The sequence below is a fragment of the Paenibacillus sp. 1-8 genome (genome assembly GCF_056316205.1).
Genome location: NZ_CM149995.1, coordinates 115,001 through 172,671, shown reverse-complemented (window position 1 = coordinate 172,671; position 57,671 = coordinate 115,001). Strand labels below are relative to the sequence as shown.

The window sequence follows — 57,671 nt, the reverse complement described above, 5'->3', positions numbered from 1 at the left end:
CTGCTCCAGCCAAATGCCCACTACGCCCCCACATGATCCGTACACCCGGACAAGCCTCCTGCCATACTCCTGACGGCGCTTCATCCTCCAGATAGCGGTAAGCTATGGATTCGATATCCCGTTCGTCGTATGGCAATTTGCCGCCTCTCGATTCTACATAAGTATGCCAGGAGCGAAAATAGGAACCCAACTGCTCGGCAGTGGCCTTTGTCGTCCAGACCTCTCCCCGGTATCCATACTTATACAGTAAGGGGAGCGCCATTGAATGATCCTCATGTGCATGAGACAGCAATACAGCGGTCAGCCTCTCCGCCTCCTGCGGCGGAAAAACCGGATACTGCCCGGTTCCTTCCTTTTTCACGCCGCAATCCAGCATGATGCGATGCTGTTTTCCTTCCAAAACATAGCAGGAGCGGCCGTGTTCGCCCGCACCGCCCCAAATTCGAAGCTTGGTCATCATCATTTCCACTTTCTTTGCGAGTTTAAGCTTTCCATTAAGATCAGCAGCAGTGTGGTCAATCCGACCGATATGACCGCCATTGCCATACCAAGCGACACCTGCCCCTGTTCGAACTGGGCAAATATGTAGGTTGCAGACGTCTGGACGGATGGCGGCAAAATCAGCAATGATCCGACCAGTTCGCGCGAAGCAATGGTAAAGGTCATCATCCAGCCTGCCAGCATCCCTGGTAAAATCAGCGGCAGCACAATCCGCCAGAATACATAAGACGGGCGACCGCCAAACACCTGTCCTGCCTGAAAAAGAGCAGTGTCTACCTGCGTAAAGGCGCTTTTGACATATTGGACTGTATAAGGAACAAACAAGACAACATACGTCAGAATGACCATACCGTACGTGTTATACAACGGAATCGGCATCCACGGCGAGTTCCACCATAAAATAAGGCCGACTACCATAACAATCCCCGGAACCGTGTTCGGAAGCAAGCTGAATGCATCCACTGTCCGCTGGAGCTTCGTACGTGAGCCGCCAATAACGAGCGCAAACCATGTGCCCAGCACAACGGCAATCGTGGATGCACCCAAAGAGAGAAATACGCTGTTCAGTAACGCCTTCATGCTCTCTGAGCCCCAAGACAGCAGTTCCTTGTAATAATCGAGCGTAAAGTTATCCCAAGCCAAACCGATCCCCCGCAGCTTCATGGTGGAAGCGGCGATAATTGAAAAATAAGGGATGCCAATGGACGCAATTAGCAACACTAGGATAAATGTGACACTTAATCCCGTAGTCCAGCCAGATACACGAAGACGGGAAGGACGAGAACCTTTACCACCTACCAGCCTGTATGTGTACTTACGGTTGATTACCGATTGCACATACCACACGAGCAGACAGGCGGTTAAAAGCACCGTGGCCATTGATGTCGCCTTGCCGAAATCAATCGGCCAACTGGAAATGTATTTGTGAATTTCCGATGTCATGACCTCATACCCGATACGTCGTCCAAAGGTGGCGGGGGTTCCAAACTCGGCAATCGTTTTGACGAAAATAAGCAGTGCGCCCATTCCATAAGCCGACAGCAGCAGCGGTAAAATGATCCGGCGGAACCTGTACAGAAAGCCGCCCCCCATAACGGCTCCGGCCTCTTCCAGACTGCCGCCAATCCTGACCAGCGCACCGCGCAGCAGCAGGTACAGGAACGGAAACAGATGCAGACTCATGATCATCACCATGCCGCCAAAGCTGAAAAAGAACGGGGTCAAGAAATGCAGGCTCGGAAACAACTGCTCCAGATACCCGTTTTTTTGCATAAACAAAATCCAACCCATGGACCCGATATAGGGCGGGGTCATAAACGGAATCAATAGCACCACGTCCAGCCAGCGCCAGCTAGCGAGACGCGTGTTGGACATGATCCACGCGAGCGGAAGTGCAAGCACCGTCGTTCCGGCAATAACACAGATGCCCAGCCAGATCGAGCCGAACAGCACACCCGCAAATCGGGATGCAGCCAACGTCTGGAAAGGCGCAGACCATTGTAATTGTCCGTCTACATACACACTTTGGATGAAAATTTGTAGTAACGGCAGCACGATCAGTAAAGCAAGCGCAATCAGAGCGAGTATTAGACTCCACGCTCTGATCTGTTTGACGGATAAGACCCCCATCCGCTTACTTGAACATTTGCGTGAACTTCTCTGTCACGTCAGGACCATGCTCGCCCATCCATTCCCAATTGGTTTTCAGCAACGGAATCTCATCCAGATTGGCGCGCTTATCTGCTTTAACATCCGTGCGGCCCGGAAGCAAGGAAGCGTCCGCTACCAGCTTCTGCGCCTCGTCCGACAGCAGATAGTCAATGAATGCCTTGGCGTTCTGCTCATGCTGTGTCGATTTGAGAATCGCCGCAGGGCGCGGGCTGATGACTGTTCCTTCCTTCGGATAAACAATGTCGATCGGCTCGCCCTTGGCCTTGGCCTTATAAGTCATGTAATCAACCGCAGCAGCGACCATGCTTTTGGCTCCGGTAATGACCGGGTCCAGCGCTTCCTGATTGGCTCCTGCCATCGCTACGCCGTTAGCCTTGTACTGCTCGAACAACGTCCAGCCCCCATCGCCTTTGGCACTCAGGTAGCCTGTCATAAAATCCAGCGCCGAACCGGACAGCGATGGATCAGGAATGTTAATTTGGTCCTTGTACTCCGGCTTCGCGAGATCGGCCCATGAAGTCGGCGGTGTCTTCACCAGCTTGGTGTTGTACGCGATACCTAATGCGGAAGCACTGGTGCTAAAGTAGTTGCCTTCCTTGTCAGACCAATCGGGATTCAGCTTGTCCGCGTTTTTGGCATCCGGGTAAGGGAGCGTGAGACCGTCTTTTTTCAAGCCTTGCACGGACGGAAGAGATGCCAGTACCACCACGTCTGCTACCGGATTCGCCTTCTCAGCTTCCATCCGGGCCAAAATTTTACCCGTCGTTCCCTGGAACAGCTCGACCTTCACTCCACTTTGCGCCTCATACCCCGCTACCAGCTTTTTCGCCAGCCCGTCAGGACCTGCGCTGTAGACAACCAGCTTCTGATCGGTGGATGCCCCCCCGACTTGCCCTGCTGATCCGGTGGCTTGCGCTCCATCCTTGGATGGTGTAGCCGTTCCACAGCCTGCGACAGCCAGTCCAAAGGTCAATGTTAATGCGAGCATCGCGCCCTTTTTCCAACCTGTACGAAAAACGTGCTTGTTCATCATCTTGTGTTATACCCCTTTTCCCTATGAATCGAGTTGGTGGATGTGTTGCGGTGATACCCAAATTTGCTTTTGTTCCCCGATAGGCAAGCGGGTGGAATGATATGCAGTCCATAGCTCGCCGTTCTCCGCCAGTATGCGGATTTCATAACGGTCCCCAACATAGCTGACATGCCGAATCTCCACTGTAAAAGAGCGCTGATCTACCTGGTCCTGTTCCCAGCGGACATGCTCGGGACGGAATAGTGTTCGTTCCGGCTCCAGCCAGTTCGATTTGCCAATGAACCTCGCCACCTCTGGATGAGATGGACGACCGTAGATCAACTCCGGTGTTCCGGTCTGCACAATATGTCCGCTTCTCATGACGACCACTTCATCGGACATTGACATGGCCTCGATCTGATCATGGGTGACGTACAGGGCAGTCAGCCCCAGATCACGCACCAGCGACAGCATTTCGATGCGCATCTCTTCGCGAAGCACCGCGTCCAGCGCACTGAGCGGCTCATCGAACAAAACAAGCCGCGGACGGACGGCGACCGCGCGGGCAAAAGCGACCCGCTGCTGCTGGCCACCAGACAGCTGATGAGGATACCGATCCTCCATCCCCGACAGTCTGACCTTGTCCAGCGCCTCCAGCACCGCTATTCGCAGCTCCTTGCCACGCACGCTGCCAGAGCCGGGGCCTTTTCCATGCTTGTTCGCACGCAGGCCGAAGGCCACGTTTTCAAACACCGTCATATGCGGCCACAGCGCGAAATCCTGAAACACCATGCCAAAATGACGAAGATGCGCGGGAATATCCTTTTTGCGTTCAGCCGAAAAAAGAACTTCCTCCCCCATCGTGATCGTGCCGGTATCCGGCGTCTCCAGCCCTGCGATCATGCGCAGAAGCGTTGTTTTCCCGCAGCCGGACGGACCGAGCAGTGTCGTGAATTGTCCCCGCCGTACGACCAGATTCGTCTCGTGCAATGCGGTCATATGGCCGAAGGTTTTACTCAACCCGTGAATATACAAATCCTGATTCATCGCATTACCTGCCTGTTCTTATGACTGACCCCAGTGTAAAGCTTGAATTCGCAGCCTGTGTTATTGGAAAGTTAAAACAAAATTAATTATTTCAATGAATTGTGTTAACACTCATAGATTTAATCTATATAGAGGGGACTGATACCGCCGCGCATGGAGCGGGCATGAGTTTCCGATCAACCTGAAAGTGGGGCATTCCAAGTGAATTTAAGTCTTCTGAAGCTGCATATTGTAGAGTTGCTGGACAAGCATCATAAAATTACCACAGTAGCCGAGCTTCTCGGGCTGAAACAACCGACCATTACCTTTCATATGAGAAATCTGGAACGGGATTTGGGGGTGAAGCTGTTCGACACACGTATGGGCAAAATCATCCTGACGGATGCCGGGCACGCGCTGCTCCACTATGCCGCCAAGATCAATGCGCTCGCCGCCGAGGCGGAGCGGGTCGTATGCGAGTTCGACACACTCCAGCGGGGGAGCATTCGAATCGGCGCAAGCTATGTACCGGCTACCTATGTGCTTCCTGCGGTGCTGCACCGTTTTGCCCGTGAACATCCGGGGATTCATATTTCCCTGTCCGTGAAAACAGCTCCGGTGATCAAGGACATGCTCGCCCGTCACGAAATTGACCTTGGCGTTATTTCAACAGAGCCGTTTCAAGTGCCAACGCTGGTGTCAGAATCCTTGGGCGAGGATGAACTGGTGCTGATCTGCGCACCTGATCACCCGCTCGCAAGCGAAACCGATTTAACACCCGAGCGCATCGCTTCTTCCTCTTTCGTGCTGCACGGTAAGGATTCCAGCACACGCCAAATGACTGACAAATGGCTGGAGCGTGGCGGACGCCGCCTCCCCTCTTATTTGGAGCTGGATTCGCTGGAGGCGATCAAGCAGGCGGTCATGCTGGGAGAACATGTCTCTTTCGTCTCCCGCATAGCTGTGCAGTCCGAGGTCGAACGCGGGATGCTGGTCATACGGCCCATTCCGGGCCAGCGTGTGGAGCGGTACATTTATATGGTCAGTAATAAGGACCGTCACCGCTCGGCGCTAATTCGCCAATTTGCTGAATATTTGTCAGGGAACCAAGAATAAATCTTACCTGTCATATAGAAATTATGTTATTTTTTAACCGGAGTACCCGCTTGCCTTGACATACGACTGACATTACACCCGTAAAGTGTAGCGTGTACCCCCATTCGGACGAACAGGAGATGATTGGATGAAAACTGGTCTTCGTATCACCAAAGCTTTATCGATACTAACCCTGAGTGCAGTGCTGCTTGTAACGGGATTAAAGGGTGCCGAGCCTGCACAGGCTGCCGCCAATGCCACACCAAGCTATGAGGTAAAGCTGCTGCTGGATACAGCTCAGGTCCTCAATGCGGACGGCTCTTTGAAAAGCAGCGTAGCCAACGAGTTTCAAATTATCGAAGATGCGCAACGATTGAGCGTCGAATATTTTGACACGGATCAACTGCAATTGAACAACGAGGGCTGGAACGTGAGATTTCGCAAAAAAGAGGATAAAAAGAATTATGAATTAACCTACAAGAAGCGGTACGCGGTCACGAACGGAGATATCAACGCGGCGCTCACCCAAGCGAATAAAGAAGGCTTCAGCGCATCCGATGATAATTATGAGGCTGAGGTGGATTGGGGATACAACAAGCAGACTCTAAGCTTTTCCAATGATAAGAAAACGAACGCTTCCAAAGGATTAACTCTTCCTTCCCCGGATCAGGCGTTAAAGCAACTATTGGACAATCTTCCGGGCAAGCTGCAAAACTGGAAAACCGGCAACTGGGGCAAACAAACTCTGGCAGACTCCAGAGTACGCGGTCCTGTACAGGTCAGCAAATATGGAGGCAGCTTTCAAGGATTGGATACCGACGTTGAAGTCTGGCCTATCCGTAGTGCAAACGGATCAGGTACAGATACCATCATCGAAATCTCCTTCAAAACCTCGGACTACAGCGTTGCCGCCAGCAATCGTACCAAGCTGATCAATCTGCTGCAATCCAAAGGATGGCTGGTTCCCGCCGATTCCCTGAAAACGAATTTGGTGCTGGAACGCTACTAAGCTGCTCGAACCAAAAAAGGAACCGAACGTGCCACCCTGCCGGGGATGGTACGGACGGTTCCTTTTATCGTTAAAGTGGCTTGCTTACATGCGTTCCGGTGCAGACACGCCTACCAGCTTCAGCACGTTGGCAATGGTGGTGCGCACCGCGCCAAACAGCGCCAAACGAGCCTGCGTTTGAGCGGCATCCTCAGTGATAACGCGCTCTGCTTTATAGTAGCTGTGGAACAGCGAGGCCAACTCATAGACGTAGCGAATCATACGGTGTGGCGCAAAGCTCGCAGCCGCTACCGATATTTCCTCCGGCAGCTCGCCGATTTTGCGCAACAGGTCGTATTCATGCTCAGCCGTCAGCTTGGACAGATCAACCTCTGCCAACGGCAGTACGGCAATGCCCTGCTCCTCAGCTTGACGATATACGCTGCACGCCCGCGCGTGGGCATACTGCACGTAGAATACCGGATTTTCATTGGAAGTGGAAATCGCCAAATCCATGTCAAAATCCAGATGCGAATCCATGCTGCGCATCGTGAAGAAGTAACGGATTGCATCCACGCCCACTTCTTCCATCAGATCTTCCATCGTCACGGCCTTGCCGGTACGTTTGGACATTTTCACCTTTTCTCCGTTTTGGAACAGGCTGACCATTTGGGCAATCAGCACTTTGAGCTTATCCGGGTCGTTGCCCAGTGCTTCCATAGCTGCTTTCATCCGTGGAATGTAGCCGTGGTGATCCGCTCCCCAAATGTTGATAATCGTGTCATACCCACGGGCGTATTTGTCGCGATGATACGCGATATCCGGGGTCAGGTACGTGTATGTACCGTCATTTTTGATCAAGACGCGGTCCTTATCGTCGCCGTACTTGGTCGTATTCAGCCATGTAGCTCCGTCCTTCTCGTAAATCTCCTCACGGTCACGCAGCTCATTCAGCGCTTTAAGCACTTCGCCGTTTTCATACAGCGATGTTTCGCTGAACCAGGAGTCGAATGGCACACGGAACAGCTCCAGATCGCGCTTGATCTTGTTCAGTTCCTTTTCGAGACCGTAGTCACGGAAATAAACAGCGCGATCTCCCGGTTCCATGGACAACAGAGAATCGCCCTTTTCGGCCACCAGTTCCTTGGCAAACCCGATGATATCCTCACCATGGTAACCATCTTCCGGCATCTCCGCAGGCTGTCCCAGCTCCTGCAAATAACGCACCTCAATCGAGCGGCTCATGTTGTAAATCTGGTTACCCGCATCATTAATGTAGTATTCACGAGTTACTTTGTATCCGGCAAAATCAAGCACGTTGCAGAGGGCATCCCCTACTGCCGCACCGCGCGCATGGCCCAAGTGCAGGCTACCTGTCGGGTTCGCACTGACGAACTCGATTTGTACCTTTTTCCCCGCACCTTCCTGCACACGTCCGTAATCTGCTCCCTGTTCCTGCACTTGCTGAATAACTGCATAGAGGTAGCTCTTGTTCAGGCGGAAGTTAATAAAGCCCGGTCCGGCAATTTCTGCGCTTTCAATCGAAGCGGCGGCCAAGTCCATATTTGCGATCAAATCTTCTGCAATTTGACGCGGGTTTTTCTTCGCAATACGGGTAAGCTGCATCGCAGCATTCGTAGCCAAATCACCGTGCGACTTGTCCTTCGGCACCTCCAGTGTGATTGTCGGCAGCTCTTCGCGGCTCACGATTCCGGCAGCCAGTACCGCTGCCTCGATGGCTGAGGTCACCTTTTGATTAATGAGTTCCAGTGGATTGCTTGTCATGATTATTGCTCCTCCTGTATATGCAAACTGATGGCAAAATGCCCCGAGAAATCCTCAAATACGTACAGATCATAAGTCCAGCTCACCTGTCCGGTAAATCCGTCCATTCGAATATCGAGCTTCTGCGTATGCGCAGACATGTTCAGGCTTAAATAAGGCGATCGGTAAAATCCTGGCAATCTTCGTCCCAGCGCAAATGACTGCTCCGACTGCACCTCACCGTGGCGAATCAGCTTAAGCTCATCCGGTCCGATTTTGACCGTGTTCCGTGTCGTTCCGCCCTCAGGTCCCTCTTGGGGTTCATCGTACCTTATATATAGATGCTTCCCACGCATGATCGCTTCTCCGGGAAGTTCCTGTACCACATCTTCTCCGTCGTGATGACTATGAAGACGGATTTGGACCTTTGCATTGTGTGGCATGTGTTCAAACTCCATTCTATCGCTATCCTACTGTACTACTATATCCAGTTCCCGTTTGCAATTCAAATGAGATTTTACAAAAAGATGCTTTCATCCACAAAAAAACAGCTACCGCGGAGTGACTTCATCGGATGCCTGGCTAAAGCTTTCGATAAATCGGGAAGCCAGAGAAGACATGTATCTATCCTTGAGCCAGACAGCCGCCACACGAGTATGCAATTCTTCACACATAATTTCCTTCACGATTAACTGGTTATTGCTTCCGAGTGACAACGCGGACCGTGAAATCATACCGATCCCCAATCCTTCATTGGCCCAATGAAGCGTAGTGCGGGCATCATCGTTTTTGCAAAAGACATCCGGCTCAAAGCCATGCTTCATGCAGGTATTGTGTATCAGTTGCTCAAAGCGGCGGTATACGATAAGGGGTCTATCTTTCAAATCAGACAGCGGAATCGTCTTCTGGTCAGGGTTCCAGTCATGCTCTTCTGTCATCACCGCGACCATCGGCTCGGAGGCTGCATATCTGCACCCCAGACCGGTGGTGTTAAACGGCGTTCTGACGATACCAACCTCTACAATGCCCTTGTTCAGCAGATCGAGGATCATGAACGTATTCCCCTCATGAATTTCAAATTTTACGCCCGCATAGGTTTTGTGAAATTCGGAAAGCCTGTCTTTCATCAGGGCTGCGCCGGAAGAAGAGACGGTTCCAATCGTGAGCGTTCCCTTCATCCCCATGGCAAAATCGTTTATTTCCCTCGTCGTGGCATCGGTCAGCTCCAAAATCTGCTTGGCCCTGTTCTGCAAAATGATCCCCGCCTCCGTCAGATGAATGCTTCGCGAGCCTCGATGCACGAGCTTTATACCCAACTCTTCCTCTAACTGCATGAGCTGCTGACTGAGGGGAGGCTGTGCGATTTGCAGCTTTTTGGCTGCCGCTGTGATTTGTCCGGCCTCTGCAATAGCCAGAAAATACTTGAGATGTCTCAATTCCATCATGAACCTCCGGTACTGATATATGTAAAACCTATACCTCTAATATATATTAAATATTATTCATATGGTTTGGGATATGCCATAATCATATTCAGTTATCAGGTTGGGGCAACGGGCTTTATACATTATTCAGGTTAGGTGATGGTTTATTTGCTGAAATTTGCTGTTTTTTTGAAACCCTATAAAAAGGAAAGTATTCTTGGCCCTCTGTTTAAACTGGTTGAGGCGATTTTGGAATTACTGCTGCCCACCATGGTAGCTCTGATGATTAATCATGGCGTTGGCAAAGGAGACACCCATTATGTTTGGCAAATGGGTCTTTTGATGCTGCTTATGACCGTGCTGGGCTTTGGCAGCTCAATGGTGTGCCAGTTCTACGCAGCCCGGGCCTCTCAAGGATTCGGAACCACGCTGCGCAATACGATGTTTAAGCACATTTCATCGTTTTCTTATGCTGATCTCGATAAGTTCGGTACGCCCTCGCTGATCAACCGAATTACGAATGATGTCAATCAGCTCCAAACGGCTGTGGCGATGCTGATTCGTCTAGTCATTCGTGCTCCTTTTATTTGTATCGGGGCTATTATCATGTCAATGATCTTGGACTTCCGCCTCGCTTTGGTACTTTTGGCAGCTACTCCGATTCTGGCTTTGATCCTGTATCTGGTCATTACGAAGGCTTCACCGATGTACCACCTGTATCAGAAAAAGCTGGACAATATCGCTCTTGTGCTAAGCGAAAATCTTACAGGGGTAAGGGTCATACGGGCCTTTGCCAAAAGAGGAGCCGAACGAGTCAAGTTCAACACTGCCTCGGATGACCTGACCCAAACCGCCATTCGTGTCGGGCGTATTTCCGCTTTGCTCAGCCCGGCCACCTTGTTAGTGGTTAACGGAGCCATTATTGCGATCCTGTGGGTCGGCGGCATTCATATTCAATATGGATCTCTTACGCAAGGGGAGATTATTGCTTTTATTAATTATATCACGCAGATTTTGCTGGCTCTGATCGTGGTAACCAATTTAATCATTCTGTTCACCAAGGCCGCAACCTCAGCCGCACGGATTCAGGAGGTTCTGGATACACAAGCTTCGATTTCCGATGTGACTACGGCTACAGGCCAGGCTGGTTCAGACGAGCAGGACACCGTACCGGCTATCGCTTTTGACCACGTCTCCTTCGGATACAATAAAACAGGGCAATTGGCGCTTAACGATGTTACCGTAAACATCTATCCCGGTGAAACAGTCGGTATCATTGGAGGAACGGGTTCGGGGAAATCAACATTTGTGAATCTCATTCCCCGGTTCTATGATGCGGTGGAGGGGCATGTGCAGGTCGATGGCATCGACGTTCGCCAATATAAGCTTGAGCCATTGCGGCAGAAAATCGGGATTGTTCCACAGAAGGCGCTGCTGTTCACTGGCACCATAGCGGATAATATTCGCTGGGGTCATGAACACGCCACCGATGAGGAAGTTGCCCGGGCCGCAGCGATTGCGCAAGCGGATGAGTTCATTTCCAATCTGCCCGAAAAATACGATGCTCCGATTGCCCGAGGGGGCCTTAATCTGTCGGGAGGTCAAAAGCAACGTCTCACCATTGCCAGAGCTATTGTAGGGAATCCGGAAATCCTCATTTTGGATGATTCCTCAAGCGCACTTGATTTTGCAACCGACGCCGCCTTGCGTACATCGTTACGGGAAAACAGCAGCAGCATGACCGTCCTGCTTGTCTCGCAACGGGTCAGCAGCGTACAGCATGCTGATAAAATTATTGTGTTTGATGAAGGACGGATTGTCGGTGTCGGCACACACGAACAGTTGATGGGCAGCTCAGATGTATATCAGGAAATTAATCGTTCCCAGCTCTCAACGCAGGAGGTAGACCAATGAGCGCCAAGGAAACCTGGAGAAGATTGTTAACCTATGTAGGTCAATATAAAAAAACAACGTTTTGGGTCATCATCAGCGCGATTCTCAGCGTGCTCGCCAGTCTGATCGCCCCCTACATGATCGGTCAGGCCATCGACCACATGGTGGATAAGGGTGCGGTGGATTTTAGAGGGATTGCGCACATTCTTGCTGGATTAGGCATGGTGTATACCGTAGGCAGCTTGTTTAGCTGGCTGCTCACCTATTTGACGAACCGTATTGCTTATCAGACGGTCAATGATATGCGGCAGGAGTTATTTGATCATTTTAATATCCTCCCGTTAAGCTTCCACGACAATCATCCGCAAGGTGACAGCATCAGCCGTTTTGTGAACGATATGGATGCTGTGTCAGATGGATTGCTGCAAGGCTTTTCTACCTTGATTACCGGGATTATTACGATTATAGGATCGATTGCGCTCATGCTGTATATCAGTCCAATGATGACGCTGGTCGTGCTGGTGTCAGCCCCGGTTACGTATGGCGTGGCACGGTTCATTACCACACGATCCCAGCGCATGTTCCGCGAACAGGCCCAAATTTTAGGAAGTCTGAATGGTTATGTAGAGGAAATGATCGGCGGACAGCGGGTGGTCACAGCCTTTCACTATGAAAACCGCTCGTTCGAGGAATTTGCCGCCAAGAACGAACAATTGTATCAAGCTGGGGTAAAATCACAGTTTTACGGATCATTGTCCAATCCCTCTACCCGGTTGGTGAACAACATGACCTTCTCGGTCACGGCGATGATCGGCTGTATCTCCATCATTCTGGGTGTGATTTCGGTAGGGGGATTATCAAGTTTTCTGATCTATACGAATTTGTTTACCAAGCCTTTTAATGAAATTACGGGTGTGTTGACCCAATTCCAGTCGGCTACGGCTTCCGCTCAGCGTATATTTGCTATTTTGGACTCACCGCCTGAGCAGTCGGAAAAATCGAACGCCGTACAGCTGGAACGCAGCAAAGGCACGATTCTTTTTGATCATGTCAAATTCTCCTATACCCCGGAACGTACGCTCATTACGAACTTTAGTTTGGAGGTTAAGCCGGGCACCCGTGTTGCGATTGTCGGGCAGACCGGAGCTGGTAAAACAACGCTCGTCAACCTGCTCATGCGGTTCTATGATGTAGATAGCGGCTCGATATCCATCGACGGGGTCAATATCAATGACATGAGCCGGGACAGTCTGCGGACGAACTTTGGCATGGTGCTTCAGGATACATGGCTGTTCAGCGGTACGATTCGGGACAATATCGCTTACGGAAAGCCGGAAGCGACGGAAGAAGAAATTATTGCGGCTGCAACGGCTGCCAATGCGCATAGCTTCATCAAGCGCCTGCCTCATGGCTATGATACAATCATCAGCGGATCAGGCAACAGCCTGTCACAAGGCCAAAAGCAGCTGCTCACCATCGCGAGGGTGATTCTCGTCGATCCACCTATGCTGATACTGGATGAAGCGACCAGCAGCATAGACACCCTGACAGAAGCGCGTATCCAAAAAGCATTTATGAAAATGATTGCCGGACGCACCAGCTTTGTGATCGCCCACAGACTATCGACCATCCGCGAAGCGGATCTGATTTTATACATGAAAAACGGCGATGTCGTCGAAAGCGGAACCCATGAGGGGCTGCTTGTAAGCGGGGGGCATTACGCCTCGCTCTATAACAGCCAGTTCACTACGGCCTAGCATAGCGGGTTGAGGGGATAATTACCGATTACCTTAACATCAAAATATTACTTTAAAACTATATGATAATAAATGTATTGAAATAATTGATCAGTTTGACTTTGATTGAAGTAATGGATATAATTTCAATATATTGGTGAGGAAATTTTATCTAATATAATGAAATTATATCCATTTTTTATTGAATCTATTGCAACTAGAGTAGAGTTTCCTGTGATTTGCTATAATCTGCTTTTGTCTGATTACATACTCACAAGTTAGTCACCCTTGTTAGTCACTTTTTTGTATGTATTTATGCAAAAAAAGTTTCTATAAAATAATATTATTGGGGGTTATTTATTAATGAAAAAGCAAATTGCTGCTCTTCTAATGTCAACTTCGTTGGTGTTACCTACCGCTGCCGTAGCCTCGGCTGACAGTTCTTCAATTGATAATGCATCAACTGCTGTATCTAGTGCAAATTCTGAAGTTCAAGTCATTAATTTAGGTGTAACAGGAAATGATGCTTATCTTGCATCCAATCCACCTGTGTTAACTGAAAAGTCCAATGATCATATAATTACTCCATTAGCCACGGATGGGCAAAATATAAGTTATAGTTTCAGAAGGGTAACTGATATGTTATGGTCTTCAAGCCCTTTACCAATTCACAGATCCGGGAAAATTTCTCTTACAATTGTACAGGACTCAGGAATTAGTAGTATGCCTGCCGTAGTTAATTACCAATTTTTAACAAAAGATTACAAGAAAAAATCAGGAGTTATTCAGGTGAATGGTAATGTTAATAACCAAACTATAACGTTTTATGATGTTCCTCAAGGTACAGCAAATAATCCGGTTTATTTGCTAATTGGCAATCATTCTGGAAATGATAGAGGTGGTTATCCAATTGAAATATCTGGAAATGGATATACAAATTAATAAATGAAGGGTGCGAGGAGATGTGAAGGCTAAACTAAGAGTTTGGGGATTGGCTGCTCTTACTGTTACGTTTGCTGTAGTAATTACTAATAGTGTTTTTGCTAGCAGCGATACTTCTGGAGAATTGGAAAGCGTTACAAAAGCAATAATTCCTGCAAACGTATCAGAAGAACTTTATCATCCCGATAAGATTTATACCAAAGATGGATTGTTTGTAAAAAAATCTCAATCACTCCAGGCTGAGGATGACTTCAGTCAAGATGAAGTAGTCTATGATGGTTTAAAGACTACGGATAAATCAAAAGTGATCGTTCAATATGATGCCACTTATATCAAGGAAGAAGATAGCAAATAAATTTGTGTGCTCATGGGTTGAAAAAGTTAATTTTTATAATTGGAAATACCTAGGGCGGCTACGGTCGTCCTTTTTCTTATGCTCAAATTAGCCAAGCTATTGCCAACTCTATGTCATAAAGTATGCTTTTGGACCACGCCTGTTGAATATCCATAATAAGTGATTTAATTAATAGGATTAGAGACACGGTTGAGAAGAACATGCTGGATCTGAATCAGCCATTCCACCGGTAGTTTTTGCAGAAGAAATAGACGAGAAAATCGGGCAAAGGAAAGAATAGCATGTTTGGGCCACGTCGTTTGAGCAGCATCAAATAGCCATTATTTCTTCTCTTTTCCCTGCTTATCAATAACTCCGTAGGATAAATCATCAATCGGTGCAATAAATTTATAATAATCCACTGCGCCATCAATCGTTGGTCTACTTCCTGATTCCTTAGTTATTTTAAAGGGTAAAAATGATAGTCCTGTATTCTTAGCAGATTTATTCTCATCGAAGTTAGCTGACCACTTTTCCTGACGCTTACCATTCTTCACTTCATAGTAAGTAATACGGCCAATAGTTTGTTCAAAGTATCGATCCGATATTCCACGGGGAAATAAACAATTCTAGTTGCTATCCCACCTGTTGATAACTCATCACCCAATGCAGTAACCTTTTTTTCTTTTTTTTACTATCTTTTACATCTATACTATCTTATAGAGGGAGGTGAATGGAATTTGAAAAAAGCAATAGTATTTTTTGTTATGGTAATCGCTGGTCTAGTTGTAACGGAGCAGGCGATTGATATTATTACGACCCGTGGCCGTGGTGAATCCATTTATAAGATGGGTATGTTAATTCCTGCTCAAGATTATTATCTATATTTGTATGGGTCCATTTTTTTGTTGATAGGTGTTTTGCTTATCTTGTCCCCTTTACTATTCAGGAAGTTTTTTATTTCCTCTCATTAAAGAATGGCAGAATCGCCCCTTACAAGGCGTCTATGCGGTCGTCTATCTCGATGCGATTCACTTCAAAGTCAAGCAAGACGGGGCCATTATCAACAAGGCAGCCTACATGGTGATTGGCATCGATCTGGACGGAAACAAGGATGTGCTGGGCATATGGATTGGTGAGAATGAGTCCTCCAAGTTCTGGCTTAGTGTGCTGAATGGGGCAAATGCTGCTCCAGCTTTCGGTCTTTTTCCCAGATCGACTCGGTCAGCACTTGCGTTAGCATCGCGGCTCCCCCTCGGGGGAATCTGTGCTTAAAAGAGTTTACACAAAATTATTGACAGACCCTAAGCCGATTGCTCTTATGCAATCGGCTTTTTTTTGATGTACGCTAAAACAGAGGGGTCTTCGTTAAATAAGATTAATACTTTTTCATGAAAGTTGTTACAGACTTTAGGACTGACTGCATATCATGCAAGTCAGCTTTTTGCCCTTTTGAAATGAGTGTAATTTTAACGATTACATTTTTGTAAGTGAGCATGGCTTCATCAAAAGATTGCAGTACGGCTTCTTTTTTATATGCTTCCGTTTCATGTGTCGGCCAAAACACCAAGTCATTACTTAAGGTATCTTTCAGGTAGATCAGATCAATAAGCAGCAACGTGTCATCTTTTTTCTTATAGATGATTCTCTCCTGCGTTTCCTCGTCTGTTGGCTTACCATCACGGGTTAACATCGACCTGGCACCAAATGACCAATCCTTTTCAATGGCAACAATATTGTTCCCTTGGGTACTTTCCAGAAAATTAAAGGGTGCCAATTGAAGCTTTTCGGACATATCCGTGAATAAATCACGATATTGTGCATAGCTAAGAGATGCATCTTTCTTGCTATCGTCCACTCGTACACTTGGAGCAGGAACATGGGGTTTGCCGCTATCTGGCTGCTGTGTGGCATCATTGCAGCCGGTGATGATAAGAATACACAAGAGGGCGAGCATCATTTTTTCTTTTTTCATCCGAATAGCCTCCTGAGCTTTAGATTAGAATCTTAAATAATAGCGTTTTTACAAAACTGAACCCGGTCACTCTCAACGGTTTGGACTTTCTCTGTAGCCTCACAAAATGTTCACCAGTACCCCCCCATCTTCCCAAGCCATTGTTTAAAACTCGTTGATAGGTGATACTTATGTATGCGATCATACTTATTGATATTAGAAAAAGGCCGGCACATTGGCCGACCTGATCAACATTCGTAAGCGGTTTTGATATTATTATTCCAATTCGCCTCTTGTAGTACCTGTACGAACTGAAACTTGACCCGACATATCAGCACTACCACTTGTGAGGTTAACATAAAAATCTCCGGTAGACCAAGCACTTGAGTTAATAGGAGAAGACCAATCTTCACCGGGATATATAGTTCCACTAAGCTTAACCGTGCCTGCACCTGAGCCTTGAGTTACTGTTAACTTAATTTTTTGACTGCCGTTATTACGTACCCATACTTTAACGTATCCATACCCTGCACGAATGGTGAAAGGCTTTGACATTTCTGTACCCCTAAGTCGTACATCAAGCACAGGATCAGTAGCCTGAGGAGTAATGACATGATCCCCCACTTTTGGTGTATTCACATCGGTCGATGTGTTTGCAGATTGGGAAACTGCTGTTGAGTCAGTTGTAGCTGGTGCAACATCCGTAGTAGCTGCGGCAGAAGCAGTTAATGGAATTGCAAGAGCTAAAGACAAAACAGATACTACAGAAGCTTTTTTAATGTTTTTCATACTCATAAGCCCACTTTCTTTGATTTTTTTAACCTGTGTACTTTATCAATCAACCAGTATGTATAGAAACTATTAGAGCATTCATGATCAATAAAGTTTTTTACAGGTAGTTATACGCACTTACATTATAAGTATTTTATTGTAATTATTCAACAATAAAATGGATTTCCATTCCATATAAAAGGCAAGCTACGGAATTGAACCGTGCAAAGGTTCTGACTAGGCTCAACAAAAAAGCCGTGTGTTATATCACTAGGGCATGAATGCCTCGATGTTTTCCCTTATTTGATTTTCCATGAAAAAAATTCACAACATAAATAGTCCAACGACGACCAGTAAAAATGGTGAATTTCCGTTCAGTGCTTACTATTTTTCTTACGAATCATACCAAACAAAAAAATTAATAACAAAACAGAGAACAAGAATGTATAACCTATTAGCAAGGGTTTTAAATTAGTTTCTCCTGTATTGGTATATATTCTTCCTACTAGGATAAGAAGCATAATTAATGATAGCCCAAAATTTTCACGGTTATATTTCCTTATCGTATATTTAATTATTCTATAAAACATAAAAACTAGTAGCAAGAAAGATACTATTGAGATGATAACGTAAACCATATCTGCATGTCCCCCTTTAAAATAAAAATAGCAAAAGTTAAACATCGCCTTTCACTCGAAAATTACATACGTTGAATATAATTATATGCTTGTTGAAGACTAGATCTTGCTTATGAACGATCATTAACCACACCAGCCGCTGATACCGCTCCAGTAAGTCCAGAACCAACTAATCCTACAACCGTTTCCCATGTAACAGCCGTTACACCGAATTTATTACATTTTATGACATGATAATGTATTTTTCTTTCAAATAAGTCATTTTATAGATACCGTGATATAATCGTATTCGTTATGTGATGGGAGGGATTAGTTTTGCATAGAGCAGGATGGGTGAGGAAGCTGGATTATTTGGGAAGAGTCGTGTTACCGATGGACGTAAGGAGAGATTTGGGCATTGAGAAACAAGATGGTTTGGAGTTTTCTTTACAAGAACAAGGCATCATCCTAATTCAAATAGACAAAGAACAATGTAGGTTATGTAGCTCTAATCATAGTTTGATGCCTTATAGAGATTCCTTCATTTGTATTCCATGTATACGCGAACTGAAAGGGATATGATCTGGTTACATCAGTTGGACATTTTCGTAAGTTTTTTTGGTCTGAAACATACGGTTGTACTGATTAATAAGTTCATCCAATAACATAGACTGCTCAAGAACACACGCATGTCCGAAACCGTACTGTTCAAACAGATCATGAAGCTGCTGCCGGGCATTTTCCATTTGTTGTTGTAACGTTTCATCTGTATTCATTGACATTCCCTCCTAATGTATTTCATTTTAGGATGGAATGAGCAAATTCGAATCATTATTTTTTTCAACCAAAAATTTGAAAAATAAAACAAAAAAAGACCAGCATTTTAAGCTGGTCAATGGTAATGAATTGTGACTTGGATCAAAATCCACCAATGTAGCCCTGAGTCTGTGCTCTGCCAGAGCTAGGATGCTTAGCTTGAACTGGTAGTGCAAATACCAGTAAAAAGCTAGTTACCGCCAAGAGCAAAGCCATCTTTTTGATCATTACTTTCCCATGACATTTTTTCGTACTGAGCCAGCATTTCAGGAGCGACATGCGCTCTGAAACGGTCAAACAAACCTGAACAATTGGAAATAAGTAGTGCATGATTTATTGTAACAGCTTTTTCAAAAGCATTTATTAAACATTTGAAACCATATGGATATCTACCTTTATTTAGGCTGTACTTAGCCAGCTTGTACCAAAACCGTACGTATTCTTCTGGTAAGACCTGCTGTGTATACAGGTCAGCAGATGATGGCTCCTGATAGGCTGCAATTTGAGACTCAAAGCGCTGGAGAATATGATCCACATCCATATCGTACCGATTAGCGGCTTCGATAACGTTCAAGAGTTCGGCAAAAATTTGTTGCTCGCCTGCCATACACTCTACGTAATCCGGCAGCACGCTAACATCTCCAGACATAAGCCTGTTTACGTACGTATTAATTTTTCCCCACCGCTGAAATAAGCCTATCCAGTGGAGTGTGTCTGAATCCTGCTCCTTTACCCAGCTTAAATCAGTATGTGCACGGAGATGCTCTAATGCCTGATCATAATGCCCTTTGGCATCACATGCATTTGCACACAGCAGATCAGCGTAGGCTATGTATGCAAACAGTGGTCTACTTAGTTTCTTTCGTAGCCCTTGTTCCTTACGTCCAGAGTTGTGAACCATGCCATATTGTATTTTCCCTAGCCGTCTCATTTCCTTAGCAAATGTATATGTCTTGTCCCAATAGCCCATGGATCTGTATACATTCGCTAAGTCTTTTAATGCATCAAGCTGATCGATTTCATCCAAACGATTGATAAACGATTCAAATTTAGCGGCGGCTTCAAGGTTAACCGCTTGGTCTTTCCCAATCGTGAGCTTAAACAAGCGATACTGGCACACGGCAAGTCGTTCTGAATGCTGATGCTTCTCACTCTCAGCCACCTTTGTATACAGAAAAGCAGCGGCTTCATTATACCCGTCTTTGAAAATATTTTCGGCTAGTCCATAGAGCAAAGGTGGATAGGTAGCATGGTCTAGCAATAGATAGACGACTCTTTTTAAACAATCCAGCCGATGAAGCTCCACACATCGGTACAAGTACGGTCTAATTTTTCGCCAGTTCAACGGTTCATAAATAATATACTCTTCAATATAACGCTCATAGAAATGATCCGGTGGTAACTCCATTCCTAGCGTGATCAGATCCAATTGATTCACGGAAATGGACTTATTACCCGTCACAATACCACTGACGGTGCCCGGATTCAATCCCGAGATATGTCCAAACGCGGTCTTGCTCAAACCTTTTCGTTTTAGGTATTTTTCCAATTCTGCTCTTATCGTCGGTGTGATTTCCATGAATAAACCACCCTTTCAGCGTGAACTGTAATATGATGCTCATTTTAACAAATCCTATAGTTTTGAAAACATATAATATAATCAATTATTTGCCCATCCATAATTATACCATCTTCTGGAACAATAAAGAATAGTTCTATTTTATTGCTTTTTATCTTTTTAATAGGAGATTTTTGACATGAAATACATTGCCATGACGAGAATATTAGACCATTTGGGACGCTTCACCCTCCCCAAAGAAATACTATATACGTGCGATTTTGAACCTCTGGATTCCGTTGAATTTTTTATAGACATAGAGAAGGGCACGATCATTCTCAAAAGATACATCGGCCAGTCCTGTAAATTCTGTCAATCAACCGAAGGATTAAGCGCTTTTAAAGACTCTCTCATATGCAATAAATGTATATATAGGATCAAAAATGCTTTCAAATCCAAAGCTAAAAAACCACTCCCACCGAAACCTGTGAAAGATACGGAGACAGATAGACGGGCTCTACAGCCAAAAGAGGTCATGACCCAGTTGCTTTTGAATTTGTTAGAAAAGCATCCTAACGCCACACAACAAGAATGCGCCGATATGTTACGTATATCACAAGCCCGGGTCAGTCAGCTCAAACAGATCATACAGGAATCAGGAGAGGATATTATATGAAAAATACAGGTATGCTGCGCCGATTGGACTCATTAAACCGTATCGTTATTCCCAAAGAAATGCGTACCACCATGAACTTGGATATTGGTGATTCAATAGAATTTTTTGCCGATCATGAAACAGGCTTCTTGGGTATGCAAAAATATGTTGGCGCTTCCTGTAAGCTGTGTAACTCAACTGAAAATCTGACGTATTTCAGGGGTTCACTTTTATGCAAGAACTGTACAGTCGAATTGAAGGCAAATATAGGTGTTAGTCCAATACCGATTCCAGTTGTTAAGGAACATACGTATACAGAAAAGAGAACCTATCAGTCATCACAAAATCTGATCGAAAGCCTAAAAGAACTTGTACGTAGATATCCTAATGCAACACAGAATGAATATGCAAAATGGCTTGGCGTGTCACAAGCCCGTGTATCTCAACTCAAAAGGTTATTGTAGGGATCTCACCAACATGTTAACGAAAATATAAGCCAAGCCTTGGACATGACAGGCTTGGCGTATTTTCTTACTCTAAGTTAGAAAGTAGTGAAACTATTATGTAGTGCTCAATAACAGTTGACCCGTCCCACGAATGCCTTAGCTTCAAACCCCTGCGCCCGTAGCGGTTGGATGGTCCACTTGCTCACTTTCCTGAAAATCCCGGCGATAGAACCAGCCGATCAGGACAGCAATGGTCGTCATGGCCGCAGCCAGCAGGTACACCTGCACCATACCAAAGCGGTCTGCATACCAGCCCAGGAACAGTAAAGACAGGCCGAAAGCGAGATTCGTAAGCACATCGATACCCGCCATCACTTTGGGAAGCTGAGCGGCCGGGGCACTCGTTTGCAGCAAGGTGCGGCGAATAATGCCAGCCATTTGAACCGGTAAGCCGGATACAGCAAAAAGAACAAGCGCAGCGACCGGGATCGTATTGAGTGCAAACACTATCGTAATCAGCACATACACAAGCAATGCTCCGAGCATGTACAGAAAGCTGTTCTTTTGCAGCCGCTTAACCAAGCCGACGACAAGCAGCCCGCCCAGAATTGTACCGGAGAAAAAGGAAGCATTCATAAAGCCCCACCAGCTTGCATCCTGATGCAGCACCTGAGTAACATACGCCAGAATAAATACACCCAGCCACGAGGTTCCTCCAATGGTATCCACACTATCCACGATCATCAGAGACCGGATGCGGCGGTTATGCCAAATGATTTTCCATCCTTCACCAAGCTCCTTCCAGTGAGAGCCTTTTTCTTTTGAATTTGCTGTTTCTGTTGAATTGTTCGAGGATTCTGAGGATTCGGGGCTTAATTCCTTTTGATCCAGCGGATCACGAATGAAGGACGTAACCGTTACAGCCACCAAATAACAACAGGATGCGATCACAAGCGTATTCAGGGAACCGAGCCAGGCCACAATAATCCCACTCAACGCCCAGCCTGCACATTTAACCACTTGATCACTGACCGCCACCATGCCGTTCGCACGCATCAGCCCCTCGCCAGTTGCCAATCGGGGTACAAGCGCATTACGTGACGGGTTGGTCCAGCCATCCAAAAATGACATGCCGAACACCATCACAAAAATGAACAGAAACGACCTCTGCTCAGGTGTGATCCACAGGTAAAGCAGGAGTAATGTAAAAATGATAAACTGCCCAAATTGGGAAAACAGCAACACCCTCGTTAGCCGGAAGCGACTGAGAACCACGGGAGCCACCAGTCCACTAAGCACCTGCGCAGACAAGCGGAACAACGGAATTAAAATGGTCGTCATTAAAGAATTACTTGAGCTGAACACCAGTACCACTACACTCAACATGTAGATGATATCTGCGACGTTGGAGATCGTCTGCGAACCCCACAGATAATAAAAAGAACGTCTGATCAAAAAAGTTCCCCCCTCTTTCGTACATAGCCGATTTGTGTGTTTACATAACCAAACCTCCCCTAGATGATATTTCAATTCTGTCTAATGTTTGGCTTTTTGTATATTTCTACACACACCCTTAAATTCCCTTCTTTTATCTTAAAAGGAAATTCGGTGTCCGGTATGGTCTATTCTCATTTGCGCCTTTTATTAAACATCAAAAAAAAGCACCTTAGCGCTCTTTTTCACCCGAAAACAGGCTACAAAGAATGCCAAGACGCTTGCTAACAAGGGCTACTTCGTCAAATCCTCCACAAATTTAGGCAGCACGAACGCTGCTTTGTGCAGACGTGGACTGTAATATCGTGTGTCCATTTCGGGAATATGTGCCTCGTCGACTTCGAGCGGATCATACCTTTTGCTGCCCAATGTGAATGTCCACAGACCGCTCGGATAGGTCGGAATATTCGCCCCGTACACACGTACAATCGGGAAAATTTCCTTCACATCCTTGTTGACCTTCTGAATCAGGTCGGCTTTGAACCAAGGGTTATCCGTTTGCGCCACAAAAATGCCATCTTCCTTCAACGCTTCAAAGATACCTTGGTAAAAACCGCGTTCGAACAGCGGTGCCGCCGGGCCAACGGGTTCCGTGGAATCGACCATAATGACGTCGTATTCATTTTTGTGCTCCAGAATATGCATATAGCCATCATTGATCAGCACTTCCACATTAGGCTCGTCCAGCTTTCCGGCAATTTCGGGCAAATATTGTTTGGAATATTCGATCACCTTACCGTCGATTTCAACCAGCACCGCCTTTTCGACCTCAGGGTGCTTGATGACCTCACGAATAACGCCGCCATCGCCACCGCCCACCACCAAAACCTTCTTCGGATTCGGGTGTGTGTTCAGAGCGGGATGCGCTACCATTTCATGATAAACGAACTCATCCTTCACGGTTGTCATTACCATACCGTCCAGTACGAGCATATTGCCGAATTCCTCGGTCTCCATCATTGCCAGATCCTGAAAATCCGTTTTCTCGGAGACGTAGGTTTGTTTGATTTTTGCCGTAATGCCGTAAGAGGGAGTTTGCTTCTCCGTAAACCACAAGTCCATCATTTCAACCTTCTTTCTCATCAAAGTATGTGTCCGACAATAAACACGATATCTGTAACACATAAACGCCGAGTTTGCTATATTTATTGTAACCAAACACACTGCACTTTCACACTTTTTTGCATTATAAGCAATAACCCGATAGCCTGCAAAAGCCTTTTTCAGATTGGATCTGGTATAAAATGTACACGTACACGCAGCTGATGAATAGACGCTTTCGGATTGACAATACTGAGAACATCAACCAAGGAAGGAGGTGGCATGATGGCCGGTACAACTAAGCAATCACCCAAGCGCAAACCGCTCTGGGTTCGATGGTTTCAGGGACTGATGTCACTCACCATTCTGACGGTCATCGCCGCCTGCATTCTGCTCGCCTATTTATATACGACCAGTCTTCCGCTCGCGGATACGGATCGAAATTCACGGCTGCTCGACAGCCAGGGGAAAGTCATTGCCACCTTCTCTGCCGGAGGCAAGGAGTCTATCCCTGTCCAACTGGATCATATTTCACCCGATCTGATTGCGGCTACGCTGGCTGTAGAAGACCGGAAGTTTTATGATCATTTCGGGTTTGATTTCAAAGGTCTGGGCCGGGCGGTGCTCGTCAATGTGACCCGTTGGGACATGTCGCAAGGGGCCAGCACGCTGACACAGCAGCTTGCACGTAATCTGTATCTGTCCCATGAAAAAACCTGGACACGCAAGGCCAAGGAAGCCATCTACACGGCACAGTTAGAAATGAAGTACAGCAAGGACGAGCTGCTACAAATGTATTTGAACGAAATTTACTATGGTCACGGTGCCTACGGCATTGAGGCGGCTTCCCAGATGTATTTTGGCAAATCCGCCAAGGATCTCGATCTGGCTGAAAGCGCACTGCTGGCGGGTATCCCGAAAGGACCGACCTACTATTCGCCGTATAATCATATGAAAAACGCGAAGGATCGGCAAAAGGTTGTACTTGATTCCATGGCGCTCACAGGCAAGATCACTCAGGCCGAAGCCACCAAGGCCTATGGGGAAATGCTTGCCCTGCGGCCCGAGAGCCAGCGCCGGACAGTTGAAGCCGCGCCCTGGTTCCGCGACTACGTTCGCCAGCTCGTGATTCATCAGCTTGGGATTAGTGAGGGCGTGCTGGAGCATGGCGGTCTGAGTATTTATACCACGCTGGACATGCACATGCAGCAGTCAGCCGAGGCCGCAGTAAGCGAAGGCATGAAGAGCGGCAACGGTCTGGAGACGGCGCTGATCTCCATCGACCCGCGTAGCGGACACGTCAAGGCGATGGTCGGCGGAGCCAACTATGTCGCCAACCAGTACAACCATGCGCTCGCCACGACCCGGCAGCCCGGATCGTCCTTCAAGCCGATTATGTATCTGAGCGCACTTGATTCCGGCGAATTGACGAGTACGTCCAAGTTCGACAGCCAACCGACGTTGTTTCACTACGACAACAACCGCAAAACCTATAAGCCCAAAAATTTTGGAGACAAATATTTGGGCGAAATTGATCTGCGACGCGCGATTGCGGCGTCCGATAATATTTATGCCGTAAGCACCATTTTGAAGCTGGGAACGGATAAGGTCATGGACCTCGCCCGCAAAATGGGCATCACGAGCGAGCTGAAGCCCGTGCCGTCACTGGCGCTGGGCGTATCACCCGTCAGCCCGTTCGAGATGGCCTCGGCCTTCTCGGTCATCGGCAGCGGCGGGCAAAAGGTCGCTCCGGTGGCGGTGCTGCGCATCACCGATGCGGCCGGGCGGTCGCTCTATGAAGCGCCGCAGGCCGCGCCCGAGCAGGTGGTGAAGCCCGCCTCCGCCTACGTCCTCACACGCCTTATGGAAGGCGTGTTCGAGGAAGGCGGCACCGGTAACCGGGTCGCGAAGCTGATCAAGCGTCCGGTTGCCGGCAAGAGCGGCACGACCAACACCGATGCGTGGATGGTCGGCTTCACACCCGAGCTGTCCACCGCCGTCTGGGTCGGCTACGACAAGGGTAAGGCCATCAGCACGCAGGATGCCCGGCGGGCGGCACCGATTTTCGCGCAGTATACGGAGAAAGCGCTGGAGAATGTGCCGCCCAAAATCTTTCCCATTCCTGACGGTGTCGTCAGCGCCTACATTGATCCGGCCAGCGGCAAGCTGGCTGCACCGGACAGTCCCGACAAGCGGCTGGAAGTGTTCGTAAGCGGAACAGAGCCGAAGGAAACACTGTCGGGGCAGAACAACCCGCCGGAAGCAACGCAGAATGACCAGGCGGAGCAGCAGGCAGAGAAGAAGTCATGGTGGGGCAATTTCAAACGATGGTGGATGGATTAACCACAAAAAAAGACTGAAGGCACGCTATCAGCGCTCCCTCAGTCTTTTTGCTTTCTTTTTACATCAACCGCTAAATTATGCTTACCAATAGCAGCTAAACGACTCAATGCGGTTGGTGTCTATCCCAAAATATGTCCAAAAACGGCCGTTCCACCGGAATCCCGCCACTGATGTTCTGCCTACAAAGACCGGATATAGCCAGAAGCGCTCTCCACTCGTCAGCCATATAAACGTGTTGCGGAACAAACAGCCGGAAATGGCTCCGGGATCAATAGCATAGGCGGAGACCAGCGGCTTCGGTGGTGTAAATTGCGGTGGTGGGGCAGTGGGCGCCTGAACGCCTTGTGGTCCTCCTTGCGGACCGAAAGTCCCCGGCGGCGGCGAAAACGACCCTTGCCCTGTTGACGGGCCAAAAGGCCCCTGTGGTGTACCAGGAAATTGTGGACTCGAAGGGCCTGGGCCTGGCGGCATGGATGTACCCGGAAACCCCGTTTGCGGTCCAAAAGGACCCTGTGGCATTAAAGACATGCGGTTCACTCCTTGTGTTTTAGGCTGATGTATCCTATGCGAGACATCAGCCCGTGGACTAGGCGAATACCCATACCGCCACTGCATTTTTCTATTTCGTCCCTTTACATCCATAATTCTTACATCCTGACCCGATTAACTCCCTGTCCGAACATGCTCCAGCTCAATTTCATGCCACATTTTAATCTCAAATCGTTTTCTCAACTCGTTATACTGATCCAGTAGTGGATGTTCATGTCCGAAGTGAATGGAGCACTTCCTTTATCGCTGAATATTTCCTTTAAAAAAGAGAGAAGATGTTAACATCAAATATCCAGTCCAAGGAGTTGACCTCATGCAAGATTCCAGTCCAAAGATTACAACATTTTTCATGTTCTCCGGTCAAGCAGAAGAAGCCATGCAATTTTATACCTCCGTTTTTGAGCCGTCCAACATCGTTAGCGTATTCTATCAAGAGGATGGAAGCGTGTTACATGCCGTATTCTCCCTAAAGGGTCAAACCTTCATGGCTATTGACCAAAACCATCAGGACAAGCACCCTTTTACTCCGGCCCTATCGCTATTCGTCACCTGTGATTCGGAAGAAGAAATTCACCACGTGTTTGATCAGCTATCGCAGGAAGGACAAGTTCTAATGCCACTGGAAGCCTCGCCCGTAAGCCAACTATTTGGCTGGGTTCAAGATAAGTACGGAGTTTCATGGCAGTTGAATTTGGCAAAATAACCCGACCAAGATAACTCTTATCTCAGCCGGGTTATTTATTATTGAAGTGTATTCATTATCACATGCTGACCTTTACCTTGATGATCATGTTTGGTATGTTCATTCCGGCATTGCTTACCTACATGAAAAAGAAATAGACCGCTCCACACAAAAGTAACGGTCTATTGTTTGACCCTACTGCCGACTGCTCTTTAAGTAGTTGTTTGTACACTGGAGTCGTGTTCCCGCACGGCTCCTTTACTATTCTCACCTCAGTATAGCTCGTTTTTATGACGTAAACACAGCTTTTTCATTCAAAAATTTTACTTATTACCCTGTGTGCTTTCATGATAAAAACAGACTTGATCCTTACATCCATAACGAATAGTAGATCCAGTATCCTCATAATAGCCCACATCTTCGAAATCCGCGGGCTTTGTCGCTTCAATAAGATTCAGCAAATCCTGAGCGACTTCTTCTACAGACTCTTTCTCGGTGTCCCCTCCTATAGCTGGGCCTCCCGGTCCCTCGTATGCAGTCAATATCCAACTTTGTCCATCCGGATTTGTTGCCTTAATTATGTACGCATATGCATCTTCAAAATTTTTTGATGTCCTTTGAGGTTTTCCGAATAAAGTAATTAGCGCTCCTCTAAACTGAGCAACAGTCTCCTCTTCCATCGATGTAGCATGAAGAATATTAGATGTCATCAATGAATCCTTTGGATCATTAACTTTTTTATAAATAAATTTCGTTACATACTTCTCACCTGAATACTTTTTACTTTTTGGGGCTGCTTCCTGTTGATCCAATGTTATTGGGTTTTGTTTAGAAGTATTCAGTACCAAGCCACAAACAATCGCAAGAACGATAACCGCAACTGCTATATATTTGTTAATCACACTCTCTCCTTACTCCCAAAGCCTATTTAGCTACGGAAACATCTTAAATATAAATCAGGCTACAGAAGGTGCACCAAAATCCGCTCATTCTTTTTCGTTTAGAAATTCCCCTAGTCTCCGACTTAAGGCTGCATACTGCTCTGCATTGGTGTCCGAAAATTCCATTCTGCATTTATGGTGAATTGACTTCACTAATTTTAACACGTAGTCCACACTCTGCGAATCTTGGCTTCTGCTTCTTTTAGTTCTAGCAAATACACGTCGGGATTGGAAAGTTTTTTCCAGTCCTCAAACCCAAACTGCGGATCGTAATGTCGAATGAGAAGGGACAGCAAAGCCCCATGAGTTACAATGATTATTGTTTTTTCCGTCCGTTCTATAAGCTCCTGAACAAGCTGTATTCCTCGATCTGCTGCTTCACGGGATGATTCGCCCCCCTCCAGCTTCAAGTCTTCGTCCAGATAGGTCTGTTTCAGAACGTCCATCCAATGATCCAAATGTTCACGGCTGAGCACCCGCTCCTGAAGACGTAGGTCCGTATATACCTGCAACTTTTTCTGTTCAGCCAAGGGCTGAATGGTTCTCAAAGCTCGTTCCCACGGGCTAGATACGATATATTCTACACCTGCATTTCCCATAAAAGACGACAACTGCTCAGCCTGTCTGACACCTTCTTCGGTCAGTCGGGCATCAGGCTCTTGTCCGGTTGCTTTGGCATGCCTGACGAAGTATATCTTTTTCATATAGTATCTACCTCCTTTCGCCCTATGGACAATATAATCCGCCAGCCATAAGAGGTCAATTTTAAGCACCCACGCTTAAGCTAGATTGCTATAACATTAATCTTCTCATATAAAAGAAAAGACCAACCAAAAACCCCGGTTAGCCCTATCCCAAACATTCTACTGTTAGTCCCTTGAATTCATCCGATAATCCTGCATAACAGGTACTTAAATGTTGACTAGCCTTTCAAATGGACTCTTAACACAGGTGCATCTGGAGAAACAGACGAATCTTGCAATATTTCCACATGGCCGATCATCTCTTGCCCGTCTGGAACGATGACCGGAGTAATTAGAGACAATTCGGCCTGTTGGATAGCATCCATATCAAATTCCATCAATAATTGCCCTGCTTTAACGTTGTCTCCTGTTTGGACATAGGGGTTAAAGCCCTGTCCTTTGAGAGAGACCGTATTAATCCCGACATGTATCAAAACTTGTACACCGCATTCATGCTCAAGTATCAGGGCGTGCTTACTTTTCTCCATCACATGAACCACTTTGCCCGTAAAAGGAGCCGTAACCTTTCCTTCAGACGGATGAATAGCGATACCGTCCCCCATTGCCTTCGTAGAAAACGCAGGATCTGGAACCTCTGCAAGGGAAACAATTTGTCCTTTAATTGGCGCTACGATGTCGAATTCTTCAACACGTGGAGTTGCTTTCTTTTTCAACCATTTAAACATTCTACTAACGCCACCTTATTTACAGATTACATTCATAAACAGTGAATAAGACTTAACTTCCCTCTTCATAGGAACCGGTTCCACAAAAGAGAAAATCAAAACCTAATAGGACAGATTTCTACCTGAATTATAGTGAATGCCTTTCTATGATGTCAAGGCGCTATCAATCAAATAACCTCACATATGCTTCAGCTTTCTTCTACTATCAGCGCATATCTGAAATATGTGAATAGAAGAAGCTGTTAGGCACAAAAAGACGACTACTGATCCATTCAGCAGCCGTCTTTTAACCGTTTAACCAAAGTTATTACCCTTCCAGCGCCTGCTTCAATTCCTCAGGCGAAGCGTCCCACCATTCCTCGTTATGCGAGATCAGCAGGCTTTTGAGCGCTGCTTTATCCTCGCTGCCGAGATCATCCAGCATAAAACGGCGCTTGAGCGCGTAATCCATACGGTTGACGTGATCGGCGAGGATTTTCCAGCCGCGTTTGGCTTCGTCGTCAATCAGCATCTCGCAGGCTGTTGCTCCACCGTACACACGTCCTTCGGGCGTACGATCGACGGCTACCCATACCAGCCATACCTGGCGTCCGTTCGGTACATCCTCTTTATTGGTAGAAAACTTAATCCCGCGTTCTACTTTACTTTTGGCATGCATGGCACCGATATCAATTTTTGCCTCGCCGCGGTCAATAATGACCGGGGACATGCTGTTCAGGTCGATTGAGCCTGCGCCGAAGCCCTTATGTTTACTCTTGCCACTGACAATGTTCAGTGCAATCTGTTTTTTGCCGTCCTGCTGATTTTCACTCATGCGTCACTAAGCCTCCATTTTCCGTCTTCACACTCATTCTACACTATAAATATTTTAACTAATAATCTCCCGAAAGCAAACATATACATGCTGTAGATGCTTGTCAACGGGAGGTATCCATTGTATGACCCCAGCACGCACCAAAATCGTTTTATTGTCTACACTAGCCCTCGGTCTCCTCGCAGGGACGTTATGGTTTGCCTGGCAGCCTCAATCCGAGTCGAATTCGCAATCCTTGGGCAAACCGATGTACGATTCCCAGTCGAAGTCTGCGCTTGCGCCTAATATGGGCAAGCCCCTGGGGGCAAACATCCTGCCTGACGTTCCCAAAAGTCCTTCACAGCCCGCTTCGGAGATTCTTAGCAAGCGTGTGGTGGAATACCACATTGACGTGTCTCTGGAAGAAGGACAGGTTTTGCGGGGCACCGAGACGCTTACATGGAAGCATCCGGGCACCAAAACCGTGAACGAGCTGTACCTGCATCTGTACCCCAATGCCTTCTCTTCCATGGAAACCACCTTCATGAAGGAATCCGGGGGCAAGCTGCGCGGCGACACCATGCCCAAGAACGGCTTTGGCTCCATGACACTAACTGAACTTAAAACGGAAGACGGTTTATCCCTCATGCACCGGACTCAATACGTGCAGCCGGATGACGGTAACGTGAACGACCGCTCGCTCATGAAGGTACGTCTCCCCAAGCCGGTCCGAGGCGGTGAAAGCATTACATTATATATGAAGTTTGAGGTAAAGCTACCCGCCATCTTCGCACGTATGGGCGCAACAGATGATTTTGTCATGGCAGGTCAGTGGTTTCCCAAACTCAGCGTCTACGAAACAGCAGGACAGCGCGGACGCGCCGAGGAAGGCTGGAATCTGCATCAGTATCATGGAAACTCCGAGTTTTACGCAGATTTCGGAATTTACAGTGTGCGGATTCGAGTGCCTGAAACACACATCGTGGCTGCAACCGGATTTCCCACCCGTGGAGCAGTCCGGCAAAATGGACAAAAAATATATCAATTCTATGCCGATGACGTGCACGACTTTGCATGGGCCGCTTCACCGAATTTTGTAGCCGCAGAAGAGCCCTTTTCTTCTGCCGAGGTGCCGGGTGTCAAAATCAAGCTGTATCTCGACCCATCGCACAAGGAGCTCAAGGGACGCTATATGAGCGCAGCCAAGGCCGCCCTTTCCTATTACAGCAAGTGGTACGGGCCTTATCCATATTCGACCCTGTCCATCGTTGTACCACCCAAAGCAGGCAGCGGCGCGAGCGGCATGGAGTATCCCACACTCATTACGGCCGCAGCGGCGGATCATCTGAATCCCGGCTATGGTCTGGAGCGGACAGTGGTTCATGAGATTGGGCATCAATATTTCTATGGAATGGTGGCAAACAACGAGTTCGAGGAACCATGGCTGGATGAAGGCTTTACCTCTTATGCAGAGGAACGACTCATGGAGCAGGAATATGGGCTCATCCCCAACTTGCCGTTACAGTCTGGGCAGGTATCATCCCCGCAGCCGTTAAACCGTGAGTCCTGGAAGTACGGCTCGGCTGCTAAATATGCACAAAATGCCTATTCTCGGGGCAAGCTGGTGCTGCGTGGCATTGAACGCCAGGTCGGCGCGAAGAAAATGGACCGAATTATGCGTACCTACGTCCAGACCTACCGATTCAAGCATCCATCCTCACAGGACTTTCAGCGTATCGTCGAAAGAGTCACCGGACGTTCGTGGAGCCACTATTTTGAACAATATGTATACGACGGCCAGATGGCGGATTTTTCAGTGGATCGCATTACGAACCGCAAGCTGGCCAACGGATACGAAGCAACCATTACACTCAGCAAAAAAGGGGCGGATTATCCCAAGGTCCCTGTTCAATTTACCTTCAAGGACGGCACAACGATGTTCAAGGCATGGGACGGCACGGGCAAAAGCACAACCTATCGACTAAAAAGTGCATCTCCGGTCTCCCATGTGATTGTTGATCCGCTGTACACGATTGCGCTGGAGAATAAGCATATCAACAACAGCCTGAAGGCCGAACTGAACGAAAAAACCCAGACCCGTTGGAGTATAAGTGTAACCAAGCTGCTGGAGACACTGCTTGGAAGTCTGTCATGGTGAGGTGTCTATAGATGCGTACTGTTATAAAAGAAGGCTGGGCGCTTGTGCGCATACAATTTTATATTGTCATCATTCTGTTTCTGTATCGACTGCTATGGGGCGTTTTTCTCTATCGACTGGTACAATCCGCCGTTACTCCCCTGCTGCTGCGCTACCCCGATCAGGGTCAAAATGAACTGGGACAGACGTTGTTTTGGATGGAGAGCCAGATTGCCCTGACGGACAACCGAGAGGTTCATATGTATCTGTGGATACTACTGGGGGCAACGGTGCTGCGTACACTGATTACCCCCTTCATCCGGGCGGGAATATACCAAAGTCTGCATACCCATGCGACCGAGCCGCAAAGTCTGTCTTTTTTCCGTGGAATGAAACGTCATGGCTTGTCATCGCTGATCTATTACGTCATCGAGCTTGGACTCCTGCTGCTCCCTGCTTTCTGGGTGGTGCCAAAGCTCTACCCTATCGTAGCAGGGACGCTGCAATCTCCCACCTATCTCCTGCATGTTCTGCCCTATGCCATCGGTTGGATTGCTTATGGCTGGTTCATCCGCCAGTGCATCCTGTACATGCAGCTAGGCACCGTAGGTGGTCACGCCATACTATCGTCGCTGCTTGCCTTCTTTCGCCAAATCCTCCCGGCTATCGGTATTTCGCTTCTGCTCGGTGCAGGTGTACTGCTCGTCCTTGGTCTATTCGGCACGATGGCGATGATTTGGACTGGCATGCTGGCACTCATTCTCCAGCAAACGTATCATTTTGTTACCAGTCTGGTCAGGCTATGGCACATCAGTTCACAGTACCGACTATGGCATACCGATATCTCCGGCAGAGGTTGAACCTTCACTCCGTTCCTCCCGAGCAATTTCTGGCTGTCCAAAGACAACTATCCATCTCCATTCATATCCAGGCAAACGGCACATAACTGAATACTCTTAACAAAATCCGTTCCCGCGATAAAGGGAGCGGATTTTTTTTGTAACTTTTTGCGATGAAACATTTGCCAAAGCCAGCCGACTTTGTTACAATAATCGCAGTGAACTGATAGTAACAACTTTGTAATCTTTATTGTAACCTTTACCTTCAAAACATCGTTATCGTGAATACTGCTCTCCAAGGTGCACATCTTAAGTTAAGCCTAATTCCTGGCACCTGGGAAGCGGGGGAACCAGTTTGGGTGAATTGATCTCGCAACAGAGTGGTCATAGGGGAACCTTCTACCGAATCCTTAAGCTAACCTCGCAGGCATTGGAAGGGGTATATTTTTTTTGAAGAAGAAGCTAACGATCGCAGCCATGAGTCTCGCCATTGCCTTTACATCTTTTACATTCGGTGGAGGAAGTGCATTTGCAGACTCTAAGATGGACCAGGTCATCCAAGATGCCAAAGGAACGAACTACAGAAACGGAGGCACTACACTCGACGGGTTCGATTGCTCCGGCTTCACAATGTATGTATATCAAAAACTGGGAATTAATCTGCCCCATCAATCCGGATCACAATTCAAAATGGGATCTTCCGTATCCCGCGATGAAATGAGACCTGGTGACCTGGTATTCTTCAACACCACAGGAAGAGGCATTTCCCATGTAGGTATCTTCGTAGGTGAAGGGAAATTTGCCCACTCCTCAACTTCACGTGGTGTAATTGTTAGCTCACTGAACGAAAACTATTACGCTAACCGCTATGTTGGTGCAAAAAGAATTATGAGCACAGACGCTTACCACGCCGTAGCTTCTGAAGTTCCTGATGACGACAACGTAGAATAACTAACGACAGCAAGCTAACCCTGAGCCGCAATTTGATTCTGGACGGAATCGAATTGCGGTTTTTTATGTCCACAACATCAGAAACGTTATCGTTACTGACGAACTGGCACCTCAAAAGGTTTCAGTTTCTGTGAACATCGTCGGTCTTACCGTCACGGCTGGGGGAGCATATGAACAGTAAAGCCTTCTTATTGAATGTATACCCGACTTGGGTATGAAATAAACACGCTTGCCAATCCCCAACAACTTGTCTACAATCTGTTGTTAATGGTTTAAGTACTTGTAAAAGGAGGATGGGAAGACATGCCGGCCTCAATATCTAACTACCGGATCGTACCGATGGACGAGCAGCAGGCGGCTGCGATATGTGAGTGGCGCTATGATCCACCCTACAACATATACGGCTGGCTACCTTGGGAACAAATGAAGGCGCTTGAAGTCGAATTTGGAAGCCCCACGCTTCGCCAAGAGCAATATGTTGCCGTACTGGATGACGAGAACACACTAACCGGATTTGCTCAATATTTCCCAATGATTAGCGTGACCCGGCTGGGTCTGGGAATGCACCCCGAATTGTGTGGACATGGCAGAGGCGCCGATTTTGTCCGTGCCATTGCCGAGGAAGCCAGACGACGCAACCCGGAGAATGAAATTGATCTGGAGGTGCTGACCTGGAATGGGCGCGCCATTCGGGCTTACAAGGCAGCCGGATTTGAGCTTACGGATACCTATGAACGTCAGACTCCCGATGGCAAGAAGCCATTTCATTGTATGGTATATCATCCCGACCACCAGCCTCGTGTTCTATGATAAAAGCGCCTTCGGCATACAACGGCATTGTTGTATATCGAAGGCGCTTTTATCATACGGCAGACCATGATCAGTTCAATGACTGCTACGCATTTTCTCAAAAGCTTCATTATATTGTTGGGCTTCCTTAATATCCACGGCCATAATGCCACCGTCATCCCAGGAGGTTAAACGCAGGGTCACGGTCTTATAATCAATCGTAATAAATGGATGATGATTAAATGCTTCCGATATAGCAGCAACTTCATCCACGAATGCAATCCCTTTCATAAAACTGGAAAAATTATATTTCCGGACAATCCATCGTCCTTCCTCCAGTTCCCAGCCCTCCAGCTTCTCCAGATGTGCTTCAATCTCTTCTTGTGTAAAAGGCATGATACGACTCCTCCCCGTTTATACGGAAGCCTTTCAGCCGCTTGAATGCGACCAAAACTACGATATATTGGTGTCCATATTACCACGGCCCCGTTGATAAATCCATAAGACGGCCTGCTCAAATCAAAGGTACCGACGTCAGCTCCTCATCTCCAATGAGCACATAGATACGGTGCTGCTCCGGTTCATAGATGACAACGCCGCTGCCCACAGCGATAACGGGCTCTGTACCCAGCGCATAAAACAGGTCTTCCGCCAGCGCTTCATTGACTTCCTGACGCCCTGCCGGGTCCAACCTGCCCCAATCTTCTGCTTCCATTTCGAAAAATTCATAGCTATCCGGAATGTGTCCCACAGCCTCTGTCAAATCGTTCAAAATTTGTTCATACTCCCGTCCGTGCTTCACTCCCATGCCATTTCCTCCAATTCTTCCACCATTCATTAAATAATCACCTTATTATACCGGAAATTCGTACTTAACAAAAAAGAGAGTTTTGTCGATAAATACTATAATCCGTCTTGTAATGACGTGCCTGGGGCAAGGACGACCCCGGCGGCATGAAAGGATTCAAAATCTATTCTCATGGATGAGGTGTATCATGCAAATTTCAACCATTATCGGACTTGTACTCGGGATTATGTCATTGGTCGTCGGGATGATTCTCAAAGGCGCGCCAGTGATCAACTTGGTCAACAATCCCGCTGCTTACATGATTATTTTTGTCGGAACAGCAGCAAGTATTTTTATGGCCTTCCCAATGGCAGAAATCAAACGGATTCCAAAACTGTTCAAGGTTATTTTCACGGAACAAAAGCTTTTGGAACGTAAAGAGCTCATCGGCACGTTTACCGAATGGGCATCCATTACCCGTCGCGAAGGTCTGCTTGCACTGGAATCCAAGGTAGAGGAGATCGACGATCCCTTTATGCGTGGTGGTATGCGTATGATTATTGATGGTAATGATCAGGAATTCGTACGAGATGTTCTAATGGAGGACATTAATGCTACTGAGGATCGACACCGCTCAGGCGCGCTGATCTTCTCTCAAGCTGGTATGTACGCTCCGACGCTCGGGGTACTCGGTGCCGTCGTAGGTCTGATTGCCGCTCTAGCCGACCTTAGTGACATGGAAAAGCTGTCTCATGCCATCGCGGCTGCCTTTATTGCGACGTTGCTCGGTATTTTTACAGGTTACGTCCTGTGGCATCCAATGTCCAACAAGCTGAAACGGTTATCCAAAAAAGAAGTAGAGCTTAAATTGATGATGGTCGAAGGCCTGCTGTCGATTCAATCAGGTATATCCACCATTGCGATCAGCCAGAAGCTGACGATATTCCTGACTCCGACCGAACGGGCTACCCTGACCGAGAAGGATGGGGATTCCGGTGAGTAAAAAAAGACATGAACCGCACGAGGAGCATGCCGACGAAAGCTGGCTGTTGCCATATTCCGACTTGATGACCCTTCTGCTAGCTCTTTTCATCGTCTTATTCGGGATGAGTGCACTCGACGCCAAAAAATTTGAAACTATGGCTCAATCCATGAGTGCGGCTTTTAGTGGCGGCACTGGCATACTGGATCACTCTGCCGCCAATCCATCGTCACAATCCGCAGATATGGGCAAAAATAAAGAACAGGTAACACAACCTATAAAGTCTAAAGCCACTTCTACGGCGGAGCTGCAAAAGCAACTCGCCCAGCGGGAAGAAGAAGATTTGAAAAAGCTCAAAAAGCAGATGGATCAGTATATTGAAAATAATGGTCTGACTCCGCTGCTCAATACGAAGCTGAACCAATCCCAGCTCATGATCACCATTAGCGATAACGCCTTGTTTTCATCGGGTCAGGCTGAGGTAAAACCGGAAGCACGAAAGCTGGCCAAGTCCATCTCCAGCATGCTCCAGCAATTTCCCGGATATGATGTCATCGTATCAGGCCATACAGATAATGTGCCGATTTCCAGTAGTCAGTTTCCGTCCAACTTTGATTTGAGTGCCAAACGATCTCTGAATTTCTTGCGCATTTTGCTGCTCAATCCGCAGCTTGATCCAACCAAATTTGTATCCATCGGTTATGGTGAGTATCGTCCACTAGCAAGCAATCAGGATGGTCCAGGACGCTCCAAAAACCGCCGTGTCGAAATTTCCGTACTACGTAAATATCAGAACGGCACACAAGTTATCAGTCCTACCTCAAGCGCGAATAAAGGTTGATTATGCATATGTTATATAGACAAAGGCACCGCCGCATTTTTTATGCAGCTGGTGCCTTTTCATTGTGCTATTCCACTCTGCCTCTTGTCCTATCCATTGCCCTGCCATCTATCAGCCATGAGAAGCCCTCAGGCTTAGCTGAGTGTATAATTCAGCATCTCACCTAGTTCCTGCTTCTCCGTCTCTGTGAGGTCACGCCAGGCACCTCTCTGAAGCGACCCCAATCGAATATTCATAATCCGCAGACGTTGCAGCTTCTTCACTTCATAGCCAAAGGCAGCACACATGCGCCGGATCTGACGGTTTTTCCCTTCTGTCAATATGATGCGGAATACGTACTCAGATACACGCGTCACTTCGCAGGGGAGCGTCCGCTGACCGAGTATTTTTACACCTGTGGACATTCCCTGCACAAAAGATGGTGTGACGGGTCGATCCACCGTTACGATATATTCCTTCTCATGCTTGCCTTCCGCCCGTAAAATCTTATTCACAATGTCTCCGTCATTGGTAAGTAAAATGAGACCTTCCGAATCTTTATCCAGACGTCCGATGGGGAAAATCCGCTGCGGGTGCCCCACAAAGTCGACAACATTCCCTTGAATGTGGCTCTCTGTCGTGCTTGTAATACCCACTGGCTTGTTCAAAGCAATATATACGTGACCGGACTTCTCGCGGAGTGGCTTGCCGTTCACACGGACATCGTCGCCCTCCTCCGCCTGACTGCCCAGCACCGCCACCTCGCCGTTAATCGTCACGCGGCCGCTCTCTACCAGCTTGTCCGCCTCCCGGCGCGAGCAAAAACCGGTTTCGCTGATAAACTTGTTAATGCGCAACCTGTGTACCCTCCATTTCTACTGTCACGCTTCCTTCTGCTGCCCATCCAATGGCTCAGGCTCGGCAGTTGGAAGCTGCACAAGGGCTGTCGTTCCCTCTCCCTCTATGCTATCAATATCCAGTGTGCCTTTATGACTCTGTATAATACGCTGGCTGACCATAAGTCCGAGTCCTGTACCTGTTTCCTTGTTTGTGAAAAAAGGTTCCCCCAGCTTGGACAGCATCTCTGCAGGAATGCCCGTCCCTTGGTCCCGTATGAAGATTTTAACGCTTTCTCCCTCCAAGAACAAATGAATCGTTATCGTACCACCCTTGCTCATGGCCTCCATACCATTTTTAAGCAAATTAATGAATACCTGCTTTAACTGATTTTCTTCGGCATATACGAGGGCAGGCTCCTCCGTTACTTCAAGATTGAACACAATGCCTAGCAGATGCGCCTGACTATCAAGCAAGGAAATGACGTCACTTACAATATAACGCACATCTTTTTTCTGAAAATGTACCGCCTGCGGCTTTGCCAATATTAAAAATTCGCTGACGATCAGATTAATACGATCCAGCTCGGACAGCATAATATCATTATGCTTCAGATTCAGCACTTTATTTTGCTGCTGTAACTGGAGGAACCCACGCAGCGTGGTCAGCGGATTACGAATTTCGTGCGCAACTCCTGCCGCCAGTTGTCCTACCGTCGTCAGTTTCTCCGATCTGCGCAGCAATTCCTCCATCCGGTTGCGGCCTGTAATGTCGCGCGAGACGCTGATGAATCCCAGGATCTCGCCTTCTTCATCCAGAATGGGCGACATGCTCATACTAATCTCTACCGTACTTCCATCCTTGCGCATTCGAATGGACTCAATAGATACCATACTCTCTCCCTGAAGCAATCTTTCCTTCTGAAATTTGCACGCTTCCTCTTGCTGTGGCGGTACGAACTGGAGTTTACGCCCGACCAATTCTTTTTTGGTCCAGCCGTACAGGGCTTCAAAAGCATGATTGACCCGGATGATACGCTCATCCTGATCGGTCACATGAATCGCATCAGCCGTCTGATTAATAACAGACTCCAAATGCTCTTTGACAGAACGGTTCTCCTCATACATCTGTTCGAGTCTCCGTGTATACACCCCTAGATTGTAGGCCATCGCATTGATGCGTTCACCAAGCTGAGCAAGCTCATGACCGCCCTTAATCTGTAGTCGTGTGTCAAAATGGCCGTCAGCCATCTCGTTCACTTTTCCCAATATCGACTGAATGGGGCGGACAAACAAACTTGCCAGCACATAGCTGCCAATGATCACAACCTCCAGTAAGACAATAGAGATGGCAATCAGACTGATTAATTGCTTATAAATAACGGAAGAGATCGTATCATAATTCATAACAATACGAATGACATAGGCGTTACGGTTAGCCGGATAAAACGGTATGTAACTAACGAGGACCCGTTCGCCTTTAATATAGCAGTCTTGTACAATACTCTCCCCGGAGAACATGGCCTTGGAAACAGCCAAACGATCCTCCTGTACCCTCGCTAGTTGATAAGTGCCGAATCGGATCGGTTTGTTGTACATGTAATAATATTTTCGGTCGTTTCCATGGTTATCCATCGTAGGGCCACCGAAGGTTGTGGGGTTAATTCCAGTTATCTCCATGATGCGGTAATCCACTTGTTGGGTTTGCTTTACGATTTCATCGGGGCTGAGGATCGGTATAAAATTTTGCACTTCACTGTCCTGAAAGGAGATTCGGATCATATAGTTACGCTTCTGGTCATAATAAAATCCCCATTTGTTAATATGGGTGGCATCTGAGCCTGTATAGTCAAATGCTCCGGTCCAAAAATGATCCAGATTTTGACCATGCACCCTTCCAGCCTGTCCATGCTCATATAATTGATCAACTGCATTTTTCCAATAGCCTGTCAATGGATCGCCTGATAATATCTCTTTCGGATTGGACGATTTGGCAACTTTGTACCCCTTCCCATCACGCACCATCAGGGAAATATCAATATCCCCACTGCGCTTGGTCAGCTGTTCGAGTTGTTCCTGCGTAACATGATCGATATCAGGATCAAGCTGGCTGGCAGCCAGCGTGGCAGATAGCCACAACTTATATCCAAGCTGCTTGTCAACGGCCACCCAGCTTTGTTGGGTTTGTTCAATGGCTCCTCCAATAATCTTGGCCGTCAGAACCATTTTCGTTTCACTGTCACTTCTTAAATTTTCGTGGGTCGTGTAATAGTTGAGTGCAATATTTAACAAAAGGATAAACAGAACGGACCCCGACAAAATGATCGTAATTTTGATTTTTATCGACACACTGATTTCTCACCTCTTGCCGTATGCTGGCGATTACTGGCAATTGCTAACTCAATGATACCGTAATAGTGCCTGTGATACCAGCATTTACATTTCCCGGATAAACATAAATACACACAGCTTGTATACAGTTGTCAATATGCGAACGTTTGCCTACAATATAATAAGATAATCATCCACAAGTCGTCCACAAATACACAACTTTTATTATAAACTGTGGATAAACCTGTGGACAAGTGTCGTGTTATCCACAAAATTATTCACATCATGTTAACAACGGAATATTTGTTCGTTGGATAGTTTGCATTTGAAAGGGGCATTTTTACCAGTGACCACAATAGATCACGCTTATTGGATGAAAGAAGCTATTCAAGAAGCGTATAAGGCAGAAGCGTTGGGTGAAGTGCCCATCGGAGCTGTCATCGTAAAAGATAATGAAATCATAGGACGCGGCTACAACTTGCGCGAGACGGACGCTGATCCGACAGCACATGCCGAAATGGTCGCCATTCGTCAGGCCAGCGAGCATCTGGGAGCCTGGCGCCTGCTGGATTGCAGGCTGTATGTCACTCTGGAGCCGTGTCCCATGTGCGCCGGAGCCATTGTACAATCACGGGTCCCCTATTTGATCTATGGCACCACCGATCCGAAGGCAGGCTGTGCGGGTACGCTGATGAATTTACTACAGGAGCCTCGATTCAATCATTGCACTGAGGTGATCAGCGGCGTTCTTCAAGAGGAATGCGCCTCGCTGCTGACAGATTTTTTTCGTCAGCTCCGGCAAAAAAGGGCCGCTGCCAAGTTGTCTTCCCCACCAACTTCATCCTGAGGATGGGTAGTAGGATCGCTTACTTATACACAACCGTAATGCAGCCGTTATTGACGTCTCATGCTAATTTCCCATGGAAGGAGATCAGCCCATGCGCCGTACGAGCCACTTCACGACGATTCATTTTTCACGCTGGAAGAACAGGAGGGATATATCCGTCAGAAATTGCGTCAAGCAGAGGAGGATCGGGGATATTTGTTCGGTATCTTTCTCTTGGAGGACGAGCGTCTGATTGGCTATGTCTCCATTTCTAATCTTGTGCGTGGCATGATGTTTCTTTGGGTTACGCCAAAACCAGAAAACTACCAAGCTTTACCATGAAGTGCATAGGTCTTGCACATTTGACTAATCGGATTTTTCAATCCCGATATTCGCCCAATTTCCACCGCGACAGCCGATTTTTCTTCCGTGGAACAAGGGGTCACCTCATGAAACGGAAAAAATCGTACGCTAAGCAATTCGTTACATGAAAAAACCGGATCCTTTACTATCTACAAAGGAATCCGGTCTTCGTAATCATAGCTAGAATGAAGTTCAACTAACGTTCTCCCGTTAGCTCAATAAACGAGTTTCATGACGTTCTTATATCTACATATTAAAATTGGAACTCTTTTTGAATATTGATGCTCCCTGCATCGGTAATTACAATAGAACGCCGTACAGAACCTCTCGTAATCCAACCCAGTTCAAGTAGACGACGAGTGATACCAACTGCAATAGGGCCACCTATATGATGATGGCGTTCAGTCCAGTCGATGTGGCGAGGAATAGAGCATGCAAGCCTGTTTAACCCTTCTAACTTCACACCAAACTCAATAAGCCACTTTTCCCCTAATTTAGTAAGCTGGTACTTTTCATTCGATTCCTTGATGTACCCCTTCATCAGGAGTGCATTGGTAATTGATACTCCAAGCTCACCAGCCAAATGCTCGTAACATGTCCGGGCAAAACGAAGCGCCTTTGCTTGATCAGATTCACGTAGGGATCGGGTGGGAGCAGGGGGCGCGAGAGTGGCAATTTCCTCCATGACTTCTGCCACTTTCGAACTCGTTAGCCGATAATAACGATGCCGCCCTTGTGCCTGCATGACTAGAAGCCCTCCTTCGACCAATTTGGTGAGGTGGGCACTCGCTGTTGGTGGAGATACCTCAGCAATGTAGGCCAATTCACCTGCTGTTAGCGCCCGCCCATCTGCAAGAGAAGCGAGGATAGTTGTACGTGTTGGGTCACCTATGAGAGCTGCGACAGATGCGATGTTTTTGTACATATTCATATTTCGATGATACATGAAATAACTGCATGGTACAATCACCTCAAAATAAAAACAGGAAGCCGAGGTTGTATATATGCAGGGATTGACGGCAATAAATCAACAAACTGCAAGCACACGTGATTTGCCAATTATTCTTACGGCTGGGGTAGGTCTTTTTCTATCCACATTGGACACGGGCATTATAAACGTAGCTCTACCGACACTGGGTCAGACTTTTCACGTCAGTGTAAATATAGTTGCTTGGATGGTAACTCTGTATCTTCTTTCACTTAGTACCACTATCGTAGTTTTTGGCCGAGTTAGTGACCGAATTGGTCGATTGAAAGTTTATTCAATGGGTCTGTTACTCTTTGCTATCACATCAATACTGTGTGGAGCGTCATTCAATGCTCCCCAACTGATATTGTTTAGAGGACTTCAAGGAATTAGTGCTGCGATGCTTCAAGCAACATCAGCGGCTATTATCACCACCTGTATTCCACAAGAAAGGCAGGGCGCTGCCTTAGGTACCTTGGGAATGATACTTGGACTTGGTAATGTATTGGGGCCAAGCGCTGGCGGACTACTTCTCTCTTTCGTAGGGTGGCGATGGATTTTTTGGATTAACATCCCCATTTGTGCAGTGGGACTATGGGGGAGCTTTAAACTTACAAGGATGAGGAAAGAGCAAACCAGCCGTGTCTCTCTCAACCTTGTGGGTAACATTCTCCTGGGAGTTGCTATATTCGGACTTCTTTACGGACTTTCAGCAAATTCTTTACATGGATTTACGAGGATGCTTCCATTTTGCCTCTTTGCGTTAGCTCTTATCGGCTACATGGTTTGGGACACTCGAGTATTACACCCCATTGTACCATTGTCTTTATTCCGTAATGGCGCATTCGTTGTCCCTATACTGTCTGGCCTTGTCTTAGGTTTCGCCACTGCAATTGCTTTTATCGTTCCGCCATATTTTCTCGAAGAGGTTACTCACCTTGTACCTTGGCAGGTGGGATTAGTCAATTTAGCTTCCCCATTAGGTCTTGTAATGTTGTCTAGATTATCAGGAAAGCTTATCGGTACCTGGGGTGCAGGTCTGTTAACGGCATCGGGGTTTGGAATCATGTTCATTGCCCTTATAACATTAGGTGCAATGCAATTGAATTGGCATGCCACCTCAATTGGTGCCTTGTTACTACTCTATGGGATTGGTGCCGGTTTATTTATTCCCGCAAATTTATCGGCTATCATGGGTTCGGTAGATCATGAATTACAGGGAACAATCGGATCTGTTCAGCGCATGGTACATAACATTGGGCTCGCCGTGGGTACATCGACGGCTACCTCCATGATTCATTTTGACTCAAACTTAGGGGTAACAGGATACTTGTCAACGTTTCGTGAACTTTGGATTTTTGCGGCCGTTGCAGTACTGATAGCCTTACTCAGCATGGGTTCATTGCGATTGTGCCGTCGGTAACTACACTAGAAAAAATATGCTTTCACATTGATGAAATCATCAATAAAATCCTAGACTTAATACACCATAAAGTTGAAGAGTACCTAGGGTGGCGACTACAACCCAATTATAATAAGTTTTAGACTGTCTGAGTAAAAACGCAGAGGCAGCCTTGGACATTAAAATAAAGTCTTAGACTGCAGCTGTTGTTACTGATCTATAGTTCTGTTATGTTCTATATCCCGTATTTTACCATACACGTAGTGAAGAGGCCGGATCCAAACTAGAGGGACAATTCGCCGATATCGGCTACATGATGGATCAGCACGAACAAGGCAAGGGGCATATGACCGCAGCTTTGAAGCTGGCCATACAATTTGCCTTCCGCGCCCTATCGCTTCACCGTCTACAAGCCGGTACAAATTCAAGGGACATGGCAGGATCATCGGATATTCGGGCTTTTAGCCGAGGATCACGTGTGGCAGACCTGGACAGGTACACCATCTGCCCAGAGCTATATATGACAAAAAAACCGCCTGGCTCTAAGCCAAGCGGTTTTTCTCGCATTACATCATATTATATGGATAATGCCTTTACAATCGCGTCATTCCTTTACTTAAGGAGCAACAGTTTGCATTTTTTGTTGAAATTGTTCGATCGTCAGGACTTGGTCCCCTGTTGGAATACCCACTTTAAATGTTGCTTTTTCATTGATTTTGTTGTATTGCGTGTAGCCAGTTACAGACAATTTTACGTTATCTTTTGTGGTCGGATCATTCATCTCTACATTCGCATTCAGGTCTTGATACACAGGAATATCATCCTTGTTCAAGGCTGTGTTAATGTCAAACTGCTTCACAGTCAAGTAGTTTTTCAACTCATCCAGCTTTTTTCTGAAATCGCTGGTGTTGGTTTCCACTGCAAGTTTTGCTGCGGTGAGATCTTCTTTTTTCAATTGGAACAAGCTGATGTACTCATCTTTTGACATCACATCAATCGCTTTAGGGATTGCCTTAGTAACAAAAGTATCGACAGCTGGCTTCACGTTGTCATTTGTCACTTTAAATTGTACGACTTGTTTAGCTTTAAGGCCTTGTGGCAATTTAGCATCCTTAGGATCAATATCAAAGAAGTACGTTGCTTGATCATACTCACCCAGAATAGCAGCAATGACTTCATTCGCAAATTTCTGCGATTTTTCCTGATCCATGGATGCAGGGTTAAATTCTTGTCCGGACTGTTTAGCCAGCTCCTGCGGATCAATAATCAGGAATTTGCCTACAACGTCCTGTGGAAGCGGGTAAAATGGAACGTTCGGAATTTTAACGTACAATTTATCTTTGGTCATAACCATTGGAATCGTGAAGCTGGTGGAAAGGTCACCTTTCAAATGAATGCCCAGCGTCATTTCGGATTGTAAAGGTTCTTTTTGATATACACCATCCAGCGTAATATCTGCGTTTTTCAGCATACTGGTTACCATTGCACTTTGCTCGCTTGGAATGGAAGCAGATGTGATCGTCAGATCCTTAACCGTAAATTGACTTTTGGTTTCATAAGAAGTCAGTTTCATTGCATTAGCAGTACCGTTCGTAACAGCTTCCTTCGGTTCTAACTTCTTGCTACAACCTACCAGTGCTACCGTCAAAAGCAACACCATAGCGAGTACCAAGACGGATAACTTTTTACTCATTGTGTAGATTCTCTCCTCTCATAATTAACCCCTTTTATAATGCTAACAAAAAAATACACACCCTCTATTTTACCGCAATCTCACAGGCAATGAAACACTTATTGGAAAATTTTCTTACAATAAGCACAAAGACACCCCGGCTCTTTAACAAGGGTGTCCTGTACTTTACCATAATTTTTAGGCAAAAAGTCTAACTACTTATGATCCTTCTCTGTTGTGGTGGTCTACGTGATTCCGCTGTTTCACCTTTTTGGAACCGGACAATGGCTCCTGTTGATGATTGCGCTCACGCTTTTCGTTTCCTCCACCGGCGTCCTGTGCCTCAGGAACAGGAATGGCTTTAGGCTTGCTCATTTATGCATCCTCCGTTCTCAGACTAAATTTTGATACATCATCAGATCCATTCATTACCATTTAAAATAGGACTATAGATGGTGCAGGTCTTCTGATTTATCATGATTAAGTGCATCCTGATGACGGCGGTCATTACGATCCTGCTGCACTTGCTGTGCCTGATGACTATTAACCGGACGTTGCTCCAAATCATCCACAATGTTAGACAGGTTTTTATCCAGTCCGTTTTTGGCTTTTGTCATGTAGCTTCCCCCTCATTCCTTCATGACTACGAATGTGTCAATGACTGCAACGTTTGAGCACACTGATGAATATGTCGAGTGTAATCGGACACCAGCTGTTGAATGATATCTGTTCGTTCATCCACAGACTGTCCGTCCCGTTCTACATCGACCAAGCTAACCTGCACTTCCCGAGAATCTACATAAGTACATGCAAAATCAAAGGAGTACATTTGTCGGCCCTCTACCTCGATATGGATTCGTATAGTGCGGTTGTCTGCTTCATCTGCTTGTACCTGTGATTTATCCCCTGAATTCAAAAGTCTCGGCAGTTGTTCCTGCCAGGCTTCTACCAGCTTTTGCTGATCTACTGTCATTTCTCGATTCATGCCAGCACCTCCACATCTGATAACGTGTGAAAAAAGCAGGCTTTTTATACAACAAAAAAGCCATCCTTTACGATCTCTAATCATCAGCGTATAAAGGCTAATGTATCAGCTAATCGTATTCGAATGGCTTGGCTCATTTATAATAATGGCGGAGAGGATGGGATTCGAACCCATGTGGACTTGCGCCCTAACGGTTTTCAAGACCGCCCCGTTATGACCGCTTCGGTACCTCTCCAGGTGGTAATTGGATAAAGTTGCTTCCCATTTAAAATAAACTCAGGCGCAACAAAATCATTTTACCACAGACTTTAAACGAATGCAATGCTTACTGTTTGGGAGCAATAACTTCAGCGCCTCGCATGTATGAACGCAGCACTTCCGGAATTACAACGCTTCCGTCCTCCTGCTGATAGTTCTCCAAAATAGCAGCCACTGTGCGTCCTACAGCCAATCCTGAACCGTTCAGTGTATGTACAAATTCAGGCTTTGCTCTCGACTCCGGCCGAAACCGGATGTTTGCACGACGCGCTTGGAAATCTTCTGTATTCGAACAAGAAGAAATCTCACGGTACATGCCACTCTCAGGCAGCCATACTTCCAGATCGTACGTTTTGGCAGACGTGAAGCCCATATCCCCGGTGCAAAGTGCCAGCACACGATATGGAAGTTCAAGCAGTTGCAAAACACGCTCTGCATTATTCGTCATTTTCTCCAGTTCCTCATAGGAGGTGTCCGGGTGAACCAGCTTAAGCATCTCTACCTTATTGAACTGATGCTGACGGATCAAACCACGTGTATCCCGTCCTGCCGATCCTGCCTCAGAGCGGAAACAGGAGCTGTATGCTACATAATTTTTTGGAAGCTGATCCGCGTTCATAATCTCTTCGCGGTGATAGTTCGTTACCGGAACTTCAGCCGTAGGAATGAGATAATACTCGGTATCGCGCAGCTTGAACAAATCCTCTTCAAACTTCGGAAGCTGTCCTGTTCCATACAGACTGTCCCGGTTCACAATGTATGGGGGCAGCATTTCTTCATAACCATGCTCACTGCTATGCAGATCCATCATAAAGTTAATCAGCGCACGCTCCAGACGTGCTCCCAATCCTTTGTAGAACGTAAAACGGGAACCCGTCACCTTCGCTGCCGCCTCAAAATCGAGAATATCCAGCTCCTGTGCCAGCTCCCAATGTGCTTTTGGCGTAAAAGAAAACTCGCGTGGCTCCGACCAGCGGCGAATCTCTACATTATCCTCCTCCGAAGCACCTACAGGCACCGACTCGTTGGGGATATTCGGAATGGACATTACCAGCTCGTCGATCTGAACCTCCAGTTCGCGCACTTGCTCATCCAATTCTTTAATACGGTCAGAAACCTGACGCATCTCGGCAATAAGGTCATCCGCATTTTCTTTATTCTTCTTCAACTTGGCTACTTCACCGGATACGACATTCCGTCGATTTTTGAGCGCTTCACTTTCCTGAAGCAACTCACGACGACGCACATCCAGATCCGTAAAGCCATTTATCAGATCCAGAGATTTGCCCCTATTTTGCAAAGCTTTTTCAACCCGACCAAGCTCATTACGTAAAATCTTTATATCTAACACAGGTAATCCCTCCTACACTACAAACCGACTTTCCGCTATTCGCGGACCATATCCACAAAATACTGATGCAACCGGTAATCGTCCGTTAATTCCGGATGGAAGGATGAAGCCAGCAAATGACCCTGACGGGCCGCCACGATCTCGCCGTTATACTCAGACAGCACATCCACTCCCGTTCCAACAGACTGTATTAATGGCGCGCGTATAAACACGGCACGAACCGGTTCCTCAATCCCTTTAATGTCCAAGTCTGTTTCAAAGCTTTCCCGCTGGCGACCAAAAGCATTACGTGCCACTGTAATATCCATCAGTCCCAAATGTGCTTCTTCTTGTCCTTGAACCGTTTTGGCCAACACAATCAATCCCGCACAAGTGCCGAATATTGGCTTGCCTTGATCGGAAAACTGACGTATGGCATCTATAAAGTCATACTTGCGCATTAGCTTGCCAATCGTCGTGCTTTCACCACCGGGAATGATAAGACCGGACAGCTCATTGAGCTGTTCGATCTTCTTCACCGCCACACCTTCCGCACCCGCAAGTTCAACGCTTCGTATATGCTCAGCCACAGCGCCTTGCAGCGACAGAACTCCTATTTTCATGCCGGTCCCTTCCTTCTTACCAACCACGATCCTGCATGCGTTCATGCGGTGCCAGTTTGGAAATTTCAATGCCCTTCATCGGAGCGCCCAAATTCTTGGACACTTCTGCAATCAGCTTGTAGTCCGTATAATGAGTAGTCGCTTCCACGATGGCACGTGCAAACTTCTCAGGGCTATCGGATTTGAAAATGCCAGAACCGACGAATACGCCATCAGCGCCCAAATGCATCATCAATGCGGCATCAGCAGGTGTTGCTACGCCGCCCGCTGCAAAGTTGACCACTGGCAGCTTGCCGTGCTCATGCACTTCCAGCAGCAATTCGTAAGCAACGCCAAGGTTTTTCGCTTCTGCATACAGCTCGTCCTTCGACAGGTTTTGCACCTTGCGAATTTGGCCGTTGATAAAACGCATATGACGAACAGCTTCGACAATATTTCCGGTTCCAGGCTCACCCTTTGTACGAATCATGGATGCTCCTTCGCCGATGCGGCGCAGTGCTTCTCCCAGATCCTTGGCTCCGCAAACGAATGGAACGGTAAACTCTTTCTTATCGATATGGAAAACTTCATCCGCAGGTGTCAGCACTTCGCTCTCGTCGAGATAGTCAACTCCGAGAGATTCCAGCACCTTCGCCTCCACAAAATGACCAATACGAGCCTTAGCCATAACGGGAATAGAAACCACCTTCATGACCTCTTCCACAATCGTTGGGTCAGCCATACGGGCAACCCCGCCAGCTGCGCGGATATCTGAAGGCACCCGTTCAAGTGCCATTACTGCTGTAGCACCTGCCGCCTCTGCGATTTTAGCCTGTTCAGCGTTCATGACATCCATGATTACGCCGCCTTTTTGCATCTCTGCCATACCTCTTTTTACACGTGAAGTTCCCGTTTCCATGTCGTTGCCTCCTGTAAGGGTTTCGTTTAGATTCTAACTTAATATTTTACCGCACAGACGCCAAATACACAATCATTTCAAGCCGCTAAATAAGTAATGAAAAACAGGATACATCGCTTCTCTCTAATTGGCAACAAGGCCATTAGAACAAGTTTTTAATTCCCTGGAACAAATCACCAAAGAAATCGCCAATGGCCCGGAAAAGCATACGGAACCAGCCGCCCTCTTCCACAGCCGTTGTAGTAACCATATCGACGGTTTTGACTTGACCTTTATCCACGCCATCCGTTTTGTACGTGTACGTAATCGTACCGACTTTTGCCCCTTGCTTCAAAGGTGCCACGAGCGAGCTTTCCGGCATAATGTTCGTTGTAAACGTCACTTTAGGATTGCTTGCGCCTTTAGGTACGACAAAGCTTACTGCATCCTTGGTCACGACAGGTACTTCTGTCTCAGTCCCCTTGGTGACAGGTACATTCTCCACACCTTTAACCACTGTCTTTGGAGCCACTACCTGCTTCACTTCAAAATTATCGAAACCATAGTTTAATACTTTAGCTGTTTCTGTAAAACGGTGTGGCTCGGAGTCTGCCCCCATAACTACACTGATAAGACGCATTCCGTTGCGTTCGGCTGTTCCCGTAAAACAGTTACCAGCATTGCTCGTATGACCGGTTTTCATTCCGTCCAGACCTGGATAAGCAAATTTTCTAAAATTAGTTATATTCTTGTTTGCTTCCAACATCCAGTTATAGTTAATAATCGGCGCTTTGTCCGTCGGACGGAACTTGTACGATTGAATTGTCGTAAACCGTGTATAATCCGGATGGTCCTTAATGATGTTACTAGCCAGTATTGCCGCATCTCTCGCTGTCATTACGGTTTCACGATTGGTATCTGGTTGAAACCCTGCAGGCATATCCTTACGGTCCAATCCTGTAGAGTTAATAAAATACGTATTTTTCATACCCATTTTCTGAGCTGTTTCATTCATCAATTTTACAAAGTCCTGCTCGGTTCCAGACACACGCTCGGCAAGAGCTACCGTTGCATCATTGGCAGAGCCTACCGCCATGGCAATATACAACTCTTCTACCGTATGTTGATCACCTTGAGCCAGAAAAATACGCGATCCGATGCTCTTGGCAGCATTCTCATTAACCGTAACCTTATCCGTCCATTTGAGTTTTCCTTGCTTGACCTGCTCCGCTACGATGTACTCTGTCATCATTTTGGTCATACTTGCTGGTGGGAGCGGCTCATCCGGGTTCATGGACAGCAATACCTGCCCTGTGGAAGGCTCAATCAAGATAGCCGAGCGCAGTGCCAGACTAGGCGGCTTCACAGAGCCTGTCCCCGTAATATTCGCCGCCTCTGTTGTCGCTCCGGCAGCAAAAGTAGCTACAGTGGAATCAAAATTTCCCACAACCGGCAATGCTGACATATACATCATATTAAGCACCATGACTGCAGTCACACTCTTTTTAATCATGCTGCGTTTTTTATTTTGCTTTAAATTATTCGGTTTCAAATGGATACAAACTCCTCTCGTACCTCAACCCAATCCGCTATGTATAGCGAGACGGTGGTTATAGCCTTAACTTGGCCAATGTAATTAATGTTTAATGTCTTATCATTTATTGGATTTCTTCTTTATAAGTTCGGCCTATCATGAGCATGCTCTACTTGTTGTTTGTTTGAATCCCGCAAGGTACTCATTAAGGGTACTCATCTGTCTTTACTTTCTCAACAATTTCTTAAAAAGGCGGACACCTGTCTATTCTATCACAGGGGTATCTCTAAAAAAAGACAGGCAGAGCGAAATGCGCTCTGCCTGTCGTCAAGTCTACTACAGCTGAACTTTATAGAGAGTAGTTTGGTGCTTCTTTCGTAATTTGCACATCATGCGGATGGCTCTCACGCAGACCTGCACCTGTAATACGGATAAAGCTTGTATCGTTGCGAAGCTCCTCAATATTAGCAGTACCGCAATATCCCATACCGGAACGAAGACCGCCCAACAGCTGATGAACCGTATCGGAAAGCGGCCCTTTATAAGCGACACGTCCTTCAATGCCTTCGGGTACCAATTTCTTGTCATCATCTTGGAAATAACGATCTTTACTTCCTTGCTTCATCGCAGCCATAGAACCCATACCACGATATACTTTAAAGCGACGTCCTTGGTAAATCTCTGATTCGCCTGGACTTTCTTCCGTACCAGCAAAAAGACTGCCCAACATTACCGCAGAAGCTCCTGCTGCAATGGCCTTCGTAATTTCGCCGGAATATTTAATACCACCGTCTGCAATAATCGGAATATTATATTCCCTTGCTACGGTCGCACAATCATAAATAGCTGTTACTTGCGGAACCCCGATACCGGCGATCACGCGCGTTGTACAGATAGAGCCTGGACCAATGCCGACTTTTACAACCGAAGCTCCGGCTTCAATCAGTTCACGCGTTCCGTCACCAGTAGCTACATTACCTGCTACAATCGTCAGATCAGGATAAGCATCACGCAATTTGCGAACCGCTTCAATAATGTTAATATGATGACCGTGAGCAGAATCGACGACAATCAGATCCACACCTGCATTTACGAGTGCTTCAGTCCGATCAAACGTATCTTTGGAAATACCGACAGCCGCACCGACCAGAAGACGCCCTTGTGCATCTTTCGCTGCGTTTGGAAATTGAATAGCCTTCTCAATATCCTTAATAGTGATAAGCCCTTTGAGGTAATTTTCATCATCGACCAAAGGAAGCTTTTCAATTTTATGCTTTTGCAAAATAACTTCCGCTTCCTGTAAAGTCGTGCCTACAGGTGCAGTTACCAGTTCTTCTTTCGTCATAACTTCACTAATTTTAAGATTAAAATCGTGAATAAAGCGAAGATCGCGGTTAGTAATAATACCCACCAGCTTATTTTCTTCATTTACAACAGGTACGCCAGAAATACGATATTTACCCATAACAGCTTCAGCATCAGATACCAAGTGATCTGGAGTCAATGAAAATGGATTGGTGATAACACCGCTCTCTGAACGTTTAACCCGATCTACCTCTACTGCTTGCTGTTCAATCGACATATTTTTATGAATGATACCGATACCGCCTTCACGAGCCATGGCAATTGCCAAAACTGCCTCAGTAACAGTATCCATACCAGCACTCATCAAAGGAATATTCAGCTTAACGTTATCACTCAAACGGGTCGCTATGCTTACTTCTTTCGGCAGAACCACCGACTTGCGAGGTACCAGCAAAACATCGTCAAAGGTAAGGCCTTCCTTACCGAATTTATCTTCCCACACCAAGATGATCCTCCTTCAAATTATTTAGTCTGTATTGGTCTTGTTGTCTGTCCGACATGGACAAATCAAGGCTCTCTGAAAATATATTATTGCAATCTTAGCAAAGCGGTATAGGGGTGTCAAGCCTTCCTCAGCAGCCATAACTTTTAGTATTCCCCTGTACAAACAAGTGTACTCGCAGGAAGGACATCCTTTATAATTAAGCTTTTCCAGAGATAAAGTCGACCCTTTTATTAAAAATAATCCGCTTGGAAAAAGACAGATTAGGGGTTACATATAAGGTTCTGGAACGTAATATACAAAAAAAGGACCACATCTCAAGGAGATCATGGTCCTTCTTACTTTTGCTTGGCGACGTCCTACTCTCCCAGGACCCTGCGGTCCAAGTACCATCGGCGCTGGAGGGCTTAACGGTCGTGTTCGGGATGGGTACGTGTGGAACCCCTCCGCTATCGCCACCAAACATAAATTTGCTGTGCAAATTCTACCATATGGTTATCCGGTTCATCACCTATTGTGTGAATGAATAGCCATGCGCTTGTCGTATGTATCTTCTACATACCTTCAAGGTGTTACACCCTGAAAACTGGATCCGAAACTCCATTGCGTCCTATTCTTAGGATAAGCCCTCGACCGATTAGTATTGGTCAGCTCCATGCATTACTGCACTTCCACCCCCAACCTATCTACCTCGTCGTCTTCAAGGGGTCTTACATACTGGGAAATCTCATCTTGAGGGGGGCTTCACGCTTAGATGCTTTCAGCGCTTATCCCTTCCGTACATAGCTACCCAGCGGTGCTCCTGGCGGAACAACTGGTACACCAGCGGTACGTCCATCCCGGTCCTCTCGTACTAAGGACAGCTCCTCTCAAATTTCCTACGCCCACGACAGATAGGGACCGAACTGTCTCACGACGTTCTGAACCCAGCTCGCGTACCGCTTTAATGGGCGAACAGCCCAACCCTTGGGACCTACTTCAGCCCCAGGATGCGATGAGCCGACATCGAGGTGCCAAACCTCCCCGTCGATGTGGACTCTTGGGGGAGATAAGCCTGTTATCCCCAGGGTAGCTTTTATCCGTTGAGCGATGGCCCTTCCATGCGGTACCACCGGATCACTAAGCCCGACTTTCGTCCCTGCTCGACTTGTAGGTCTCGCAGTCAAGCTCCCTTCTGCCTTTGCACTCTTCGAATGATTTCCAACCATTCTGAGGGAACCTTGGGGCGCCTCCGTTACTCTTTAGGAGGCGACCGCCCCAGTCAAACTGCCCACCTGACACTGTCCTCGTACCGGATCACGGTACCAAGTTAGAACCTAGATACGATCAGGGTGGTATCCCAAGGATGCCTCCTCTCAAGCTGGCGCTCAAGTCTCTTAGGCTCCCACCTATCCTGTACAGATCGTACCCAAATTCAATATCAAGCTGCAGTAAAGCTCCATGGGGTCTTTCCGTCTTGTCGCGGGTAACCTGCATCTTCACAGGTATTAAAATTTCACCGGATCTCTCGTTGAGACAGCGCCCAAGTCGTTACGCCATTCGTGCGGGTCAGAATTTACCTGACAAGGAATTTCGCTACCTTAGGACCGTTATAGTTACGGCCGCCGTTTACTGGGGCTTCGGTTCATAGCTTCGCCCCGAAGGACTTACCACTCCCCTTAACCTTCCAGCACCGGGCAGGCGTCAGCCCGTATACTTCGCCTTGCGGCTTCGCACAGACCTGTGTTTTTGCTAAACAGTCGCTTGGGCCTTTTCACTGCGGCCCCCTCGGGCTATTCACCCTACCGAGGCACCCCTTCTCCCGAAGTTACGGGGTCATTTTGCCGAGTTCCTTAACGAGAGTTCTTCCGCGCGCCTTAGAATTCTCTTCTCGCCTACCTGTGTCGGTTTGCGGTACGGGCACCTTCTCCTGGCTAGAGGCTTTTCTTGGCAGTCTGAGATCATGACCTTCGCTACTACAATTTTCGCTCCCCATCACAGCCCAGCCTTACGATGTGCGGATTTGCCTACACACCAGCCTCACTGCTTAGACGGACATCCATCAGTCCGCGTCACTACCCTACTGCGTCACCCCATCGCTCATAACGGATTACGGTGGTACAGGAATTTCGACCTGTTGTCCTTCGACTACGCCTATCGGCCTCGCCTTAGGTCCCGACTTACCCTGAGCGGACGAACCTTCCTCAGGAACCCTTAGGCTTTCGGCGGATCTGATTCTCACAGATCTTTTCGTTACTCATACCGGCATTCTCACTTGAATGCAGTCCAGCGCTCCTTACGGTACACCTTCAACCCGCATTCAACGCTCCCCTACCCCTGATACCTAAGTATCAAGCCATAGCTTCGGTGGCGTGTTTAGCCCCGTTACATTTTCGGCGCAGAGTCACTCGACCAGTGAGCTATTACGCACTCTTTCAATGGTGGCTGCTTCTAAGCCAACATCCTGGTTGTCTGTGCAACTCCACATCCTTTCCCACTTAACACACACTTGGGGACCTTAGCTGATGGTCTGGGCTGTTTCCCTTTCGACAATGGATCTTAGCACTCACTGTCTGACTCCCGGAACTAAGTCTATGGCATTCGGAGTTTGACTGAGCTTGGTAACCCTTGCGGGCCCCGCACCCAATCAGTGCTCTACCTCCACGACTCTTATTCCGAGGCTAGCCCTAAAGCTATTTCGGGGAGAACCAGCTATCTCCGGGTTCGATTGGAATTTCTCCGCTACCCCCACCTCATCCCCGCATTTTTCAACATGCGTGGGTTCGGGCCTCCAGTGCGTGTTACCGCACCTTCACCCTGGACAGGGGTAGATCACCCGGTTTCGGGTCTACGTCCACGTACTAAGTCGCCCTATTCAGACTCGCTTTCGCTGCGGCTTCAGCTCTTCACCTTAACCTTGCACGGGAACGTAACTCGCCGGTTCATTCTACAAAAGGCACGCCATCACCCATAGATCGGGCTCTGACTTCTTGTAAGCACACGGTTTCAGGATCTATTTCACTCCCCTTCCGGGGTGCTTTTCACCTTTCCCTCACGGTACTGCTTCACTATCGGTCGCCAGGGAGTATTTAGCCTTGGCAGATGGTCCTGCCGGATTCATACGGGGTTTCACGTGCCCCGCACTACTCGGGATCCGTCTCGGAGGGAACAGGTTTTGAATTACAGGGCTTTTACCTTCTCTGGCGGGCCTTTCCAGACCTCTTCATCTAACCGGTTCCTTTGTAACTCCATGTGAGACGTCCCACAACCCCAAGGAGCAAGCTCCTTGGTTTGGGCTAATCCGCGTTCGCTCGCCGCTACTGACGGAATCACTATTGTTTTCTCTTCCTCAGGGTACTTAGATGTTTCAGTTCCCCTGGTATGCCTCTGTTCTGCCTATGTATTCAGCAGAAAGTGACTGTCGATGAAGACAGCCGGGTTTCCCCATTCGGACATCCCCGGATCAAAGCTTGCTTACAGCTCCCCGAGGCTTTATCGTTGTTCGCCACGTCCTTCGTCGGCTCCTGGCGCCTAGGCATCCTCCGTGTGCTCTTTGTAGCTTAACCTAGACTTTTCTTTCATAGAAAGAAAATGTCGATGTTCGATAAAGAATGATTTTTGCCAAAGGCAAAAGATCTTTCCTTACCTGCTACCTTTATTTCACTTGTTTACACAAGATCAGCGTAAAGGAATATTCTAAAACGCAATTTCGTTTCGGTATCCAGTTTTCAAGGTGCAATACTGTTTCAAGGAAACAGTAACCTGTGTGATTATCGATCCAACTCCGAAGAGTGGATGATATTCATGCAGTATGTTGAGAGTTTGAACTCTCAAAACTGAGCAACGAGTGAGTAGTTTTTGAAGCTTACGCTTCATATTTGAATGTTTCCATTGCAGGAAACGATTCTCCATAGAAAGGAGGTGATCCAGCCGCACCTTCCGATACGGCTACCTTGTTACGACTTCACCCCAATCATCTACCCCACCTTCGGCGGCTGGCTCCCTTGCGGGTTACCCCACCGACTTCGGGTGTTGTAAACTCTCGTGGTGTGACGGGCGGTGTGTACAAGACCCGGGAACGTATTCACCGCGGCATGCTGA

At 47.1% G+C, this 57,671-nt stretch carries 53 protein-coding genes, 1 tRNA gene, 3 rRNA genes, 2 pseudogenes and 1 riboswitch (2 of these 60 running past the window's edge); of the genes and pseudogenes, 22 read left to right on the top strand and 37 right to left on the bottom strand.

Annotated elements, in window-relative coordinates; all coding sequences use genetic code 11:
* The 4 genes in view from AC0WRU_RS00715 to AC0WRU_RS00700 are tightly spaced (at most 21 nt apart) and all read right to left on the bottom strand, a layout consistent with a single transcriptional unit that may run on beyond the window.
* Positions 1-463 carry the start of an MBL fold metallo-hydrolase gene (locus AC0WRU_RS00715; RefSeq protein WP_476126848.1) on the bottom strand. Its footprint begins 902 nt before the window's first position, so only the first 463 of its 1,365 coding nucleotides appear in the window; it begins with the start codon at positions 461-463; its stop codon lies beyond the left edge, outside the window.
* Complete coding sequence (locus tag AC0WRU_RS00710) at positions 460-2,130, bottom strand: ABC transporter permease (protein WP_476126847.1); 1,671 nt, start codon at positions 2,128-2,130, stop codon at positions 460-462. Before AC0WRU_RS00710 ends, AC0WRU_RS00715 begins: the two co-directional genes overlap by 4 nt.
* A gap of 4 nt (positions 2,131-2,134) precedes the next feature.
* A complete protein-coding gene (locus AC0WRU_RS00705; protein WP_476126846.1) occupies positions 2,135-3,205 on the bottom strand; it encodes an ABC transporter substrate-binding protein in 1,071 nt (356 codons plus the stop codon).
* Positions 3,206-3,226: 21 nt separating this feature from the next.
* A complete protein-coding gene (locus AC0WRU_RS00700) occupies positions 3,227-4,231 on the bottom strand; it encodes an ABC transporter ATP-binding protein (RefSeq protein WP_025683185.1) in 1,005 nt (334 codons plus the stop codon).
* A gap of 201 nt (positions 4,232-4,432) precedes the next feature.
* Between AC0WRU_RS00700 and AC0WRU_RS00695 the strand changes: the two genes are divergently transcribed.
* Positions 4,433-5,326 (top strand): LysR family transcriptional regulator, encoded by an 894-nt coding sequence (locus AC0WRU_RS00695; RefSeq protein ID WP_025683184.1) that lies wholly within the window; start codon positions 4,433-4,435, stop codon positions 5,324-5,326.
* A gap of 127 nt (positions 5,327-5,453) precedes the next feature.
* Positions 5,454-6,314 (top strand): hypothetical protein, encoded by an 861-nt coding sequence (locus AC0WRU_RS00690; RefSeq protein ID WP_476126845.1) that lies wholly within the window; start codon positions 5,454-5,456, stop codon positions 6,312-6,314.
* 84 nt (positions 6,315-6,398) lie between these two features.
* On the opposite strand, the gene argS is transcribed toward AC0WRU_RS00690, so the two are convergent.
* The 3 genes from argS to AC0WRU_RS00675 form a co-directional block, all read right to left on the bottom strand.
* Entirely contained in the window at positions 6,399-8,078 is a 1,680-nt protein-coding gene (argS, locus tag AC0WRU_RS00685) for an arginine--tRNA ligase (RefSeq protein ID WP_476126844.1), read from the bottom strand.
* Between the two features lie 2 nt (positions 8,079-8,080).
* Positions 8,081-8,515 (bottom strand): YwiB family protein, encoded by a 435-nt coding sequence (locus tag AC0WRU_RS00680; RefSeq protein ID WP_081750711.1) that lies wholly within the window; start codon positions 8,513-8,515, stop codon positions 8,081-8,083.
* A gap of 93 nt (positions 8,516-8,608) precedes the next feature.
* A complete protein-coding gene (locus AC0WRU_RS00675; RefSeq protein WP_476128524.1) occupies positions 8,609-9,499 on the bottom strand; it encodes a LysR family transcriptional regulator in 891 nt (296 codons plus the stop codon).
* Positions 9,500-9,649: 150 nt separating this feature from the next.
* Here AC0WRU_RS00675 and AC0WRU_RS00670 point away from each other — a divergent pair, with 150 nt between their 5' ends.
* The 4 genes from AC0WRU_RS00670 to AC0WRU_RS00655 all read left to right on the top strand — a co-directional run bounded on the left by AC0WRU_RS00670 (position 9,650) and on the right by AC0WRU_RS00655 (position 14,407).
* Positions 9,650-11,395: an ABC transporter ATP-binding protein gene (locus AC0WRU_RS00670; protein WP_476126843.1), complete on the top strand. Its 1,746-nt coding sequence runs from the start codon at positions 9,650-9,652 to the stop codon at positions 11,393-11,395.
* Entirely contained in the window at positions 11,392-13,131 is a 1,740-nt protein-coding gene (locus AC0WRU_RS00665; protein ID WP_476126842.1) for an ABC transporter ATP-binding protein, read from the top strand. Before AC0WRU_RS00670 ends, AC0WRU_RS00665 begins: the two co-directional genes overlap by 4 nt.
* A 342-nt stretch (positions 13,132-13,473) precedes the next feature.
* The gene (locus AC0WRU_RS00660) at positions 13,474-14,052 is read left to right on the top strand and encodes a hypothetical protein (protein ID WP_476126840.1); all 579 of its coding nucleotides are present in this window, start codon (positions 13,474-13,476) and stop codon (positions 14,050-14,052) included.
* 22 nt (positions 14,053-14,074) lie between these two features.
* Positions 14,075-14,407: a hypothetical protein gene (locus tag AC0WRU_RS00655; protein ID WP_476126839.1), complete on the top strand. Its 333-nt coding sequence runs from the start codon at positions 14,075-14,077 to the stop codon at positions 14,405-14,407.
* 320 nt (positions 14,408-14,727) lie between these two features.
* On the opposite strand, the gene AC0WRU_RS00650 is transcribed toward AC0WRU_RS00655, so the two are convergent.
* Positions 14,728-14,943 (bottom strand): hypothetical protein, encoded by a 216-nt coding sequence (locus AC0WRU_RS00650; RefSeq protein ID WP_476126838.1) that lies wholly within the window; start codon positions 14,941-14,943, stop codon positions 14,728-14,730.
* Between the two features lie 183 nt (positions 14,944-15,126).
* On the opposite strand from AC0WRU_RS00650, the gene AC0WRU_RS00645 reads away from it, so the two are divergent.
* Both AC0WRU_RS00645 and AC0WRU_RS00640 read left to right on the top strand, forming a co-directional pair.
* Positions 15,127-15,360: a hypothetical protein gene (locus tag AC0WRU_RS00645; protein WP_476126836.1), complete on the top strand. Its 234-nt coding sequence runs from the start codon at positions 15,127-15,129 to the stop codon at positions 15,358-15,360.
* Positions 15,344-15,562, top strand: a pseudogene (locus AC0WRU_RS00640) (transposase); the annotation flags it as partial. The gene AC0WRU_RS00645 and the pseudogene AC0WRU_RS00640, both read left to right, overlap by 17 nt.
* A gap of 202 nt (positions 15,563-15,764) precedes the next feature.
* On the opposite strand, the gene AC0WRU_RS00635 reads toward AC0WRU_RS00640, so the two are convergent.
* The 4 genes from AC0WRU_RS00635 to AC0WRU_RS00620 all read right to left on the bottom strand — a co-directional run bounded on the left by AC0WRU_RS00635 (position 15,765) and on the right by AC0WRU_RS00620 (position 20,123).
* Positions 15,765-16,361, bottom strand: coding sequence for a hypothetical protein (locus AC0WRU_RS00635; protein WP_476126835.1), 597 nt, complete (start codon positions 16,359-16,361; stop codon positions 15,765-15,767).
* Between the two features lie 255 nt (positions 16,362-16,616).
* Positions 16,617-17,129 (bottom strand): hypothetical protein, encoded by a 513-nt coding sequence (locus AC0WRU_RS00630; RefSeq protein ID WP_262384903.1) that lies wholly within the window; start codon positions 17,127-17,129, stop codon positions 16,617-16,619.
* A 1,186-nt stretch (positions 17,130-18,315) separates the two neighbouring features.
* Complete coding sequence (locus AC0WRU_RS00625; RefSeq protein ID WP_149096321.1) at positions 18,316-18,504, bottom strand: aspartyl-phosphate phosphatase Spo0E family protein; 189 nt, start codon at positions 18,502-18,504, stop codon at positions 18,316-18,318.
* Positions 18,505-18,734: 230 nt separating this feature from the next.
* Positions 18,735-20,123, bottom strand: a complete 1,389-nt coding sequence (locus AC0WRU_RS00620) for a helix-turn-helix domain-containing protein (protein WP_476126834.1) — start codon at positions 20,121-20,123, stop codon at positions 18,735-18,737.
* Between the two features lie 178 nt (positions 20,124-20,301).
* Between AC0WRU_RS00620 and AC0WRU_RS00615 the strand changes: the two genes are divergently transcribed.
* Both AC0WRU_RS00615 and AC0WRU_RS00610 read left to right on the top strand, forming a co-directional pair.
* Positions 20,302-20,778, top strand: coding sequence for an AbrB/MazE/SpoVT family DNA-binding domain-containing protein (locus AC0WRU_RS00615; protein WP_476126833.1), 477 nt, complete (start codon positions 20,302-20,304; stop codon positions 20,776-20,778).
* Positions 20,775-21,221: an AbrB/MazE/SpoVT family DNA-binding domain-containing protein gene (locus tag AC0WRU_RS00610; RefSeq protein WP_476126832.1), complete on the top strand. Its 447-nt coding sequence runs from the start codon at positions 20,775-20,777 to the stop codon at positions 21,219-21,221. The genes AC0WRU_RS00615 and AC0WRU_RS00610 overlap by 4 nt, the downstream gene beginning before the upstream one ends.
* Positions 21,222-21,365: 144 nt before the next feature.
* Here the strand turns inward: AC0WRU_RS00610 and AC0WRU_RS00605 are convergent, their stop codons facing one another.
* Positions 21,366-22,658, bottom strand: coding sequence for an MFS transporter (locus AC0WRU_RS00605; RefSeq protein ID WP_025683500.1), 1,293 nt, complete (start codon positions 22,656-22,658; stop codon positions 21,366-21,368).
* 273 nt (positions 22,659-22,931) lie between these two features.
* Positions 22,932-23,759, bottom strand: coding sequence for a polyamine aminopropyltransferase (gene speE / locus AC0WRU_RS00600; RefSeq protein WP_025683499.1), 828 nt, complete (start codon positions 23,757-23,759; stop codon positions 22,932-22,934).
* Positions 23,760-24,023: 264 nt separating this feature from the next.
* On the opposite strand from speE, the gene AC0WRU_RS00595 reads away from it, so the two are divergent.
* Positions 24,024-26,081, top strand: a complete 2,058-nt coding sequence (locus AC0WRU_RS00595) for a transglycosylase domain-containing protein (protein ID WP_476128523.1) — start codon at positions 24,024-24,026, stop codon at positions 26,079-26,081.
* 81 nt (positions 26,082-26,162) lie between these two features.
* Here AC0WRU_RS00595 and AC0WRU_RS00590 read toward each other — a convergent pair whose 3' ends face one another.
* The gene (locus AC0WRU_RS00590) at positions 26,163-26,609 is read right to left on the bottom strand and encodes a transporter (protein ID WP_025683497.1); all 447 of its coding nucleotides are present in this window, start codon (positions 26,607-26,609) and stop codon (positions 26,163-26,165) included.
* 334 nt (positions 26,610-26,943) lie between these two features.
* On the opposite strand from AC0WRU_RS00590, the gene AC0WRU_RS00585 reads away from it, so the two are divergent.
* Together AC0WRU_RS00585 and AC0WRU_RS00580 are read left to right on the top strand one after the other, a co-directional pair.
* Entirely contained in the window at positions 26,944-27,333 is a 390-nt protein-coding gene (locus AC0WRU_RS00585; RefSeq protein ID WP_476126831.1) for a VOC family protein, read from the top strand.
* Positions 27,334-27,395: 62 nt separating this feature from the next.
* Positions 27,396-27,470: a putative holin-like toxin gene (locus tag AC0WRU_RS00580; protein ID WP_425339310.1), complete on the top strand. Its 75-nt coding sequence runs from the start codon at positions 27,396-27,398 to the stop codon at positions 27,468-27,470.
* 165 nt (positions 27,471-27,635) lie between these two features.
* Here AC0WRU_RS00580 and AC0WRU_RS00575 read toward each other — a convergent pair whose 3' ends face one another.
* From AC0WRU_RS00575 to AC0WRU_RS00560, 4 genes are all read right to left on the bottom strand, one after another.
* Positions 27,636-28,214 carry a hypothetical protein gene (locus AC0WRU_RS00575; protein WP_476126830.1) on the bottom strand — a complete coding sequence of 193 codons (579 nt, stop codon included), beginning with the start codon at positions 28,212-28,214 and terminating at the stop codon, positions 27,636-27,638.
* Between the two features lie 197 nt (positions 28,215-28,411).
* Positions 28,412-28,957 (bottom strand): histidine phosphatase family protein, encoded by a 546-nt coding sequence (locus AC0WRU_RS00570; protein ID WP_025683493.1) that lies wholly within the window; start codon positions 28,955-28,957, stop codon positions 28,412-28,414.
* A 218-nt stretch (positions 28,958-29,175) separates the two neighbouring features.
* Entirely contained in the window at positions 29,176-29,682 is a 507-nt protein-coding gene (locus AC0WRU_RS00565; RefSeq protein ID WP_476126829.1) for a PTS sugar transporter subunit IIA, read from the bottom strand.
* Between the two features lie 307 nt (positions 29,683-29,989).
* Positions 29,990-30,496: a YwhD family protein gene (locus tag AC0WRU_RS00560; protein WP_476126828.1), complete on the bottom strand. Its 507-nt coding sequence runs from the start codon at positions 30,494-30,496 to the stop codon at positions 29,990-29,992.
* Between the two features lie 124 nt (positions 30,497-30,620).
* Between AC0WRU_RS00560 and AC0WRU_RS00555 the strand changes: the two genes are divergently transcribed.
* The 4 genes from AC0WRU_RS00555 (at position 30,621) to AC0WRU_RS00540 (ending at position 35,212) form a co-directional block, all read left to right on the top strand.
* Positions 30,621-32,633 carry a M1 family metallopeptidase gene (locus AC0WRU_RS00555; RefSeq protein ID WP_476126827.1) on the top strand — a complete coding sequence of 671 codons (2,013 nt, stop codon included), beginning with the start codon at positions 30,621-30,623 and terminating at the stop codon, positions 32,631-32,633.
* Positions 32,634-32,644: 11 nt separating this feature from the next.
* Positions 32,645-33,472 carry a hypothetical protein gene (locus AC0WRU_RS00550; RefSeq protein WP_476126826.1) on the top strand — a complete coding sequence of 276 codons (828 nt, stop codon included), beginning with the start codon at positions 32,645-32,647 and terminating at the stop codon, positions 33,470-33,472.
* Positions 33,473-33,758: 286 nt separating this feature from the next.
* Positions 33,759-33,896: riboswitch (cyclic di-AMP (ydaO/yuaA leader) on the top strand.
* 5 nt (positions 33,897-33,901) lie between these two features.
* Complete coding sequence (locus tag AC0WRU_RS00545) at positions 33,902-34,402, top strand: C40 family peptidase (protein ID WP_476126825.1); 501 nt, start codon at positions 33,902-33,904, stop codon at positions 34,400-34,402.
* 303 nt (positions 34,403-34,705) lie between these two features.
* The gene (locus AC0WRU_RS00540; RefSeq protein WP_476126824.1) at positions 34,706-35,212 is read left to right on the top strand and encodes a GNAT family N-acetyltransferase; all 507 of its coding nucleotides are present in this window, start codon (positions 34,706-34,708) and stop codon (positions 35,210-35,212) included.
* A 75-nt stretch (positions 35,213-35,287) separates the two neighbouring features.
* Here AC0WRU_RS00540 and AC0WRU_RS00535 read toward each other — a convergent pair whose 3' ends face one another.
* Together AC0WRU_RS00535 and AC0WRU_RS00530 are read right to left on the bottom strand one after the other, a co-directional pair.
* On the bottom strand, positions 35,288-35,587 hold the full coding sequence (locus AC0WRU_RS00535; protein ID WP_007428083.1) for a 4a-hydroxytetrahydrobiopterin dehydratase: 300 nt from the start codon (positions 35,585-35,587) through the stop codon (positions 35,288-35,290).
* Between the two features lie 118 nt (positions 35,588-35,705).
* Complete coding sequence (locus AC0WRU_RS00530) at positions 35,706-35,999, bottom strand: hypothetical protein (protein ID WP_476128522.1); 294 nt, start codon at positions 35,997-35,999, stop codon at positions 35,706-35,708.
* A gap of 187 nt (positions 36,000-36,186) precedes the next feature.
* Here AC0WRU_RS00530 and motA point away from each other — a divergent pair, with 187 nt between their 5' ends.
* Both motA and AC0WRU_RS00520 read left to right on the top strand, forming a co-directional pair.
* Positions 36,187-36,981 (top strand): flagellar motor stator protein MotA, encoded by a 795-nt coding sequence (gene motA / locus AC0WRU_RS00525; RefSeq protein ID WP_025683484.1) that lies wholly within the window; start codon positions 36,187-36,189, stop codon positions 36,979-36,981.
* On the top strand, positions 36,974-37,801 hold the full coding sequence (locus tag AC0WRU_RS00520) for a flagellar motor protein MotB (protein ID WP_476126823.1): 828 nt from the start codon (positions 36,974-36,976) through the stop codon (positions 37,799-37,801). The genes motA and AC0WRU_RS00520 overlap by 8 nt, the downstream gene beginning before the upstream one ends.
* 134 nt (positions 37,802-37,935) lie before the next feature.
* Here AC0WRU_RS00520 and rluF read toward each other — a convergent pair whose 3' ends face one another.
* Both rluF and AC0WRU_RS00510 read right to left on the bottom strand, forming a co-directional pair.
* Positions 37,936-38,637 (bottom strand): 23S rRNA pseudouridine(2604) synthase RluF, encoded by a 702-nt coding sequence (rluF, locus tag AC0WRU_RS00515; protein WP_476126822.1) that lies wholly within the window; start codon positions 38,635-38,637, stop codon positions 37,936-37,938.
* Between the two features lie 24 nt (positions 38,638-38,661).
* Positions 38,662-40,965: a PAS domain S-box protein gene (locus AC0WRU_RS00510; protein WP_476126821.1), complete on the bottom strand. Its 2,304-nt coding sequence runs from the start codon at positions 40,963-40,965 to the stop codon at positions 38,662-38,664.
* A gap of 328 nt (positions 40,966-41,293) precedes the next feature.
* On the opposite strand from AC0WRU_RS00510, the gene tadA reads away from it, so the two are divergent.
* Entirely contained in the window at positions 41,294-41,794 is a 501-nt protein-coding gene (tadA, locus tag AC0WRU_RS00505) for a tRNA adenosine(34) deaminase TadA (RefSeq protein WP_025683480.1), read from the top strand.
* A gap of 595 nt (positions 41,795-42,389) precedes the next feature.
* Here the strand turns inward: tadA and AC0WRU_RS00500 are convergent.
* Positions 42,390-43,061, bottom strand: coding sequence for an ArsR/SmtB family transcription factor (locus AC0WRU_RS00500; RefSeq protein WP_476128521.1), 672 nt, complete (start codon positions 43,059-43,061; stop codon positions 42,390-42,392).
* Positions 43,062-43,140: 79 nt separating this feature from the next.
* Between AC0WRU_RS00500 and AC0WRU_RS00495 the strand changes: the two genes are divergently transcribed.
* Positions 43,141-44,526, top strand: coding sequence for an MFS transporter (locus AC0WRU_RS00495; RefSeq protein WP_476126820.1), 1,386 nt, complete (start codon positions 43,141-43,143; stop codon positions 44,524-44,526).
* Between the two features lie 268 nt (positions 44,527-44,794).
* Positions 44,795-45,029: pseudogene (locus AC0WRU_RS00490) on the top strand (GNAT family N-acetyltransferase); the annotation flags it as partial.
* Positions 45,030-45,121: 92 nt separating this feature from the next.
* Here AC0WRU_RS00490 and AC0WRU_RS00485 read toward each other — a convergent pair.
* The 13 genes from AC0WRU_RS00485 to AC0WRU_RS00425 all read right to left on the bottom strand — a co-directional run.
* Complete coding sequence (locus AC0WRU_RS00485; RefSeq protein WP_476126819.1) at positions 45,122-46,198, bottom strand: hypothetical protein; 1,077 nt, start codon at positions 46,196-46,198, stop codon at positions 45,122-45,124.
* Between the two features lie 198 nt (positions 46,199-46,396).
* On the bottom strand, positions 46,397-46,552 hold the full coding sequence (locus tag AC0WRU_RS00480; protein ID WP_134911701.1) for a small acid-soluble spore protein P: 156 nt from the start codon (positions 46,550-46,552) through the stop codon (positions 46,397-46,399).
* A gap of 71 nt (positions 46,553-46,623) precedes the next feature.
* Positions 46,624-46,794, bottom strand: coding sequence for a hypothetical protein (locus AC0WRU_RS00475; RefSeq protein WP_162833911.1), 171 nt, complete (start codon positions 46,792-46,794; stop codon positions 46,624-46,626).
* A gap of 26 nt (positions 46,795-46,820) precedes the next feature.
* Entirely contained in the window at positions 46,821-47,162 is a 342-nt protein-coding gene (locus AC0WRU_RS00470) for a hypothetical protein (protein ID WP_025683476.1), read from the bottom strand.
* Positions 47,163-47,308: 146 nt separating this feature from the next.
* Positions 47,309-47,397, bottom strand: a tRNA-Ser gene (locus tag AC0WRU_RS00465).
* Positions 47,398-47,487: 90 nt separating this feature from the next.
* Entirely contained in the window at positions 47,488-48,771 is a 1,284-nt protein-coding gene (gene serS / locus AC0WRU_RS00460; protein ID WP_476126817.1) for a serine--tRNA ligase, read from the bottom strand.
* Positions 48,772-48,806: 35 nt separating this feature from the next.
* Positions 48,807-49,373, bottom strand: a complete 567-nt coding sequence (gene pdxT / locus AC0WRU_RS00455; protein WP_025683474.1) for a pyridoxal 5'-phosphate synthase glutaminase subunit PdxT — start codon at positions 49,371-49,373, stop codon at positions 48,807-48,809.
* Between the two features lie 16 nt (positions 49,374-49,389).
* Positions 49,390-50,271, bottom strand: coding sequence for a pyridoxal 5'-phosphate synthase lyase subunit PdxS (pdxS, locus tag AC0WRU_RS00450; RefSeq protein ID WP_025683473.1), 882 nt, complete (start codon positions 50,269-50,271; stop codon positions 49,390-49,392).
* A gap of 142 nt (positions 50,272-50,413) precedes the next feature.
* Positions 50,414-51,802 carry a D-alanyl-D-alanine carboxypeptidase family protein gene (locus tag AC0WRU_RS00445; RefSeq protein WP_476126816.1) on the bottom strand — a complete coding sequence of 463 codons (1,389 nt, stop codon included), beginning with the start codon at positions 51,800-51,802 and terminating at the stop codon, positions 50,414-50,416.
* Between the two features lie 331 nt (positions 51,803-52,133).
* The gene (gene guaB, locus AC0WRU_RS00440; protein WP_476126814.1) at positions 52,134-53,591 is read right to left on the bottom strand and encodes an IMP dehydrogenase; all 1,458 of its coding nucleotides are present in this window, start codon (positions 53,589-53,591) and stop codon (positions 52,134-52,136) included.
* 346 nt (positions 53,592-53,937) lie between these two features.
* A 5S ribosomal RNA gene (gene rrf, locus AC0WRU_RS00435) occupies positions 53,938-54,054 on the bottom strand.
* A gap of 154 nt (positions 54,055-54,208) precedes the next feature.
* Positions 54,209-57,136, bottom strand: a 23S ribosomal RNA gene (locus tag AC0WRU_RS00430).
* A 348-nt stretch (positions 57,137-57,484) separates the two neighbouring features.
* Positions 57,485-57,671: ribosomal RNA gene (locus AC0WRU_RS00425) — 16S ribosomal RNA — on the bottom strand; it runs 1,371 nt beyond the window's last position.
* The 16S, 23S and 5S rRNA genes sit together here, the layout of an rRNA operon.

Bases quoted from the DNA above. Each gene is read 5' to 3' on its own strand.
- AC0WRU_RS00665 (WP_476126842.1), top strand. From the start codon at position 11,392: ATGAGCGCCAAGGAAACCTGGAGAAGATTGTTAACCTATGTAGGTCAA.
- AC0WRU_RS00470 (WP_025683476.1), bottom strand. From the start codon at position 47,162: ATGAATCGAGAAATGACAGTAGATCAGCAAAAGCTGGTAGAAGCCTGG.
- AC0WRU_RS00495 (WP_476126820.1), top strand. From the start codon at position 43,141: ATGCAGGGATTGACGGCAATAAATCAACAAACTGCAAGCACACGTGAT.
- AC0WRU_RS00610 (WP_476126832.1), top strand. From the start codon at position 20,775: ATGAAAAATACAGGTATGCTGCGCCGATTGGACTCATTAAACCGTATC.
- AC0WRU_RS00620 (WP_476126834.1), bottom strand. From the start codon at position 20,123: ATGGAAATCACACCGACGATAAGAGCAGAATTGGAAAAATACCTAAAA.
- AC0WRU_RS00485 (WP_476126819.1), bottom strand. From the start codon at position 46,198: ATGAGTAAAAAGTTATCCGTCTTGGTACTCGCTATGGTGTTGCTTTTG.
- AC0WRU_RS00615 (WP_476126833.1), top strand. From the start codon at position 20,302: ATGAAATACATTGCCATGACGAGAATATTAGACCATTTGGGACGCTTC.
- AC0WRU_RS00630 (WP_262384903.1), bottom strand. From the start codon at position 17,129: ATGAAAAACATTAAAAAAGCTTCTGTAGTATCTGTTTTGTCTTTAGCT.
- AC0WRU_RS00560 (WP_476126828.1), bottom strand. From the start codon at position 30,496: ATGAGTGAAAATCAGCAGGACGGCAAAAAACAGATTGCACTGAACATT.
- AC0WRU_RS00475 (WP_162833911.1), bottom strand. From the start codon at position 46,794: ATGACAAAAGCCAAAAACGGACTGGATAAAAACCTGTCTAACATTGTG.
- AC0WRU_RS00590 (WP_025683497.1), bottom strand. From the start codon at position 26,609: ATGTCTTTAATGCCACAGGGTCCTTTTGGACCGCAAACGGGGTTTCCG.
- AC0WRU_RS00565 (WP_476126829.1), bottom strand. From the start codon at position 29,682: ATGTTTAAATGGTTGAAAAAGAAAGCAACTCCACGTGTTGAAGAATTC.
- AC0WRU_RS00570 (WP_025683493.1), bottom strand. From the start codon at position 28,957: ATGAAAAAGATATACTTCGTCAGGCATGCCAAAGCAACCGGACAAGAG.
- AC0WRU_RS00710 (WP_476126847.1), bottom strand. From the start codon at position 2,130: ATGGGGGTCTTATCCGTCAAACAGATCAGAGCGTGGAGTCTAATACTC.
- speE (WP_025683499.1), bottom strand. From the start codon at position 23,759: ATGGACTTGTGGTTTACGGAGAAGCAAACTCCCTCTTACGGCATTACG.
- AC0WRU_RS00625 (WP_149096321.1), bottom strand. From the start codon at position 18,504: ATGAATACAGATGAAACGTTACAACAACAAATGGAAAATGCCCGGCAG.
- pdxT (WP_025683474.1), bottom strand. From the start codon at position 49,373: ATGAAAATAGGAGTTCTGTCGCTGCAAGGCGCTGTGGCTGAGCATATA.
- AC0WRU_RS00550 (WP_476126826.1), top strand. From the start codon at position 32,645: ATGCGTACTGTTATAAAAGAAGGCTGGGCGCTTGTGCGCATACAATTT.
- AC0WRU_RS00675 (WP_476128524.1), bottom strand. From the start codon at position 9,499: ATGGAATTGAGACATCTCAAGTATTTTCTGGCTATTGCAGAGGCCGGA.
- AC0WRU_RS00530 (WP_476128522.1), bottom strand. From the start codon at position 35,999: ATGGGAGTGAAGCACGGACGGGAGTATGAACAAATTTTGAACGATTTG.
- AC0WRU_RS00540 (WP_476126824.1), top strand. From the start codon at position 34,706: ATGCCGGCCTCAATATCTAACTACCGGATCGTACCGATGGACGAGCAG.
- AC0WRU_RS00690 (WP_476126845.1), top strand. From the start codon at position 5,454: ATGAAAACTGGTCTTCGTATCACCAAAGCTTTATCGATACTAACCCTG.
- pdxS (WP_025683473.1), bottom strand. From the start codon at position 50,271: ATGGAAACGGGAACTTCACGTGTAAAAAGAGGTATGGCAGAGATGCAA.
- AC0WRU_RS00500 (WP_476128521.1), bottom strand. From the start codon at position 43,061: ATGTACAAAAACATCGCATCTGTCGCAGCTCTCATAGGTGACCCAACA.
- AC0WRU_RS00595 (WP_476128523.1), top strand. From the start codon at position 24,024: ATGGCCGGTACAACTAAGCAATCACCCAAGCGCAAACCGCTCTGGGTT.
- AC0WRU_RS00680 (WP_081750711.1), bottom strand. From the start codon at position 8,515: ATGGAGTTTGAACACATGCCACACAATGCAAAGGTCCAAATCCGTCTT.
- motA (WP_025683484.1), top strand. From the start codon at position 36,187: ATGCAAATTTCAACCATTATCGGACTTGTACTCGGGATTATGTCATTG.
- AC0WRU_RS00660 (WP_476126840.1), top strand. From the start codon at position 13,474: ATGAAAAAGCAAATTGCTGCTCTTCTAATGTCAACTTCGTTGGTGTTA.
- AC0WRU_RS00480 (WP_134911701.1), bottom strand. From the start codon at position 46,552: ATGAGCAAGCCTAAAGCCATTCCTGTTCCTGAGGCACAGGACGCCGGT.
- argS (WP_476126844.1), bottom strand. From the start codon at position 8,078: ATGACAAGCAATCCACTGGAACTCATTAATCAAAAGGTGACCTCAGCC.
- AC0WRU_RS00585 (WP_476126831.1), top strand. From the start codon at position 26,944: ATGCAAGATTCCAGTCCAAAGATTACAACATTTTTCATGTTCTCCGGT.
- AC0WRU_RS00555 (WP_476126827.1), top strand. From the start codon at position 30,621: ATGACCCCAGCACGCACCAAAATCGTTTTATTGTCTACACTAGCCCTC.
- AC0WRU_RS00535 (WP_007428083.1), bottom strand. From the start codon at position 35,587: ATGCCTTTTACACAAGAAGAGATTGAAGCACATCTGGAGAAGCTGGAG.
- AC0WRU_RS00700 (WP_025683185.1), bottom strand. From the start codon at position 4,231: ATGAATCAGGATTTGTATATTCACGGGTTGAGTAAAACCTTCGGCCAT.
- AC0WRU_RS00635 (WP_476126835.1), bottom strand. From the start codon at position 16,361: ATGAAAAAAGAAAAAATGATGCTCGCCCTCTTGTGTATTCTTATCATC.
- AC0WRU_RS00705 (WP_476126846.1), bottom strand. From the start codon at position 3,205: ATGATGAACAAGCACGTTTTTCGTACAGGTTGGAAAAAGGGCGCGATG.